Source organism: Peribacillus sp. Hz7 (assembly GCF_042136355.1).
In the GTDB taxonomy this organism is placed as follows: domain Bacteria; phylum Bacillota; class Bacilli; order Bacillales; family DSM-1321; genus Peribacillus; species Peribacillus asahii_A.
On record NZ_JBHHJV010000003.1, the window covers coordinates 230,687 to 285,846 of the forward strand.

Consider the following 55,160-nt stretch of genomic DNA (forward strand, 5'->3'; position numbering starts at 1 on the left):
TCAAGCCCTCTAGCTCCTCATCCGTCAATTCCCGATACTGTCCAAGTTCAAGCTCCTCATCTAACTGCAAGCTTCCCATTGACAAGCGTTTTAAATAAATTACTCGCTTATCGACAGCTTCAAACATCCGCTTCACTTGATGAAACTTCCCTTCCGTAATCGTCAGTTCAATGTCAGATGTGGGTCCTGATTTTAAAATAACGAGCTCACCTGGCTTCGTTAAATAGCCATCATCCAGGGTCACACCTGCTCGAAACGCTTCAATATCCCGCTCTGTCACTTCTCCTTCAATTACTGCAAAATACGTCTTCGGTACATGCTTTTTCGGTGATAATAATTGGTGGGCCAACTGACCATCGTTTGTAATCAGCAATAGCCCTTCTGTATCTTTATCCAAACGTCCAACTGGAAACGGCTCATAGATGGAATCCTCAAGCCCCAATAAATCAATAACCGTTTCTTGATAATGGTCTTCCGTTGCCGACAATACACCGGGCGGCTTATTCATCATTAAGTACACAAATTCCTTGTACTCTATCTGCTCTCCGTGAACGGTTACAATGTCTTCCTCCGGCTTCACATGCAGCTTTGCATCCTTAACGATGGCTTCATTTACTTTCACTGCTCCAGATTTCAGCAATCCCTTTACTTCTTTTCTACTTCCGTATCCAATATTCGCTAGTAATTTGTCAATTCTCATATAATCTCCTTTTTCGATTCCATAAAGTGAAACTTCCATCAGCGGGGGCTTACTGCCCGTTAAGTGTGGGGGAAATTTCATACTAATATTCTCCGTCTAATAGGTTGATATCTACCTGCCAGTTTATACTTTTCATCTGATAATTTATATACTTTACCTGTAAAAAAATCAGAAAAAGCGGAGGAAGCTCCTCCACCTTCTATAATTTTAATCGTTTTTGTAAACGCTCGATTCGACTGCCAAATAATCGGTGAGCCAGCTTACTTTTTAAAGCAACGGCTGCGTAAAAAAGACCGCCAAAGCCAACACAAATCGCAACTATGACAATCGCCTGCCATCTGATTTCTACATCAAGGAACAACTGCAAGCCACTTTCTACAATCCAAACAATTAAAGCCATGCCAGCTGCGAAAACACTAATCAGTAGTATTCTACGTATAAGAAGATTATAGCGATAGCCCGTAAAATAGGAAATGAAAACTAAATTTAACACAACAGCTGCTAGGAAACCAAGAGTTGTAGCATAAATTGAACCCTTCGTTTCAAACCATTGAATCAATGGAATGTTCAAGCTCAGCTTAACCAAAAAGCCAACAAGCAGGCTTAATATGGTAAACTTTTGCTCGTTAATTCCTTGTAAAATAGCGGCTGTTACTGAAAATAATGCAAAGAGAATGGCTGTTGGTGCATACGCTTGAAGTACCTCTGTACCTAGTGGGTTATGACTATAAAAAGCTGAATAAATCGGATCCGCTAACACAGACATCCCCACAACAGCTGGAATCGTCAAAAATAATAAAATCTGAAACGATTGATCAAGCTGATACTTAAACAGATTGTGATCCCCACTGATATAAGCCTTTGTTACCGATGGCACAAGCGCCATGGAAAAACCAGTTGCAAGCGTCATTGGAATAATGACAAGCTTTTGAGCATACACATTCAAAATCCCTAATGCATCTTCAGAGATATTATCTAAACCAATAGAAACCATAGCTCGGTTAAATGTCAAAGAATCCACTTGTTGAAATAAAGGCATAGCAATCCCTACAAACACAAACGGAATCGATGATAATAAAATCTCCTTATAAATTTGTACAAGTGAAATATGAACCGTTCCTTTATCTTGTGACAGTAACTGATCTAATTTCGGCTTTCGTTTTTTCCAGTGCCACAAAAGCACAGCCAGACCGCCAACAGCCCCAACTGTTGCTGCAAATGTCGCGATACTAATAGCTGTCACCAATTCGCCGTCCATAATCTTTAGCACAACATATACACCTGCTAAAAGGAAAACAATCCGAACAATCTGCTCTACTACCATGGAAACGGCAGAGGGTTCCATCTCTTCATGTCCTTGCAAAAATCCACGGATAATGCTCATAAACGGAACAATAATAAGTGCAAAACTAACAGCACGAATGACGGCCGTTGTATCTTCAACCGGCAACGGGTTCTCCCCAACCGTAACAAATCCCGCATAGAACGGAGCCATTGAATATAATATCAAGAATGAAAGAAAACCAGTTATCATCATTAAAAGTAAACTGGATTTAAATAGCTTTCTACCTACAGCATATTCTTCTAACGCATTATATTTAGAAATAAACTTCGAAACAGCAAGGGGCATCCCCGCTGTCGCAAAACTAAGAAAAATGGAATACGGAACATATCCATATTGGTACAATGTAGCCCCTTTGTTGCCAACCATCGCTTCAAACGGGATTAAATAAAACAATCCCAAAACTTTTGATAAAATTGAACCAAGCGTTAATATAAAAGCTCCTTTTAAGAACTTAGACGACATATAATCCCATCCTGCCTGTATCAGTTACATTGAGAAACTCATCGATATTCTAACAAAGCTAAACATTTCTCTATACTTGCCGATATAAAGAGTTTGTCTCAAAACAAAAACTACTCTTCAGTTTACCTTTTTCTAACACAATACTCAATCTAATTTACTCGTTATTTTCTACATTTACAAAAATGCTTTATAATAGGAAGAATGAAAATGAAGAAGTGGTGATAACTATTGAAATATGACGTAATTGTAATTGGCGGCGGCCCTTCCGGATTAATGGCAGCCATTGCCGCTGGTGAAAAAGGAGCTCGTGTACTTTTAGTCGATAAAGGCGAAAAGCTTGGCCGCAAGCTTGCCATCTCTGGTGGCGGGCGTTGCAACGTTACCAACCGTTTATCGATTGATGAAATTATTCAGCATATTCCCGGCAATGGACGCTTTCTATACAGTGCCTTCTCAGAATTTAACAACGAAGACATTATTCAATTTTTTGAAAAGCTAGGTGTACAACTGAAAGAAGAAGATCATGGACGCATGTTTCCAGTAAACGATAAAGCACAAAGCGTTGTCGATGCACTGTTAACTCGCCTGAATCAACTTAACGTCACTATCTATAAAAACGCCCCTGTTGCCGATGTCCTTTATGACGAGGGTCATACAGCAGGTATACAGCTAAAAGATGGACAAACATTCGAGGCGAATGCTCTTGTCATTGCTGTCGGAGGTAAATCTGTGCCGCACACAGGTTCTACGGGCGATGGTTACGCTTGGGCTAAAAAAGCGGGACATACCATTACTGAGTTATTCCCTACAGAGGTTCCCGTCTTAAGCAATGAGCCGTTCATCAAGGCTAAAACGTTGCAAGGTCTCTCGTTACGAGATATATCTCTTAGCGTGCTTAATCCAAAAGGAAAACCATTAATCACGCACCGTATGGATATGATTTTCACCCACTTTGGCATCTCCGGTCCAGCCGTGCTGCGCTGCAGTCAATTTGTTGTCAAAGCGATGAAAAAATGGAATCTGCATGAAGTGACAATGCAGTTGGATGTTCTTCCCGACCAAAATAAAGAAGAAGTATTTCAAATGCTCATGAAAGAAATTAAAGCTGAGCCGAAGAAAGCAATTAAAAATACGTTAAAAGGTCTTGTACCTGAACGTTACTTACATTTCTTATTAGAACGCAGCGGCATCGATCTTCAAGAGCAAGGAGCTATGCTCTCTCACGAAAAAATCCGCCGTTTAGCGGAATTATGTAAAGACTTTCGCTTTACTGTAAATGGGACACAACCGCTCGAAAAAGCTTTCGTTACAGGTGGTGGTGTATCTGTTAAAGAAATCCATCCGAAAGAAATGGCCTCCAAATTGATGGATGGACTTTACTTCTGCGGTGAAATTTTAGATATACATGGCTACACAGGCGGCTACAATATTACATCCGCACTTGTTACAGGCAGACTCGCTGGGATGAACGCAGCTGCTTTCTCTAAAAATAGGTAAGGAGCAGGTGTCTCTGCCTATTTTTATTTGATGTGAATATATTCTTCTCAAATGATGATATTAACAGAGAACGAACCTTATTTGAGGAGGAAGCAATCATGGTAAACTCAGAGAATTTTGTAGAAAGAATTCAAGAGCAACAACAAAAACAAGAAAAAAATAAACAGCACCAAGGCAACGGAAATCCCGGCAAGAAAAAGCCGAATAAAACGCATAAATAACGAAAAACTCGTAAAGGCTGTTCAAACGAACAGCCTTTTATATGTCCAAAGATACATCCCTACTGACGGAAGTTTTATTTGATTGCCACCCAAATTTCATTATAAGAATTTGCACGATAGAGATCAGAATCTATATATGCTTCAAATGGTGGAATGTTAGCAGGTTCATACCCGTTAGAGCGGAACCATTCTGAACCAATTTGTTTCCACGTATTAATCATGGCGGTTGGAATGGGTCCTCGTACTTCAAAAACAACCCATTTGGATGCCGGTAATTCAAAACACAATAATTCAGTTGGCACTTCACCACTGTGTTCTGCAGCAATCCAGTAGTCAATCTTATTCTTCTCTTCATTAAAATTTTCCGTAATACCCAATAAGCCTTTAATTTGTCCATTGTTTAATTGAGACAATTGAGAAACCGTTCCATTTTCATGAGCTTCACCCCAGAAATTTGGAATGTCTGGAATTCCGCCCCCCTCTGCTGTACACAAACATTCTCGCTTCACGCCCACTACTTGAAAAGCAGCTCTTTCAACAATGTGATATTTCATTAATTCCGCTCCTTTCAGATTTGCTTGTCTAGTAAATGTTGTTCCATGTAGTCTATTGCCTGTTGCAATGATTCAACCAATGCGATATCGCTCACTCCTTACTTACTTTTAACAATGCTATTTCCTAAAACCCTATCATTTTGTGCTCGTTAAAGACAGGGGACTAGTCTATATCAAACGAATCCAGAACTGAATCGCAATCAATACAAGGATGGTATCGATACTTCACAAGATCTATTTTATCATTTTGAATTTGAACGCCCTCCTGTTCAAGCTTCATTTTTTGAACAAAGCTTAACTCCTCATTTTTAATGCCTATTTCCCCTTTCGCATTAATGACACGGTGCCAAGGGAGCTCATATTTGTGACTGCTTGAATGTAAAATTCGCACAACTTGTCTAGCTCCTCTGGGACTTCCAGCCAGCTTAGCAATTTGCCCATAGGTCATAACGTTTCCAGGTGGAATTTGTTGAATAACTCGAATAACTCGCTCTGTAAACTTTTCCATATTTTCCACTCCTTAAAATGCAGCTATGATAAGATGTTGTATAGAAAATACAATAAAGCGGGACAAATCAACGTATCGATTGGCGCTTATTGGTTCACAATCGAATGTCTCATTTTTGTTGATAGTACCTTAGTTTTTTCAAGCAGACAACATAAAGAGCTGCCTCCGCACTGAGACAGCTCCATCATTTTTTCTTATAAACAATCATTGCACTAAAGCAGTAGATTTGTTCATCTTCCTCTTCAGCATTCATAGCCACATTATATTTAATATCGACAATTTGACTGTCCCGAATGTTGACGAGAAAAGCGTTCATTTCTTCTTCTAAATCCTTTTCATGCTCCGTATCAAACAACTTCACTTGAATCATCGGCGTCTTCCCTGCCTTTGTTTTTTAAAACAGGGTTCCCCATTTCAGGACATGTTATACCTTATTATTTAAAAACGACTTCTCCTGTCCATTCAAGCATACCGCCAGTCATATTCACGACTTTAAAGCCTTGTTCTTGTAAGTAATGACAAACATTTTCGCTGCGGCGTCCTGAACGACAAACGAAGATATATTCTTTTTCTTTATCGAATTGATCGAGATTCGCTGGAATTTCGTTCATCGGGATATGTTTTGCTTCACCAATCATCCCCATTTGCACTTCTTCATCTTCACGTACATCAACGATTTCTAATTGTTCCCCCGCTTCAAGCTTAGCTTCTAATTCCGCTGGAGTAATACTTTTAATTTCTGACATCCTAGCACCTCATTCATAAGTTTTCTCTATTTCATTATAACTATTGAATATAGTAAGGTAAAATTTCACCTCAGAAATTATTTTTTATCATACAAGAGCATATACTCCTACTAGAAAAGGAGGGGTCATATTATGGGGATTCGGTTTCTTAAGATTTCCGTTGTATATTTCATCATCGGTGTTGGTTTAGGTATGTTTATGTCGATTACACATCATTTTGAGTATGCGCCATCCCATGCACATATCAATCTTTTAGGCTGGGCTTCCTTTGCACTTGCAGGCCTTATTTATCACCTCTTCCCAGCTCTAGCCGAAAAGCTTCTCGGTAAGCTTCATTTTTGGCTTGCTAATATCGGATTGCCAATCATGATGATCAGCCTTATGGTGCTCGAATCTGGAAACGCTTCCGTTCAACCCCTCGTAGCTATTGGAGCCAGCATCATGAGTCTCGGTATTCTTTGTTTTGTTCTTAATGTACTTATCAATCTTCATAATACTAGCAAATAATCATCCACCTTCTAATACCACCTTTTCAAGCCTCAAAAAATTGGGGCTTTTTTTGCTTTTCCCTTTCTCCATTCTTAAGCAAAAATCCATTTAGGAAGCTATTCTCAGAATTCGAATAAGTATAAAGAATATTTCAAAAACTTTTTTACAAACTTATGGACTTATACTATAATTAAGTTTATTTGAGCAGAATATCAAGATAATTTCTAATGATTATAAATAGTTAGAGAAGAGGGTTATCCATGATTAATAACAGAATATCTCCTAGAACACAGAGTATCGTTTTCATTGGTTTTATGGGAGTAGGTAAAACTACGATTGGACAGTTAGTAGCCAAGAAACTATATAGAGATTTTATTGATATAGATCAAGAAATTGAGAAAGAATATAATATGCCTACGACAGAAATATTTAAAAAAATCGGGGAAAAAGCTTTCCGTGAAAAAGAAAAAAGTTTAATTGAACACTTTAGCCAACAACCATTGAAAATTATTTCTGTTGGAGGAGGCGCTTTTTTACAAGAAGAAATCCGAAAGATTTGTCTGGATAACTGCATCGTGTTCTTCTTAGATTTATCATGGGAATATTGGAAGGAAAGAATCAGTTTAATTATTGATAGCAGACCAGTATTACAAGGACGTACTCTTGAGGAAATTGAAGAACTTTTTAATAATAGACAGGAGATATACTCCTACCATCATTCAAAAGTTAAAACGGACGGCCTTGATGTTGAAGAAGTTGCAGATTATATAGTCGAATCATTGAAAGTCACTTGGGACATTCACAAATAATAAAAAAAGATGACTAGAATATAGCGTAAAGGAGCATCTCCTCCCCTATATTCCAGTCATCTTTTCTATTCCGCCTTAAAAGCTTTGTTAATAAGCCCAAAATCGTTTGTTTAACATAGCCAAAAAGTTATGCCTGTTTCCTAAGTTTATCACGTCAATTGCTTATTGAACCTTCACAGATTGGCAAAATCGTCGAGCACTTAATTTCTCTTAATGCTAAGCTCGTTTGAATTCGAGTAATGCCTAGTTTATTTAACTTTCTAATAAAAAGTTCAAGCTCCTTCCTCTCTTTAATAATCACTTTTAATAAATAATCATACTCCCCTGTTAAACAGTGACATTCTAATACTTCAGGCATCGTTTTTAACGCTTTTTCTACTACTTCTATTTGCTCCTCTTGATGGATGTTTGTACTCATAAAAATAAAACATAATAAATCAAATCCCAATTTCTCCTGATTTAAAATGGCCACCTGTTGATTAATAAATCCTTCCTGCTCTAAGCGCTTGATTCTGGCATGAGTTGCAGGCGGGGACAAATTGACACGTTTAGCCATCTCTATATTGCTGATTTGTGCTTGTTTTTGTAAAATATCTAAAATTTGAAGATCTATTTTATCTAATACCTTGCTCACGATGGATTCCACGTCTTCTCCCCCTTTACAATTGTTCCAAAAATAATCTCATTCCTGCATAGAAAAGTGAATTTTATTCGGTAAAGAACTTATATACTTTTTAAAATTTCAAATTTATATCATAAAACAAATTAAATCACTACATATATAACGAAAGTGTTAAAATTATTCACATCAATACTATATGTCATTGTGCACAATGACTTCAATAGTTTTTGCAGTCTTTTGAAATAGGAAATGGAGCTAACTAACATGCGGTATGTTTACTTCTCATTATTACTATTAACTAGTTCATTATGGGCGGGTAATTTTATTATCAGCAAGTCTCTTGTTGAACACGCCTCTTCGATGACCTTAACAAGTTTGCGCTGGATCATTGCCGTCATCGTCCTATTACCGATTGTATGGTGGAAAGAGAGAAAGATCCTTCCTCCACGAGATGCCCTTTTCCCTTTATTTTTAATGGGTATTACCGGGGTTACATTATTTAATCTGTTACAATTTGCTGCATTAGAGCATACTTCGGCGACAAATGCAGGCTTAATTTCAACATTCAATATGATTTCAATCGCCCTATTCTCTTTTATTTTTTTAAAGGAAAAAATGAATAGACGGCAAATACTTTCAATTATTTTTTCATTTCTTGGAGTGATGCTCGTTCTTTCTAAGGGGAACATAGACTTATTTCTCTCACTCCAATTTAATTTGGGAGACGGCTATATGTTTGCTGCCGTAGCAATTTGGGGAATTTATTCTGTTTGTAGCAAGTGGGCGCTATCAAAGACTTCAGCAATGATGGCTACTCTCTATTCAGGCATATTTGGACTTCTTGTTCTGCTTCCCTTCAATCTTTCAAGCTTTGCGGTATCCAATATTAATGCTTCATTCATTCAATCGATGCTTTATACAGGTGTCATTTCTACAGTCGTCTGCACCGTACTTTGGAATCTTGGAGTAAAACATGTAGGAGCAACCGTTTCAGGACTTTTCTTAAACTTCAACCCAATCTTCACTGCTATTTTTGCTTTTCTGTTTTTAGGTGAACAAATGACAAGCATCCAAGTAATCGGCAGCAGTATCGTTATTGTAGGATGCTATGCATTTTCCCATTTTAAAACGAAGGATAGTCCAAATAAAACCGACGTTCGTCATAGTTTACAAAGCTAGAGTATGAAAAGCTAAAAAAACACCGTTTGAACGGTGTTTTTCTTAATAAAAAATTACTTATTTATTCTAGGCTTTGCTGGGTTACAATTTGGCGCATTTTTTTCCGTAGCCTGAGCCAACTTCGTTAAATAATAGCATTCTTCCCTAAACATATGATCAGCCATAAGAGGAGCAAAAATGCCAAGCGCTTGTTCGCTAAGCTCCAATTCTTCAATTTCTTGTAGAAAGCTCATAAACAGCTGCATTTCAAGAGTCACACTTTCATTAAACCTAGTTAAAGCAGGAAATGTTGATAAATTCGTTCGTAAGTATCCTGTCATTTCAACAGATTTTAAATAGAAAGCTTCAAAATCCTTTGTAAAACGATTGCTCTTCTCTTTAATTTTCTTTTCTATCCAGTCCATGTTATCTGATATAGCTCCCGCATGACCTGCTGCATCTAACGTCCAAAGTAAATGATGATGAAGCACATGAGCAATCGGAGGAATCTTTCCTAATTTTAAATAGCCTAGTAGACGAAGATATTCTTCTAATTCATTCACCATATGATTGATAAAGGTAGGTCCTAAATGAATCGTAACTTTTCCTAGTAAGAGCTTTTCAATTAACGTTAATTTAACCATTCGAAATCTCAGCGCTTCTTCCTCAGCTTTTTTACTTAATTGAACCATATTCATCGTTCCGACACTTTCCAGCAGGCGGTCAAATGTATGAATAAAATAGTTAGCTCGATCAATTTCTTCTTTTTCCTTCGGCGCCAGAGAATCATGAATAAAACGAGCATGATCACCTAAAATCTGAAGCCAAAACCCATGTTCAAACTTTGCGGATTGTTCATATTCAGAAGCCACACCATCTCTCCTTCCACTCTTACTCATATATGATATCTAACAAATGCACGCTTTATGACTAGATTGATTGCCTCTCTTCTAAAACAAAAAAACAGCCTCCCGTTAAGGTTAGCTGCTTCCCTTCTACTTCTCCTCATCCTTCTCTGTAAAGCTAAATTCTCCATTTCCTTTCCGTAGAATAAAATCACTCTCTCGTTCATAAAGAAAAAGCATTTTCTTCGCAGAACGATGTGTAAGCGTCATTTGAAGGCGCGATGCTTGCCCCATTTTGATATCAATCTGGCTAATATTCATCGGAACGATTAGACAATGTCCATAATTTGTATAAACAATCGTTTCTTTTCCTAGTCTTTCAAGACGACTAATATGCGCGTTCGCAAGCCACACGCTATCTTTTCTGCGAAATGAGCCACACGGAAAGAAAACAAGTCCTTCCTTCGTATCAATTGCAACGGGAACTGAATGTTTCTCACCAAGGATTGTTCTCGCTCCTAAAATAGCTCCTTCTCGACAAGAACCGTAATACTTCAAAGTCCGATCAATAATGTCATTTGGTGTCATCGCAACGAAAAACATCCGCTCTCCTTCAATCACTCTCGTAAACTCGTTACCAAACTCATCATATTCTGACGATAGACTAACGGTTTCCTTATTTATCATATACACTTTTCGTTTATCCATATAACTCTCCTCCTATTTTCAATTTGTGATAAAAGGAGTTACTAGCTATTAAGCAGGATAGACTCCTAAACGAATCGCTCTTTCGTGTGGAAATCATCCCTTCCACCTACTTGAAGTATACAACTAGTATACTAGCTTTTCGATATTTTTGTATGAGAGAAAAGTTAACCTCGTCTTGTCGGTCCCCTGCAGATCTTCCTGCTGTTGAATAATTGATTCACAAAAAATAGAGCTGACCCACATAGTCAGCCCTTATCTAGTTATCTTTTATAAACAACAACTGTCTTAGCAACAAAGTCATGCAGTGATTGTTTCTTTTCTGTAAAGGCTGCGATAATGTAGCCAATGTATAAAATACTTGACAAAATGGTTGCAAAATAACGACCAAGTGCACGTAAAAAAGAAATTCGCTGACCGTTTAAGTCAGTGACTTTAATGCCGACAATTATTTTTCCAAGTGTCCCCTGCCATTTTGAAGCATGCATACCAGCATAATATAGAACACCTATGACTAACGATACTACCATAATAATGAGTTGAGTGACTATAATAGCTGCATCCACTCCAGCCATAGACTCCTCATAATAATAATCACCACTATAAGAACTATCGAAACTCGAACTTTCTAATGTAGAAAAAACAGAAAAAATACCTAAAATAAATGCGATAATCGTAATTGGAATCCCTATAATAATTCCATCAATCATAGAGGCTACTAAGCGAATCCAAAATCCTGCATATTTTGTATGACCTATTTCGTTCAACCTCGTACCACAGTTCTGGCAAAAGTCACCACTCATTGCTTCATGCCCGCATTGCTGACAATACATACCTTGTTATTCCTCCTTCATTATGCTCATACAAAGAGCACCCCTCTCATCCATATGCTTCAAGCTCCTTAAATAGTAGTGTAATATATTTCGACAAAATATAACAGGTGCCGAAAGCCAGGTTTTGCTCTTCAATTCTACTTATGTACTTTTTTATTCTGATCAGATGAAAAAATCGTTTTATCAACAATATGGTTTAACACAGCCACTCATTAAAGCTAAAGCCCACTTCATCCAAAAGGGGGCTTTAGCTTTTTAGTTCGTAATATTAGTCGTTAATGCACAGAGTGGGTTAGCGTTGTTAGAAACTTGCTCAACAATCATTTTGCAGCTAGTTTATATGACATTGTAAACTTTCTAATGATTAGACTCACTGTAATTGTGACAAAAAGGTTAATCACTAAAGCAATAATGCCAACATTCAAATCTTTTGCTGCCTGAGGCAAAGACGGAAACAAAGTACCAATTGTCGATTCACTAATAGTAATATACGCTACAGTGGCTATTCCGCAAATGATTCCAGACGCCGCCCCATATTTATTAACAAAATTGTCCTTCATAAAGCTAAAAAGAAGGGATGGAAACAATTGTGTCATTAGGCTATACCCCATTAGGAGTAACGTCGCAAGCGTATTTCCACCGTTTAAAGTGAAATAAACAGATATAAGGGCAATGACAGGAACGAGATACTTGGCCAATTTTCCAACGCTATGATTGGTAGCTGATGGCACAAACGGCTTATAAACATTTTTCGCCAGCAAGGTGGCCCCGCTCATTAAAAGCATCGAACCTGGCACTAGTGCAGTCAATAATCCCGCCCCTCCGATTACACCAATAAACCAAGGATCAAAGGTCTCAATAGAAATACGCAGTAAAGCAAGGTCTACATCTCCTCCTTCTAATCCTGGTACCTTCAGGATAGCAGAAAATCCAACGAAAAAGACAAATAATAACATGAGCGTATATAAAGGACTAATTATGGCATTTTTACGAAATACCTTTCCACTCTTTGCAGTATAGGCGGAACTGAAAACTTGCGGCCACATGTAGAAACCTAATACAAGTAAAATTACAGTAGAGATAAACCATGAAACACTAAGCCCTTGTTCAGGAAGTTTTAAAAGTTCAGGTTTAGTTGCATGAATAGCCTCAAACATAGGCTGAAGACCCCCATAATAATGAAGCGGGAGATAAATTCCTAAGAAACCGATTACGACCACCATCATAATATCTTTAATCACAGCGGTCCAAGCTGAACCATGAATTCCTGATATCATCACATAAATGGTCAAACTAATTGCTCCCATCCAAACTGCAACAGGCATGGAAATAGCTCCATATGATGCTTCCGAAACAATAATACCTAAACCTTTAAGTTGAACAACAATAATAGGAATGATTGCAATAACACCAACAAAAGCGACCAATACTCCTAAATATGGACTTCTATACTTACTGACAAAGAAATCAGATTGTGACATTAGATTATTTTCTTTCGCATATTTCCAAATAACAGGTAATAACCAATAAGACAAGACATACGATAAACTAATGTAAATAAGGACATATAAGGCTGGTGCACCTTTCCCATAAGCCCATCCACTTCCCCCAAGGAAAGAAAAAGTCGTATAAATTTCTCCAGCCATTAAAAGAAAGACAAACATAGAACCAAATCCTCGACCGCCAACCGTCCATTGCTCCAAGTTCATATCTTTTCCTTTTACAGACATAATTCCAAGAAAAATCGCCAATATCCAAAAAACTAAAATAATCAAAAGTGCACTATTCATCATTCATCCCCTTCCTGATTTCGAGGATCCAGCTTGTACATAATACCTAAAATAATAGAGGTAAGCACTGTCCACATCGCCATCCAGAACATATTAAAAGGCATTCCTAATACAAAAGGTTCTACTCTATTAACTAAAGGAAGAAAACCTAAAATGCCTATAAAAGGAACGATAGAAAGAATATAGATAATCCTCATTACAAAATCTCTCCATTCCACGATTAGTTAAGAATACAAGTAGCCCCCTTCATCCAAAGGGGGCTTCATTTCTTTTAGTTTGCTACAATATTCACCAATTTACCCGGTACAGCAATCACTTTACGAACCGTTTTACCATCGATTTGTTCTTTAACCGCATTGTCACCCATTGCGATTTCTTCTAACTTTTCTTTGGTTGTATCTGTTGGCACCATAAGTTTTGCTTTTACTTTACCGTTAATTTGGACAACGATTTCCACTTCATTATCGATTAATTTTGCTTCATCGTAAGCAGGCCATGTTTCATATGTGATGCTTTCTGTATGACCAAGCTGTGCCCAAAGCTCTTCAGCAATATGTGGAGCAACTGGTGATAATAATTTAACAAAGCCTTCAATATATTCTTTTGGAAGAGCTTCTGCTTTATAGCAATCGTTAATAAACACCATTAATTGTGAAATCGCTGTGTTGAACTTCAAGTCCTCATAGTTCTCTGTCACTTTTTTCACAGTTTGGTGATATACTTTTTCCAATTTACCTGTAGAATCTCCCTCAACGATTTTATCTGTTAGTTGATTGTTATCATCTACAAGCAATCGCCAAATACGATCTAAGAAACGACGAGCTCCATCCAGACCATTTGTTGACCACGCAATGGATGCATCAAGCGGCCCCATGAACATTTCATACAGACGAAGTGTATCCGCACCATGGCTTTCCACGATGTCATCTGGATTTACGACATTTCCTTTTGATTTACTCATTTTTTCATTGTTTTCCCCAAGAATCATCCCTTGGTTAAACAAGTTTTGGAATGGCTCTTTTGTTGGAACGACACCAAGATCATATAAGAATTTATGCCAGAAGCGAGCGTATAATAAGTGAAGAACAGCATGCTCTGCTCCACCAATATAAATATCGACTGGAAGCCATTCTTTTAATTTCTCAGCGTCTGCCAACGCATCTGCATTGTTTGGGTCAATATAACGTAAGTAGTACCAGCTGCTTCCCGCCCACTGCGGCATTGTATTCGTTTCACGACGACCTTTACGTCCATTCTCGTCAGTTACGTTCACCCATTCTGTAATGTTCGCAAGTGGTGATTCACCTGTTCCAGAAGGCTTGATGTCTGTTGTCTTCGGTAAAAGCAATGGAAGCTCTTCTTCTTTTAACGCTTCCACGCTGCCATCTTCCCAATGAATGATTGGAATTGGTTCACCCCAGTAGCGTTGACGGCTAAATAACCAGTCACGTAAGCGGAACGTTACTTTTTTCGTACCGATTCCTTTTTCCTCTAACCACTGAATCATCGTTTTAATTGCGTCTTCTTTATTTAAACCATCTAAGAAGTCCGAGTTTACATGCATACCATCGCCTGTGTAAGCTTCTTTCGTTACATCTCCGCCTGCAACAACCTCAATGATTGGTAGTTCGAACTTCACCGCAAATTCATAGTCACGTTCATCATGCGCTGGGACAGCCATAATCGCACCTGTTCCATAGCTAATTAACACATAGTCAGCTATCCAAATTGGCATTTTGGTGCCGTTTACTGGATTAATGGCATAAGCACCTGTGAAAACACCTGTTTTATCTTTCGCTAAATCCGTTCTTTCGAGATCGCTTTTATGTTTCACTTGATCTAAATATGCGTCAACTGCTGCTTGCTGCTCAGCTGTTGTAATTTTTTCAACAAACGGGTGTTCTGGCGCTAGTACAGCGTATGTCGCTCCGAATAATGTATCTGGACGAGTCGTAAACACCGTAAAAGTTTCATCATGTCCATCGATACCGAATGTTACTTCCGCTCCTTCAGAACGGCCAATCCAGTTACGCTGCATATCTTTAATATTTTCTGGCCAATCAACTGTCTCTAAGTCGTCAAGTAAACGATCCGCATACGCTGTAATACGAAGCATCCATTGTTTCATCGGACGGCGCTCTACTGGATGACCTCCACGCTCACTCACTCCATCAATGACTTCCTCATTAGCAAGTACGGTTCCAAGTGCTGGACACCAGTTCACCGGCACTTCATCTACATAAGCAAGACCTTTTTCATATAACTTTAAGAAAATCCATTGTGTCCATTTATAATAACTTGGATCGGTTGTATTAATTTCACGATCCCAATCATATGAGAAACCAAGTGATTTAATTTGACGACGGAATGTATTAATATTGTGCTCTGTAAATTCAGCTGGATCATTTCCTGTATCAATTGCATATTGTTCTGCAGGAAGACCAAATGCATCCCATCCAATTGGATGTAATACATTATAGCCTTGCATGCGTTTCATACGCGCTAAAATATCGCTCGCTGTATACCCCTCTGGATGACCTACATGAAGACCTGCTCCAGATGGGTAAGGAAACATATCCAAGGCATAGAATTTACGCTTTCCACTTTCTTCTCCCGTTTTAAATGTTTTATTCTTCTCCCAATATTGTTGCCATTTCGCTTCAATACTTTTATGTTCAAAACTCATGTTCTTTCCTCCTACTTTTCTTCTTTAAGAGCATATAAAAAACCCCTCATCCCAAATAGGGACGAGAGGATTATGTATATCTTCCCGCGGTACCACCCACATTGGCAACTCGCTTATGTCGCCCAGCTCAAACACCCGTAACGTGGGTTAAACGCCAGGCATTACTACTAGTTCACACCTGAAACTCCGAGGCGAGTTCACAATCATTCCAGGTTGACTTGCACCATCCGTCAACTCTCTACAACTGGTTCTAACTGCTACTACTCCTCATCATAGCCTTTATAAACATTGTTTAATTATACTTCATTCTAGTCAATTTCTTTCATAATTGCAATAGGTGCTCATAAACATTATGAACGAGTTCGCCTATATATATGCGTTTCTTCTGAAAATTGTGAGTTGTTTCTCATTTTAGTTCATATATGAATCTGAACTAAAAAGGGCTACCCAATCCAAACTTGGGTAACCCGTTTACTTAATGTCGTAACGTAACCATATCGTGTCTCATTAAATCGAGCTGTCCTTTCATCCGTTGAAGTCGCTCTTTCTGCTCTGGATTTGCACTCGCATAAATTGGTTCCATCTGTCTTATAGCTTCTTCTAAATAAGCTTGTGCATTTTGGTAGGTTTCATCATCCCAATGTTCCTGCCTTGATGCCTCTATATATTCAAAATCTGCAAATCGGAGAGCCCCTTCACATTGCTCTAAAAAATGGTCAATAGATTGTCTTGTTCCCATTCTTATCCTCTCCTTCGCATTCATTTTGATGACGAATCATCGAACTTAGTTTAAGTCAAACAAACTAAAATTATTCTTGCTCAAAATATTGTATAATAGGTGGGATAAATTAATTGAACATAGGAGGTTGCTGATGTTGAGTCAGATAAACCCGTTTATATATGCCAGTGATAACAAGCGCTATCACACATGGAATTATCATCTGAAAAATCATTTTGGCCATAAAGTTTTTAAAGTTGCACTTGATGGCGGCTTTGATTGTCCAAATCGCGATGGTACAGTCGCTCATGGAGGATGTACATTTTGCAGTGCAGCCGGCTCTGGCGATTTTGCCGGAAATCGTGCTGAACCACTTGATGTGCAATTTAAGGAAATTAGTGAAAAAATGCATTATAAGTGGAAAGACGGTCAATACATTGCTTACTTTCAAGCATTTACAAATACGCATGCGCCCGTTGAGGAATTGAGAGAGAAATATGAGCTCGTTCTAAAACAGGAAGGCGTGGTCGGTCTTTCAATTGCAACACGTCCTGACTGCTTACCAGATGATGTTGTCGAATATTTAGCGGAACTAAATGAACGTACCTACTTATGGGTTGAGCTCGGTTTACAGACCGTTCATGAACAAACAGCGACCCTCATTAACCGCGCTCATAATTATGAGTGTTACAAACAGGGTGTCGCCAAATTGCGCAAGCATAACATTCGTGTTTGCTCCCACATTATCAATGGACTTCCGCAAGAGGATTACAGCATGATGATGGAAACGGCGCGTGAAGTCGCTAAATTAGATGTACAAGGGATTAAAATTCACCTGTTACATTTATTAAAAGGAACACCTATGGTTAAGCAATATGAAAAGGGCATACTTGAATTTCTTCAGCGAGATGAATATGTCCAGCTTGTTTGCGACCAGCTCGAAATCATTCCGCCAGAAATGATTGTTCACCGCATCACAGGAGATGGACCAATTGACTTAATGATTGGACCGATGTGGAGTGTAAATAAATGGGACGTACTAAATGCGATTGATGGAGAGCTCAAACGTCGCGATAGCTGGCAAGGGAAATTTTACAAAGCGGGGGCAGTAAAGAATGAAGCTTGATCGAATTCTACCTTTTGCAAGAATTTTATTAGAAAAAGCGGTACAACCTGGTGATATCGCAGTCGATGGCACAATGGGGAATGGGTTTGATACCGTTTTCCTTGCAAACCTAACAGGAGAAGCTGGGCATGTGTATGCTTTTGATATTCAAAGCGAGGCCATTCAAAGCACTACGGCAAAGTTAGCAGCAGAACAACTATCTGAGCGTTGTACTTTATTTCATGCTGGACATGAACAATTGAAAAATCTAATCCCGGAGAAGGAAACACGAAGCTTAACGGGTGCCATTTTTAATCTAGGTTACCTCCCCGGAGGAGATAAAACCATTACTACACAAGCAAGTACAACGATTTCAGCGATTGAACAACTGCTTGAAAGAATGAAACCGGAAGGCATCATCGTACTTGTCATTTACCATGGACATCCAGAAGGTGCGATTGAACGAGATGAATTGCTAGCTTATGTTAAACAATTACCGCAAGATAAAGCACATGTTCTTCAATACGGATTCATAAACCAAGCGAATCATCCGCCATTTATTGTAGCCATTGAAAAAAGAGCATAAAACAATCTATATATTTTAAAGTGCCTGTTCCATTCAAGTAGAAACAGGCACTTTTATTTTTCACTCATGTGTGTGAGAGCTTGGTCTCACACACATGAGTCAAAGTCTTATATTTAAAAATCATCCTCTACCCAGCTATGTGAAAATAAAATTTCCTTCGTCGCTCGATATTGACTTGGTGACCAGCCAATTTCTTTTTTAAACGTAGCACTAAAATAATTAGGCGTATTAAAGCCTAAGTCCATTGCAATTTGTTCAATCGTTTGATTCGTTCGTCGTAACAACTGAATCGAGCGTTGGAGTTTAACTAACGTAACATAGGAAACAAAACTATGCCCAGTTTCTTTTTTAAATAATCGACTAAAATAGGTTGGACTAAAGTTCACCTTCGCTGCTACTTTATTCATCGAAATATTTTCTGCATAATGGGATCGTATATAATCAATACTTTTTTGAACAGAAACGTTTGTTGGAATTTCATCAAAATATCTTAACCAAAGTTCATGCTTAGCAACGGCCATTCTTGCAATCTTCGCATTTTCATAAGAATCCTTCAGTTGCATGACTTCTCGACAAATCGATCCAACACCGATATATAATTGAATACCATATTCTTCTCTAAGTGTTTCAATAACAGAAAACATTACTCGTTGTCCTTCTGCCCAAAAAGACGGTGTTGCCACATCTGATGGACTCTTTAACAGTAGAGCGGCATTTTTATGAAATGGAACAAAATAAGCTTCATGCCCAATAGTAGAGAACGCTTTCAAAATAGCTTTTTGCACAACAGATGAAGCTTCCCATCCCTCACTCTTCTCTCGCTCTGGACTAATAAGAAAGCCTTGAATACCACAAACTAAATTAGGAACCATCGCTGAAGGCATTAATGTAAGAGATTGAGACATCTCTACTTCACTCGTTATATCCCCTTTTAACACTCTTCTCCAAAACATATCGCGGTAGGATTCGCCCTCTACCATTTCTTCTATAATAGGCATTTCTGTAAGAAGAGAAATAGTTTTTCCAAAATTCCGATAAAACGCTCTGCTCTTTAAAGGCTTAACTAATAATGAAGGGAGCTGAAGCTCAAGCGCAATAGGCGACGTTTTAGTCATTGATTGATCAAGAATTGGAATGATAATAATATCTGGATGCTGCTTCATCATTCTACGCACTTTTATCCAATCAAAAAGAGAAGTAATTTCTACAATCAGAATATCATTTGGAAGAATGGCCCCTCCGTTTTGAATGATCAAGTTTGAAAAACTGGGATGAGCTAACCATGTTTCTATTTTTGTCTTTTCTTGATTATCCTGTACTAATAATTGAACACGGTACGACATTAAACCCCTCCCTAACCACAAATTATTCTACAAATTATACTATGTTCCGACAACAATAGTGCAAATTTTTGTATTTTTAAGACAAATTTCTGTAAGGTATCCCTATTTATAATATAGTACAATTTGAAAAACAGAAAGCTTTACTATAACAGTTTTAAAAGTTTTTCATAGCTTTCTATTTTCCTGATTCCTAAAGTAGGTTGGATGAAGGAAGCGCTTACAATGCTAAGTTCTAAAACTTGGGGGTTAATTTTTTTAAAGGGGGAGTTTTATATGGCAAACGCAGCCAGAGCATATGTAGACGATAAAGCGAAAACTCCGGAAATCGACTACGATGCATTTGTGGAAATGGATTCGTTTAACAAACTTGTTAAACAGAAAAGGGGATTCTTATTCACAACGACATTCTTGTTTTTAACTGCTTATATTTTATTGCCGATTCTAGCGTTCACGGACGCTTTGCAAGCAAAAGCAATTGGAAACATTACTTGGGTCTGGATTTATTCTTTATCTTTATTCTTAATGACCATTATTCTTTGTACGCTTTATGTTAGCCGTGCACAAAAATTCGACAAACAAGCTGAGGCAGTAATCGCCGAATATCAGCAAAAGAAAGGCGGCAGACGATGAATTTAGTAACTATTGGCTTTTTCCTTGGAATTGTTGGTTTAACATTACTTGTTACCTATATCGCAGCTAAGCGTACGTCTTCTGCGAGTGACTTCTACACAGCAGGCGGCGGCCTGACAGGCTGGCAAAATGGTTTGGCTATCGCCGGTGACTATTTATCAGCAGCAGCATTCCTTGGAGTATCCGGTGCGATTGCCCTGACTGGTTTTGACGGTTTCTTCTTCTCGGTAGGCTATGTTGTAGCTAACCTTGTTCTTTTATACATCGTCGCAGAGCCGATGCGTAACCTTGGTAAATATACACTTGCAGATATGTTGACAGCTCGTTTTAACGAAAAGCGCATTCGCGGTATAGCTGCAACATCGACAATCACAATTGTCATTCTATATATGATTGCCCAGCTTGTAGGAGCCGGTGCATTGATTCAAATGCTATTCGGTATCCCATATTGGACAGCCGTTCTAATCGTTGGTGTCATGATGACAGTATACGTATTATTTGGTGGTATGACCGCTACTTCATGGGTTCAAATTATTAAAGCATGTCTACTTTTATTCGGTACAGCTATTATCTCATTTCTTGTTTTTGCAAAGTTCGATTTCAGCATTATGAAAATGTTCGACACAGCTGCAACTGTTACGGAACAAGGTGAAAACTTCTTGATTCCTGGTATCAAATATACAAGCACTATCGACTCAATGTCTATGATGATCGCACTTGTACTTGGTACAGCTGGTCTTCCGCACATTTTAATGCGTTTCTTTACAGTTAAAGATGCAAAGACTGCTCGTAAATCTATTACATGGACAACTTGGATTACAGCGATTTTCTTCTCATTAACAATCTTTCTTGGATTTGGTGCGGCTGCATTCGTCGGCCAAGCAAAAATCTTAGCTGCTAACCCAGGTGGAAACTTGGCTGCACCGCTTCTTGCTGAATTCCTTGGTGGCGACGTGCTGCTGTCATTCATCTCGGCAGTTGCCTTCGCAACAATTCTTGCGGTAGTATCCGGTCTTGTATTAACAGGAGCTTCTGCAATCTCGCATGATATTTACGGCGAAATCATGAAAGATGGTAAATTAACTCCTAAGCAGCAACTTGTAGCAGCACGTACAGGATCTATCTCAATTGCAATTCTTTCAATCCTGCTTGCTCTTGGCGCGCAGACATTGAACGTATCATTCCTTGTATCATTCGCTTTCTGTATTGGAGCATCAGCGAATTTACCAGTTATTCTTTACACAATTTATTGGAAAAAGTTCAACTCCAATGGCGCTATCATCGCGATGGCAACCGGCTTGATTTCTTGTCTTATTCTTGGCGCACTGGGCCCGAATGTTTGGAACCCAGAAGCTGGTAAAGCAATTTTCGTCGGTACTCCACTTGTTGCTTTGTCTAACCCAGCTATCATCAGTGTTCCGCTTGGATTCCTTGCAGGATGGCTTGGTACAATCTTGACACAAAACAAAGCAAACGAAGCAAAAAATGCAAAAATCTACAACGAAATCCGTGTCAAAGCGAACACAGGAATCTCTGTTTCTGACGTATCGCATTGATTTATTCAACACCGTACCCTCATGGGTGCGGTGTTTTTCTCTTTGAAAACATGTATACAACGATGCTGATTAACAACATCATTTAACAAAACCTTTCATATAAAAAAGCAGATGATTACCATCTGCTTTTTTTATCCATGTAGTTTTGCTTACATAAAAATAACCTCTTTTGTTGCCCGATATTCACTCGGAGATAATCCGACAACCTTTTTAAAAATCGTACTAAAATAACTCGGTGTGTTAAATCCCTGTTCAAAAGCAATTTGTTCAATTGTTTGATTTGTATTGCGCAAAAACCATACAGCTTTTTGAATGCGTACAAACGTTAAATAGGAAACAAAGCTATGACCAGTTTCTTTTTTAAACAGTCGACAAAAGTATGTCGGACTAAAATTTATTTGAGACGCTACTTGTTGAATCGACAAATTTTCTGCGTAATGTTCAGTAATATAATCAATGCTCTCTTGAACGGATATATTGGTTGGAATTTCATCAAAATAACGAAGGGACAGCCCATATTTTGGAGGACTCGTTCGAGCCATTCTCGCTTCTTGATACGATTTCTTTAAACCTAATAGCTCCCGATGAATGGACCCCGCACCGATATATAATTGAATGCCATATTCATGCTTCAGCTTATCGATTAACTCAACAATCATCTTTTCTCCTTCCTCCCAATAACACGGGGAGGAAATACCAGGAGGAACTCTCAATGCTAAGGCTAAGTGCTTTCTAAAAGGGAGAAAATAAACATCCTGTCCAATCATAGAGAATGCTTTCATAATCTCCTTTTGAATGACACTTGAAGCCTGCCAGCCCTCTCTCTCCTCTCGTGTTGTCGAAAGTACTAAGCCTTGGATAAAATAGACGACATTCGGAACCATGCCCTTTATGAAAACCGTTTCAATTTTCTCGGCGGATATTTCCTCTTTAAGAATATTTTGTAACAGCAGCTCATCAATTGGATAGTCTTCTTGTTCTAATGTAAACTTGTTTCTAGAAGAATAGCTCAATGCCTTTTTAATATTCCGATAAAATAAATGTTTCGTAATTGGCTTGATAAATAAAGATGGCAGTTGGAGTTCGATTGCAATAGGTGACGTTTGCAGTATCGAAGGGTTGAGCAATGGAAATATAAGTAAGTCTTTATGTTTTTTAAGCAATCTTCTCGCTTTTACCCAATCAAACGGCGTATTGATTTCCATTATAAGAATATCATCGTTACAAATTGTATCTATATCCTGAATGACTAATTGTTTAAAAGAAGGATGCGTTAACCACGTTTCAATCTTTTGCTTTTCTTCTTGATCATCTACTAATAATTTTACACAATACGCCATTTCTTTCCCCCCTTCTACAAAAAGATTCTATTTCTCTATCTATTATACTATTTTTTTATGGAAAATTAGCAATATTATGTAAAAATGTAGCAATATTTTGTAAGGTGTAATCCATATTTTTCAAGTACAATCAAGAAAATGAAAGGTTTACATCCAATTACTGTAAGCCTTTTCATTAAATGAAAGGAGATGAGAGAATTTGGCTAGTGAGTTCAAAGATGATTACGAATACGTACCAGCAGAAAAAATCGACATCAAGGATTTACCCCCGCTTGATCCCGAAACTAGCAAGATTATGAAGCAGGAATTTGGGACAGGTTCTAAACTAACTATTTTTTACTACATTTTTATCTTGTCCATCCCAATTTTGAATTGGTACGCACCTGAATTTTTCTTTTCAAGACTTTGGGGAGGCATGACGTACTCATGGTTCTTTACTAGTATTGTTGCCATGGCATTAGCTTTCGGTATCGCTTACATACACACATATCTTTATGAGAAGCGACTTAAACAGTATGCAAGCGAAAATAGCACTGACAGTCAAGAAAGGAGGAACGTTAATTGATCCAAACTTTATTAGAACCAAAATATTTATTAACGATTCTCTTAATGGGGACAATCGTGTATATCACGTACTTAACAAAAAGAAATGCAAGTGCTAGTGATTTCTTCGTTGGAGGACGAAGCTTCGGATGGTTTACAAACGGTTCAGCCATCGGTGGCGATTATTTAAGTGCAGCGACTTTCCTTGGACTTGCTGGTTTAACATTCCAGCTAGGATATGACGGAGCCTATTATACATTCTGTTTCTCTATCGGTTTAACATTGCTTGCTATTTTCGTAGCTGGTCCACTTCGTCGCTTCGGTGCCTATACGGTAGCTGACTTCCTTGCTTACCGCTTCCATAGTCAACGTGCCCGACTAACAGCCGTTGTTGTCGTCTTAGCGATTTCAGGCTTTTATGCAGCTCCTCAATTACTTGGTGCCGCACAAATCTTAAGTATGTTCTTTGGAACAAGTTATGAATTCGGAATTATTTTTACTTGTACACTTATGGTGTTCTATGTTGGTGTCGGCGGGATGAAAGGAACAACATTAAACCAAGCACTAGAGCTATGGATTCGCCTTGCAGCCTTCGTTGCGATGACTGTAATAGCTATCTACATCGGACTTCATTATAATCAAATTTTAGCGAACATTAGTGATTTTAAAGGAACTATTGCGGATACCGCTCAATATACAACTGACGGCAAAGATGTTGTAGCTGACGGGGATTCTTGGTCTGGAACAGGTAACTACTTCCCGACGTTCTGGCAAACTATTTCCATGACAATTGGTCTTTCTCTTGGTACGATTGGTCTGCCTCATCTATTGTTACGATTCTATACAAACCCAAGTGCTAAAGCAGCTAGACGTTCTGCCTTAATGGCAATCGGGATTGCCAGCGTATTTTTCTTATTCGCTGTATATCTTGGAGCAGTTGGCCGCGCCATCTTTATCCAAGGAGAAGCTTCCTCACAAGTTATGAGTGACCTGATTACAGGCGGGAACAACATGGTTGTTCCATCTACAGCTCAAGCACTAGGTGGCGATTGGCTGCTAGGACTTGTTATTGCCGGTGCCTTTGCTGCCATCTTCTCAAATCTATCAGGTCTATTCATTGCAAGCTCTGGAGCTCTTGCTCATGATGTATATGCAACGGTTCTAAAGAAAAACATTACTCAAAAACAACGTGTTGTTGCTGGTAAAGTAGCGATTGTTATTCTTGGTGTATTATACGGAGCACTTGGATTACTTGTTAAAGATGCTTCAATTGGTCACCTTGTTGCCCTAGCCTTTACGGTTGCCGCAAGTACCTTTACCCCAATTTTCATCTTAGGAATTTGGTGGCGCGGTATGACGGAAAAAGGAGCAATTGCCGGACTTTTAATCGGACTTGGTGTGTCGATGTACATGATTTTCTTTAAAGACACACTTCCAACATTCTTACAATTCAATGTTCCAGGAATCATCACGGTTCCAGTCGGTTTCCTTTCCGTGTACATTGTGTCTAAACTAGACAGAAAAGTACCAGGTGACGTAAATGAATTTATGAAAAAAGTTCACTCGAAGGAATCTGAAATTGCTTAAAGAACAAACGTCCCCCAAATCTTTATGATTTGGGGGATTACTTTTTCCAAGAAACTAGCTTTTCTTCAGCACATAAAAAAAGCTGCCGAACATACATTCATCCAGCAACTTTCCCCCTTAGATTGACTATTAAATAGGATTTTATAACAAAACCTTTAGATGACATATCCTAGTATTTTTAGTCGCGTTTCTACAAAACCAAGCGCATAGTTAAACACATCTTCTCGCTCTGGTTCATTAAAAATTTCATGATAAAGATTCGGCCATTCTTTAAATTGTTTCTCACTTAGCAAAGTATAATTAAACCAATCACGAACCATTTTTTTATCTACGACCTGATCATCGCCGCCCTGCATAAGTAATAACGGAACATCTTGCAAATCAGGAATTTCTTCAAATGCATCTTTCATAGATTGCGTAAGCTCACTGTACCAACGAACAGAAATCTTTGTAACATATAATGAATCGTTCAAATCGGATTCACGTACTTCAGGATTCCGCGTCACTAAGTCTGGTGACAATCCAGAGTCTACTTTATATGTAGGAAAAACAATATTTAGTCCAGGAGAAATCGCCTTCATCATTTTTGGTGGTTGTTTTTTTAATCCTAAACACGGTGAAGATAAAATCACACCAGCAATATCCCATTCCTCTTCTTGAAGAAGACGAATTGCTACTAATCCCCCCATACTATGTCCAAGCAAAAATACAGGCAATGAGTATTCATAAGCAGCTTCAATCCAAATTTTCACTTCATCTAAATATTCATCGAAGGAATCAATATGACCTCGAGAAGCACGTGATGTTATTCCTTGTCCAGGAAGATCCCCCATCACAACATGGTATCCAGATGATCGCCACATTTGCACAAGCCACTTATAGCGCCCATGATGCTCCATCGCACCATGAATGATGACAATTACTGCTTTTGCAGCACCCTCTGCCTCCCATTTCCACATGTGAATTCCCCCTTCTTATCTTTCTCTAGGTGTAATATAAAAAACGCTGTTGAAAGATAGTGACATTAGTTTTTAATAAAAGCCAAGTATTTATCCTTAGTTTAAAATTGTGTAAAAAAAACAATAGAACTAATGGACCAGTACACGTATGATTAATGAGTAATATCTTTTTACGGTATATTAAAATAATACCGAAAAATACTAGTTACGGAAAGGAATTGATACAAAATGATTATTTATCCTTTTAAAGGAAAAACTCCTGAAATTGCTGAAAGTGCTTATCTTGCTGAAAATGCTGTTGTAACTGGAGATGTAAAAATTGGCGAAGAAACAACAATCTGGTTTAACTCCGTCATTCGTGGCGATGTAGCCCCAACGATTATCGGGAAAAAAGTAAGTATCCAAGATAATAGTGTACTTCATCAAAGTCCTAATAACCCGCTGATTATTGAAGATGAGGTAACAATTGGTCATCAAGTTATTCTACATAGCTGTAAAATCCGTAAAGGTGCGCTAATCGGAATGGGCTCCATCGTCCTAGACAAAGCAGAAATTGGTGAAGGTGCCTTTATCGGGGCCGGTAGTCTCGTTCCTCAAGGCAAGGTGATTCCGCCAAATACACTCGCATTTGGTCGTCCAGCAAAAGTCGTGCGCGAGCTGAATGATGAAGATCGTAAAGATGTGGAACGCATTATCCGAGAATACGCTGAAAAAGGACAATTATACAAACACGCAGAGAGAATTAAATAAAAGGAAACTTCTATACAGTTGGGTCTTCCCTTCACCCCCAATTGATAGTTAGCCACGTTCTACGGTCACTAAGATTTCCGCTTCGCTTTAATCAAGTGACCGTACAAACCTGATTAGTTCAACTATATCTCACCAATTGGAGCAATACGGCAGCCTTCTCCCCCCTGCCTTCCTTATTATTTCCTCATAATCTTGAGATAAGGACCTTACTGCCCTTAAAATATGAATACATATATAGTGCCTAACTCGTTACAAGTTAGGTATTTTGTCGAAAAGGTTCTATTTGTATTATATATGATTTTGGGCTTACTTTTACCTATATATATGCTCCATGACTAATAAAAAAAGAACTAACTCAAATAAGTTAGTTCTTCTTATCATAGTTATGCTTGTGCTTTTAACGCTTCCGCTTTATCTGTACGCTCCCATGGAAGATCCACATCTGTACGGCCAAAATGTCCATAAGCAGCTGTTTGTTTGAAAATAGGACGACGTAAATCAAGCATTTTAATGATACCCGCTGGACGAAGATCGAAATTATTGCGAACAAGCTCCACTAATTTCTCTTCGCTTACTGTGCCTGTTCCAAATGTATCTACAGCAATTGATACAGGTTGAGCAACACCGATTGCATAAGCAAGCTGTACTTCCGCTTTATCAGCAAGACCAGCAGCTACAATGTTTTTCGCTACATAACGAGCTGCATATGCCGCTGAACGGTCCACTTTCGTTGCATCTTTACCAGAGAATGCTCCACCGCCATGGCGAGCGTAACCACCATACGTATCAACGATGATTTTACGACCTGTAAGACCTGCATCCCCTTGAGGTCCACCGATTACAAAACGACCTGTTGGATTAATGAAATACTTTGTTGCTTCATCGATTAATTCAGTTGGTACAACTGCTTTAATGACATGTTCTTTTAAGTCAGCTTGAATTTGTTCAAGCGTTGCTTCTGGGTCATGTTGAGTAGAAATAACAATTGTATCTACGCGAACTGGTTGATTGTTTTCATCGTATTCTACAGTTACTTGTGTTTTCCCATCTGGACGTAAATATTCTAATGTGCCGTTTTTACGAACTTCTGTTAAACGACGAGAAAGTTTATGTGCTAAAGAAATAGGAAGCGGCATTAATTCTTCTGTTTCTCGGCAAGCAAAACCAAACATTAAACCTTGGTCTCCTGCACCGATTGCTTCGATTTCCTCATCAGTCATTGTTCCTTCACGAGCCTCAAGCGCTTGATTTACTCCCGCAGCAATATCCGCTGATTGCTCATCAATTGAACTTAGTACGGCACATGTTTCGGCATCGAAACCATATTTTGCACGAGTGTAACCAATTCCAGCAATTGTATCCCGAACGATACGTGGAATATCTACATAAGCAGATGTCGTAATCTCACCTGCAACAAGTACAAGCCCTGTAGTTACACTTGTTTCACAAGCAACACGAGCATTTTTATCTTTTTCTAGAATTGCATCAAGAATTGAATCTGAAATCTGATCGCAAATTTTATCTGGATGACCCTCTGTCACAGATTCAGAAGTAAATAGACGACGGTTCTTTGACATCTTATTTCCTCCTTGGAAGTTAGTTATATTATAGGCAAAAGTCTGTCTTTTACGGAGCTCATTCCCTTATTAGCTTCCATCATAGTGACAAATATATTTAGAAAAACACGACTTTTTATCTCGATTAATCGAAATTCATGTTTCCCTTGTACTTTGATTCTTCTTCAAAATACAAAAAAACCTCTCCTAACTAATGAGGAAAGGTTTATTATCTGTCAACTATCCTTTCACTCTTATCGTTCAAGGGTTGTTTACCTTGCTCAGGTTAGCACCAACACCACGATTCCTTAAAAAATGAACGGCCTTATTTTTAGCCTTCATTTCACTTTAAGTTCACACTATGGCAGGTTGCTGGGTTTCATAGGGCCTGTCCCTCCACCAACTCGGGATAAGAGAATCCGTACAATTAAAAATGATACGGAATCTGTTGGACGCTGTCAACACTTTTTTGTACAATGTTTTATATCGTCTATATGAAATCACAGTTCCACGTACCTTTCAGCTAGTCTGAATGAAACAAGCAAAAAGTGAACAGCATCATTAATATAGCCTTTTTATAATGAACAACTCCCCCTTGCACGATTAGGATAAGAGGATATGACATTTTTTAGCTACCCAACGTTAGATTATAAGGTCCTAATTACATCGACAAACGATACATAATAAGAGATACTGTAACATAGTGTTACGAATAGCATAAAAAACCTTTTAGTACCTTCCAGTTAAAGTCATATTAAATAAATTTCTTTCTTAATTCTTTCCTATTAAAAGAAACATGTTAGGTGCCTTCTCATACGCTTGCAAAGAAACCTACTCTATACACTGGAAAACGTCGAGTACTATAATCCTTTTTTAGACAACTGACAAAGTGAACACGTTTCATCATACTCATATCGATTTTATTATATGACATTTTTTAAAATATTGTTGACAAGTCTGTTATGCAACCCTATCATTGCTTTGTTGATAAATATTTCCTTTTAATCGAATGATAAACTTGATTAAGGAGACCATATAAAAAAAATCACAAAAAAAAATAATTAGTATAGACTAATTAAATAAATGTGTTATACTAATCGTAATTTAAAAAACTTAAAACAAAGGAAGGTATCTCATATATGAATTCTGTGGATGTTTCTAATGAGTTACACCAATTATTAGCTGGTAAAAACGCTCACATACAACTTTCTGTACCTCAGTTAGTAGAAAAAGTATTAAGCCGTAACGAAGGTGAATTAACAGCAACAGGAGCAATTAAAGCTGAAACAGGTAAATACACTGGTCGTTCACCTAAAGATAAATATATCGTGGAAGAGGCTTCCGTAAAAGATAAAATAGACTGGAACTCTAACCAGCCGATTTCTGAAGAGACGTTTAATAAATTATACAACAAAGTAACAGAGTATTTAAAAGAAAAAGATGAAATTTTTGTGTTTAAAGGTTTTGCAGGTGCTGATCAATCATCTCGCCTTCCAATTCAAGTTGTGAATGAATATGCTTGGCACAATCTTTTTGCACATCAATTATTCATCCGTCCTACAGAAGAGGAATTAGCTAATCATGATTCTCAATTTACAATTCTTTCTGCTCCTAACTTTAAAGCGAATCCAGCTGTTGATGGAACAAAATCAGAAACATTTATCATTATCTCATTCGAACGTCGTACAGTTTTAATCGGTGGAACGGAATATGCTGGAGAAATGAAGAAATCTATCTTCTCTATCATGAACTACTTACTTCCTGAATCAGATATTTTCTCTATGCACTGTTCAGCAAACGTAGGTCGTGAAGGTGATGTTGCTTTATTCTTCGGACTATCAGGAACAGGTAAAACAACGTTATCTGCAGATGCAAACCGTAAATTAATTGGTGATGACGAGCATGGCTGGTCTTCAAATGGTGTATTCAATATTGAAGGTGGTTGCTATGCAAAAACAATCAACCTTTCTCGTGAAAAAGAACCACAAATCTTTGATGCAATCCGTTTTGGAACAGTATTAGAAAACGTAGTGATTGATCCTGATACTCGTATTCCTGATTATGATGACAAAACATTAACTGAAAATACACGTGCAGCATACCCAATGGATGCTATTGACAATATCGTATTGCCAAGTGTTGCTGGACATCCAAATACAATTATTTTCTTAACAGCTGATGCTTATGGAGTATTACCTCCAATCAGTAAATTATCAAAAGAACAAGCTATGTTCCACTTCTTAAGTGGCTACACTAGTAAATTAGCTGGTACAGAGCGCGGAGTTACATCTCCAGAAGCAACTTTCTCTACATGCTTCGGATCTCCATTCTTACCACTTCCAGCTCAACGTTATGCAGAAATGCTTGGACAAAAAATCGATGAGCACAATGCAAAAGTTTACCTTGTAAACACTGGCTGGACTGGTGGAGAATACGGAACTGGCAGCCGTATGAAACTTGCTTACACTCGTGCAATGGTTCAAGCAGCTCTTGAAGGTGAATTAACAAACATTGAAACTGTTAAAGATAGCATTTTCGGTTTAGAGATTCCACTTCATGTACCTGGTGTTCCAGACGAAGTTCTTCAGCCAAGCAAAACTTGGGAAGATAAAGCAGCATACGAAGCAAAAGCAACGGAACTTGCGGCTAAATTCCATGAAAACATCCAAAAATTCAATGTATCAAAAGAAATCGTTGAACAAGGCGGACCAATCGCTTAATTAAAGAATGAAAACCCGACAATTGAGAGTTAATTGTCGGGTTTTTTATACTCCTAGTGATACGGACTACGTTTAGTAAAAGCACTTAAACGAGCCACTTCATTAATTTGTTGAGTTCAGTGATATAAGCCGATATGTAATCATTGTTTGCTCATTCTCCCACTCTACTTTCTGAATAATAGCCGTCCCACTTGAATCAGACTCTATCGTCTTCTTCACTTCAACTGGAATATCAATTGGATACAACCGATAACCTGCTTTTGTTAAATGAAAAATATTTTCATCCTCACGTCTTTCATTACCTTTTGTAACAATCATCGTATTCAATTCCATCGGCATCCCCATATCATAACCCCCTTAAAGTATTTACCTTCATAGTATCATTTTTCCACATGCCTTTTCATCCAATCTGTTAAATCTTCAACAACTTTTCGATTCATTGCAGGAGGAAAATAATGAGTAAACTCAGCAAAATACCAGCTTTCCACTTGATTATTCCCTAGCTGTAACGCTTTTTGTAAACGATAAGCATGTTCAACCGACACATTTTTATCCAACACACCATGAATAATTAACACAGGTAAACAAAGATCTCCCATAGCAGAAAGCGGAGTTCTATATTCGTACCGCTCTGGATATTTCGCAGGTGCCCCGCCAATAACTCGTTTCATCATTCGACGCATATCTATACGTTCCTCATACGTCAAAAACATATCCGATACTCCGCCCCATGTCACAAGCGATGCAGCGGTTCTACATTCAATAGCTGTCCAAAGCGCCATAATCCCACCTCGGGAAAAGCCAAAAATATGTATATGTTCTTTCTTCACACGCGGATGCTGCTCTAATAATTTAAATCCAGCAATGGCGTCAAAACGATCTTCGCCAGCAAAATCCTCATCTCCTTCTCCCCCTTGATTTCCTCGATAAAAAGGAGCAAACACAATAAATCCTTGGGCAGCAAATTGGATAATACGGGCTGGCCGAACTTTACCAACATTTTTAATCCCGCCTCTTAAGTATAAAAAGCCATCGTAAACTTCTCCATCCTTTGGCTCTGCTAACAATCCTTTCACATACAGACCTTGTGATAAATACGTTACGGAATATAAGTGAATATTGGGATGAGGTGATGGAAACCGCTCTTTCGAAATGATTTTACCGTTTAACACAAATAACTCTCCTTTCCCTTCTAGTTTAAAGCATCTTACCAAAATTATCCCCCTTTTAAGGCACCACCCCTTTCCTCTCTTCATACAATGCCTTAGGCACATACCTATTTTTAAGGAGGAAAACAAATGAAAAGCATATGGAAGACAGGATCTATACTTTTATTAACTTGTATCTTAATGATTCCTCTAGTAGCCTGTGGAAAAGACGAAGTCACAAAAGTACGCGTAGCAGAAGTAACTCGTTCTCTTTTTTATGCTCCACAATATGTTGCTATTGAAAAAGGTTTTTTTGAAGAAGAAGGCCTGGAGATTGATTTAAAAACGACCGCAGGCGGAGATAAAACAATGACAGCACTGCTATCTGATGGTACTGATATTGCTCTTGTCGGATCTGAAACCTCAATTTACGTGACAGCACAAGGTACAACCGATCCTATCATCAATTTCGCGCAGCTTACACAAACAGATGGTACTTTCCTTGTTTCCCGCAAGCCTATCGAAAACTTCGAATGGGAAATGTTAAAAGACTCTACATTCCTTGGGCAACGCAAAGGTGGCATGCCGCAAATGTTAGGGGAATTTGTGTTAAAAGAACACGGCATTGACCCGCACAAAGATTTAAACCTTATTCAAAATATTGATTTTGCCAATATTGCAACAGCCTTTGCCTCTGGAACCGGGGATTATGTACAGCTATTTGAACCAACTGCCAGCATTTTTGAAAAGGAAGGTAAAGGTCATATCGTTGCTTCGTTCGGCACAGAATCAGGGCATGTTCCTTATACAGTGTTTATGACAAAAGAAAGCTATTTAACAGAAAACAAAGAAACCATGGAAAAATTCACCCGTGCCATTTATAAAGCACAAAAATGGGTGCAAGAAACAGACTCTAGAGAAATTGCCGAATTGATTGCTCCTTACTTTGAAGATACGGATTTAGACATTATGACAACCGTAATAGATCGTTATAAAGAACAAGGCTCCTTTGCAACAGATCCAATTTTAGATGAAGAAGAGTGGAATAATTTACAAAACATCATGGACGAAGCCGGTGAGCTACCAGCACGTATGGAATATGAGGAATTGGTCAACACCGACTTTGCCGAACAAGTGATGGAGTAAGACGATGAGCTTTTTAACTATTAATTCTATCTATCACACGTATTTCACACAAGAAACAGCGACAACTGCTCTAAAGGACATCAGTCTTACCATCGAAAAAGGGGAATTCGTCTCCTTTTTAGGTCCTAGCGGCTGTGGCAAAACGACACTGCTCTCTATTATTGCCGGGCTATTTCCAGCTACCTCAGGAAGCATTCAACTAGGAGGTAAACCGTTAAAATCTGATCAAGATGCATCAATCGGCTATATGCTTCAACAAGATTATTTGTTTCCATGGAAGACAATTGAGGAAAATGTAATATTAGGTTTAACGCTTCAAAAACTAAAAGATACGGATGGCAAAGCCCTAAAACTATTGGAAGCTGTCGGCTTAGTCGGCGTCGAAAAACAATTTCCAAAGCAATTGTCGGGCGGGATGAGACAACGTGCTGCTCTCGCTCGCACACTTGCTGTTGACCCTAAAATCTTGCTATTAGATGAGCCTTTTTCCGCTCTTGATTATCAAACCAAACTTAAGCTAGAAGATCTCGTTTTTGAAACATTAAAATCGTTTGGAAAAACAGCCTTGCTTGTAACGCACGATATTGGGGAAGCAATCGCTATGAGCGACCGAATTTATTTATTCTCAGCGAATCCTGGTCAGATTTATCGAATATTTGACATACCTGCCGAATTACGTGCACTTCGTCCTTTTGATGCACGTAATCATCCCCTATATCCATCCCTTTTTCAAACCATTTGGAAGGAGCTTGAAAGTCTTGAACATTAAACAACTTCATCATGATTTCAAAGCCTCCTTAATCAGAGAAAAACGGTTTGTCCGATTGTATCAAATATTGATTTTTCTTATCTTTTTTAGCAGCTGGGAAATTGCTTCGCGCCTTCAATGGATTAATCCGCTTATCTTTAGTTCACCAACGAAAGTATGGCGACTATTCGTAATAAAAATTCAGGATGGAACTTTATTATCGCATTTAAGTGTAACCATTTTCGAAACATTGCTTGGGTTTATCCTCGGTACACTACTCGGCGTGCTGCTTGCTACAGCCCTCTGGTGGTCACCAATGCTTTCAAACATTCTTGATCCTTATCTTGTCATTTTAAATGCTATGCCAAAGGTAGCACTCGGTCCAATTTTAATTGTAGCGATGGGACCTGGCTTTTCTTCCATTATTGCGATGGGAGCGATTATTTCCGTTATCATCACCGCTATTGTTGTGTACACGGCTTTTCGAGAAGTCGATCCAAACTACTTAAAAGTTTTACAAACCTTCGGAGCAACACGTGCCCAATCATTCAAAGAAGCGATTCTCCCTGCCTCGTTTCCAACAATTATTTCAACATTAAAAGTGAACGTTGGATTATCTTGGGTCGGTGTCATTGTCGGTGAATTTCTTGTTTCCTCAAAAGGTCTTGGCTACCTAATCATTTACGGCTTCCAAGTATTTAATTTTACCCTTGTGATGCTCTCACTTATGATTATCGCTGCTATTGCAACTATTATGTATCAGCTTGTGGAATTGCTAGAAAAGAAGTTAATTAAGCAATGACTAGATAGCACCGCTTTTTAGATGAAGCTTTCTTAAGCAACCTTGTTGATAAAGTGATATTGGCTCATGTTCGTTCTGAACGCTTAAATGAACCAAAAATCAACAACATGATGTAACGGAACTACATTAAAAAGTGGTGCTCTTTTTTACTCTTTCGATTTGCTGCAAGCTTAGTGGTACAATTTCGTCTTTCATAATAAAGCTATAATCGGTATCGGTTTTCATATTCTTTGGTAACTGAACACATAATACAGGTCCATCTGTTTCTAAATATTCTTGTTTCTTCTCTATCGCTGTTAGCTCTGTATAATAAATCGATTTTATAAATGATCGATTCGGTTCATGTACTCGATATTGTCCAAGAAACAGCAACTCACCAACAACTCCGCCTGTTTCTTCATACACCTCTCGAATAGCCGCTTCTTCTATCGTTTCACTACGCTCTCGTTTTCCCCCTGGAAATTCAAGACCACGTTCTCGATGACGCGTCAACACCCACTTTCCTTGAAACTGACAAAGTACCAATACGTGCCAAGCCTCTCCGAACTCCGCTTTTGATGAAAATTCTACTAAAAAACCATGTCCATCCTTAAAAGTCACCATGTTATTCTCTCCCTCTATTACAATAATTCAATTGTACCAAGAATTTCAGATGACTGCAGTCAGGAAAAGTACACAGTACCTTGTTTTAAGCTCAAGCGGAAATCGGCTAGGTCTCTTACGCTGAACGTATTCCCTTAATTCTTTTATAACTTTCTCATATAGAAAAAAGCCTCTTAATACCGGAGGCCGTCATCTGTTCGCTTTGCTTGTAAAATTCCCATGCTTTCAATATGTTGCTTTGCTTCTTCATCGCCAAGCTCATAAATTAATTGATAAATGTTTTGCAGTGTCAAATCTTGTTCATCATTTTCATGATCATGATGATATTCCTTAAGGGGCACGTGAGCACGATAAAAGTTCTCTTCACCAATCATATAGTTATAATCAAAGTACTCTCGCAATTGCATAATTTCATCATCAGTTGCTTCAATTTTAAAATTCCACGGTGAATCTGTACTACTTTGAGAAATTTGCCCATTCGGTATCCAAATATAATATGTTTTCCGCTGCTCAGCCAAGACTTCTCACCCTTTCTGAATCATACATTTATTTTCCCACTTCCCTCCCCAGTTCATACAAAGGAAAAAATTCACTTTTTTTAAGAAAAAAGAGTGGATAATTTTTGAATTATAGATTAAAGTATCTTTCAAAGGGTAACGCATATAATATATCCAACCATCAAGAATAGCACTGAAAAGTATGACATCTAGAATAATTTTCCATACATATTCCGATGAATTTTAATTAAATTGAGGTGAAGGTTAATGAAATTAATTGAAGAATTATACAACATGTATCGCACAAAGCTAACAGGTGATGAAGAAGATATTGACATGCTGACATTTGCAGTTTTAGAACAATTAGATCGCAAAGAAATCTTAGAGTTATTGCACGACATGGATGAACAAGAATTAACCAATTTAATGGGATTGTACATTATTGAATCGTTAAAAGGTAAATTTGCTCAGAATAGCATAAATGCCAAACCTACATATTTTTCACCGCGTACTTTTCACTAACTCACTGTTCACTTACTAAAATATAGTAAGCGCTTTCTTTCGACGTATTTTCTCTCCTAAATTCCTTTATTCAAAAAAGTAAAGCCTTGAATATCAAGGCTTCACTTTTTTACTTTTGCAAATACGCATTTAACATCCATACATGCTTATTTAGGCTCTTCTTCATACCGATAAGCAAGTCACCTGTTACTTGGTCATCAGCTTGATCAGCTAATTCAATCGCTTCAATCAATTCCGTTGAAATCTTTTCAAAATCGTTAGCCACACTACGAACCATATCTTCAGGTGTCTCGTTTCCTGTTGCTTCTTCAATAGAAGCAAGCGCCAAGTATTCCTTCAATGTTGCCACTGGTTTTTCACCTAAAGCCAGTAATCGTTCAGCTAACTCATCTAAGTTGGCTGTCGCTTCATTATACAATTCTTCCCATTTTTGATGCAATTCGAAAAAACGCGGTCCACTTACAAACCAATGATAATTATGAAGCTTAGTATACAGAACAGTAAGATTCGCAATTTCCTTATTCACTAATTCCACTAATTTAGCATCTGCCATCTGAATTACCTCCCATTTAAGCTACATGTATTATACCCCTATAATCACGGTTCAATTACCTTGCATTTTATGGTAAAATAAAGCAGAATCCGCAGACTATATCCACTGCAGATCATACTAAAATTATCCAATTTTCACGAATGATCATTGACTAGGGGAAGGAGTATTGCTTTGACAATTATCCTTATTGTTTCTATTCTCATCATTCTAATCGTCATTTTTCTATCGGTGCTTACAGTCAATAAAGGCTATGCATACAAACATACTATTGATCCAGCACCAGAATCAGATGAATATCCAGACGATTCAAAATAATAAGTATAGTTATCGTTGCTAATTATGCCACACAAAAAGGCCCCTGTCAGACCCTTCAGGAACCTTTTTGTGTATATTTTATGAAAATCTTAACCAAATACTTTATGAAGGTCTTCTTTACTTTGAGTTAGCCAGAAATTCATTAATTTCTTAGCACCTTCTAAATCATGCAATTTTGCTTGACCGCATTGCTTCTCATTAGCTGCTGGAATTTCTGTAATTTGAACGGCATCTTTCATTGTTTCTTCTAATACATCAATAATTTCAGATACGGTTGGCTCACCGCTTACAACTAAATAATAGCCTGTTTGACAGCCCATAGGTGAAATATCGATAATATCGAAATGATCATATCCTTCTGAATGTTTACGAATATTAAAAGCAAGCAAATGCTCTAATGTATGAATGGCATCTGGCTTCATCGCTTGTTTATTTGGTTGGCAGAAACGAATATCAAATTTATTAACAACACCGTCTGTTCCAACTTTGTGCACTCCACAATGTCTAACATATGGCGCTTTTACGGCGTTATGATCTAATTCAAAGCTTTCAACTGAAGGCATTTTCTTCACTCCTTAAATGTGTATGTTCTTATTCTACCTCTAAATCTAATTTTTTTCATCCTTATTATTTTTGAAGAATGTCGATATACCAAAACCATTTTAATAAGAATGCAGAAATGTGATATAGTAAAACCACGAATATTTTGAAAGCGAGTACAGATTATGCAAACACTTTTAACAAAACTCATTCGATTTTACCAAATTGCCCTTTCACCATTAAAACCACCATCTTGTCGTTTCTATCCAACCTGCTCTCATTATGGCCTAGAAGCAATTAAAGTACATGGAGCATTCAAAGGAAGCTTACTCACTATTATTCGCATTCTAAAATGTCATCCGTTTCATCCAGGCGGGTTTGACCCAGTTCCAGAGAAACAAGAAAAGAAGAAACAACTATAAATTTTCCGCTTGCTTTCTTACTTCTTTTCTTGTATGATACAATAGTTAAATCGGAATCATTTCGCTTAATTACTAGCTTTAAATCGGAACAATTACGAATTAATACAAAGGAGTGAATTTTTTCTCGTGAAAAAGCAATTGACCACTATTATATTTTTATTAAGCGCCCTTTTCCTATCTGGTTGTGGTAACGCCGAAAAAAATAAAACAGAAACAGCAAACGACGATATGATCGACATTTATACAACCGTTTATCCGTTGCAATATTTAGCTGAAGAAATCGGGGGAAAATATGTTCATGTTGAAACTGTTTATCCTCCAGGCACAGATGAGCATACATATGAGCCTTCTCAAAAAGATATTGTGAACATGACAAACGCAGAACTCTTTTTTTATATCGGTCATAATTTAGAAGGCTTTGTAACAAAAGCTCAACCCATTCTTTCTGACGAAGGTGTAAAAACTGTAGCGATTGGTGAAAAAGTAAATCTAGACGATGGGGCACATACTGATAATGAACACGCTCACGAAGAAGAGACACATGAGGAAGAGGAGCATAGTGACGATGATGGCCATGATCACGGAGGAATTGACCCGCACCTTTGGCTAAATCCTTTATATACAGCCCAAATGGCAGAAGCAATTAAAACGGAATTAACGAAGCAGATGCCAGAGCAAGCAGATTATTTTGAAGCAGAATACAAACAATTAGACGAGCAGCTGCATGAACTTGATGCCCAATTAGCAGATACAATTAAAAATGGAAAAACAAATGAAATCATCGTTTCTCATGCAGCTTACGGATATTGGGAAGAACGTTATGGACTAAAACAAATTAGTGTCACAGGTTTAACCACTTCTACTGAACCTTCACAGAAAGAACTAGAAAATATCGTGAAAACAGCACAGGAACATAACTTGAAATACGTTGTATTCGAACAGAATATTAGCTCTAAATTGACCGAAATTATTCAAAAGGAACTCGGAGCTGAAGCGTTACAGCTTCATAATTTAGCCATCTTAACGGATGCCGATCTTCAAGCAAATGCTGATTATATGAGCTTGATGAATAAAAATATAAAAACGTTACAAAAAGCTTTAAATTAAAAATTAGAGGTCGTTTAAAAGAATCACACTTTTAAACGACCTCTTTTTCTTGTACATAGGCTTTGCTAAACAATAAAATTCTTATAAAAAATTTATAACGTTGCATGAAAATGAGAGTTATTATCAATAATATATAAGGAAAGGTAACCACCCAAATGGTTACCTTCCGAACATTAAAGTTCTGGTGCAAATGTTTTACAATCTGTTTCTTCGCTGTTAGAAGCTTGTTTCCCTTTATTGCTAACAACATAAATAGCATCCGCTTGGCATTTATTTCCCGATCCCCAAAACTTACAGTTGTTTACTTCACAAAGAACATCTTGAGCCATAGTATCACACCTCCTCTTTTTTATTTTGGACAAAAGAGAAAGGTTTGATACTTCTTTTTCGTTTACCAAATTTCTTTCCGTATGCAAGGAAGTTCGCTGAACAAACTAGAAAAGCAAGAGTGATTTCTTCAAAAGGAGTGATCTATATGGCTCAAGATGTTAAATGTTCTGTTGATAGTTGTTCATTTTGGAAACACGGCAACCGTTGTTCCGCTGATGCAATTAGCGTAATGAATTATACCGAAGAACGTGCACGCACTAGTCATGAAACGGGCTGCCGAACTTTCAAACCCAATCATGGGCTATAAATAAAAGACTTCGTTCCATTACCTCATTTCTATAAAAAACGCCTGCTTGTCCTTTCCCCAAGCAGGCGTTTTTCATGAGAACATAATAAAGAGAGATACAGAAAGAACTCGGCTGCTCTCAACACTTACACGTCTATTACTTTATATGTTTTTCTCGAATTTCCTTCATTTTATCCATTAATTCCGTCCCAATAATCGGCTCAAACTTTGGATAAATAACGGTCATTTCGTTCATCCATTGTTTTTTCTCAGCTGGTGAAAGTTTATACATGGAAATGGATGAACTTCTTTCGATTTCAAGCAATAACTGATGGTTCATTTTATCTGATTTTGTCCAAAGCCATTCCGTGGTTTCTTGCATAGCTCGTTGGATTTGAACTTGAATATCTGGCGGTAATTCATCCCAAAATTGTTGATTCATTAATACACCATATCCAAGAAAACCATGATTGCTTATCGTTAAATAATTTTGAAGCTTATATAATTTTTTTGAATAAATATTAGAAATTGTATTCTCTTGACTATCCGTTTTATTTTGTTCTAGGTTTGCAAACGTCTCATTAAATCGTAACATCAAAGTTGACGCACCAAAATGCTCAAATTGTTCCTTCAACACCTTACTTGGCATAATCCGAAACGTTTTTCCTTCAAAATCTGCTGTCGTTTGAATAGGTGTATTGCTCGTTATTTGCTTAAAATGATTCGTCCACAATGCCATTCCTTTTATATGATGCTGTTCCAAATCGTGAAGAAGCTCCTCTCCCACTTCTCCATATAGCGCTTCTTCAAGAGCATCCCTATTTGGGAAAATATATGGAAGGTCCAGCAGTAACCACTTCGGTGAAAGATCTGTAAGCGTCGAGGTAGACGGAGCAATCATTTGAACTTTATTTTCGAGTAGTGCCTTAATTTCTTCTTGATCGCCATATAAAGACTGATTCGGAAAAACCTCTACTTTGACACGATGGTTTGTATACTCATCGACGAGCTTAGCGAAATGAACAGCCGCTAAACCTTTCGGTGTGTTTTCTGCTACAACATGACTAAATTTAATGATGATCTGGTCTTTCATGCCAACTTGCTCATAATCCTTCCCAACATCCTCTTTTGAAAACAAGGACTGAAAAGCAATAAAAATTGCGAGGATTAAACCTAACGATATTAATGCAAAATAACCCCAAAACGCTCGCAATATGCCATCTCCTTATATGCATCTATTTATCCTTGTTATAACATATCTCATTAAAAAAGCGCAAAAGCAAAAAGAGAGAAATTCTCGTTTGATTTTGATACTATAAGCATAGAAGTCATGGAGGAATCACATAAATGGACAAGTCCTTTCATATGCCCATACAAGTAAAAATTACATTGCTATCGTTTGGAATTGTTGCATTTTCCATTTTAATTGGAGGCATTGTTATATTAGGTAATCTTTGGTCATCTGAGGAAGATGAATTAGGTAAGCGCTCGATGCTTACAGCGCATACGATTGCTGAACTATCAAGCGTTCGAGAGCTTGTGTTGCAACCAGAGGGATGGAAAGAATTAAACCCGCTCATTGAAAACTTACGCATTATTCATGATGCCGATTATATTATTGTCTTAAATAACAATCACGTTCGTTACTCTCATCCTGTATATAGCCAGCTTGGCACTTTGTCCAAAAGCTCAGATGAGAACGCTGCCTTTGCCGAGCATGAATATTTGTCTAAAGCAGAAGGAGAAATGGGCACAGCTATTCGCGCTTTTGTTCCTATTTTAGATGAGAACAATAAACAAATTGGCGTCGTACTCGTAGGAAATATTTTACCTACCTTACCAGAAATCATGGGCTATTTCAAAGATGATATCATACTCATCCTGCTTCTTACATTAATCTTTGGCGTATGTGGCTCCTGGCTAATGGCTAAGCATATTAAACAAGAAACATTTGAACTTGAACCACATGAAATATCGCATATGCTCATAGAACGAACAGCTGCCTTTAACGCGATGCACGAAGGTGTTATAGCAATTGATAATCATGAAATCATTACGATTTTTAATGAACGGGCGAAACAAATGCTTCATATTACAGGGGATGTCATCGGTAAAAACATTCAAGATGTTATCCATGATACTCGCTTACCCGAAGTGTTAACATTAAATGAACCAGTTTATAATCAAGAAATCTCCGTTCAGAAAAAAAATATCGTCAGCAACCGGGTTCGAATTATGCTTGGTGATAAAACAATTGGCGCAGTGGCCATTTTCCAAGATCGAACAGAGGTAACAAAGCTAGCGGAAGAATTAACGAGTGTTAAAGCTTTTGTAGAGGCACTAAGAGCGCAAAATCATGAGCATATGAACAAATTACATACGATTGCTGGTTTAATTCAACTTGGGAATTTAGATGAAGCCTTAAACTATGTGTTCCAAATTACTGAAGAGCGGAGTGAATTAACACGGTTCTTAACTAAGCGTATTCATGATGATAATTTAGTCGGCCTCCTCTTAAGTAAAGTCTCAATTGGAAAAGAGTTAGGTATCGAATTACTATTCGACCCAAATCTAAAGCTTGAGCGTTTTCCTCATGATATGGATCATCATGATTTCGTATTAATGCTTGGAAACTTAATTGAAAATTCGTACGCAGCGTTAAAGAATTCAAATGAAGAGAAAAAACAAGTCTACTTGTCCATCCAACAAGATGAGGAATATTGTCATATTGTGTTAGAAGATAATGGCTGTGGCATACCGAGCTCCATTCAGCCAAGTATTTATGATTATGGCTTTACAACAAAGGGAGCAGAAGGTTCAGGCATTGGACTCTATTTAATCGCACAAATTGTGAAAAAGTCCCATGGAGATATTAGCTTTACATCGACTCCTAATGAAGGAACGAGCTTTTTCCTTTCATTTCCGATGAATAACACCAAGGAGGATTCGTATGAATAAAGAGACGATTCACGTACTATTAATTGAAGATGATCCAATGGTTCAGCAAGTCAATAAACAATTTATTGAACGCGTAAACCACTTTCAAGTCATCGATATAGCCTCAAACGGTCTGGAGGGGCTGGAGAAAATTAGACACCTTCAACCCGATTTAGTCATTCTAGATATCTTCATGCCTTCCTTAAATGGCATCGATACACTGTATGAAATTCGAAAAGAACAAATCGACATCGATGTCATTATTATATCCGCAGCGAATGATCAAAAAACCGTTCGGAAAATGATGCAAAATGGTGCATTTGACTATTTAATTAAACCTTTTACATTTGAGCGGTTACAGCACACGCTCCGACAATATTATTCGTTTCGTACTGAAGTTCAGCCAGATCATAGTATCTCACAATCTCAATTAGATCGAGTTATTTTTTCAAATGAAGTCTCTACAACACCTAAGACTCCGATAAAGCTATTTAACAAAGACGAGCTTCCAAAAGGCTTGAATGTCGCGACATTGCAACAAGTGATGAATTTTATGAGTGAACAGCATACTCCTCAATCAGCTGAAGAAGTTGCCGATGGTGTTGGGATTGCTCGAGTAACAGCTCGACGTTACTTAGATTACTTAAATGAACAAGGACTACTGCACCTCGACGCCCAATACGGTAATATTGGTCGCCCAATTAATAAATATAGTATGATTGAATTCTAATCACGGCTGATGAATGCTTCTATTCGTCAGCTTTTTCATGCTTTTGAAATAGAATTGTGTAAGGAGGCACATTTCCTTTTTAAAAAGACGATTTCATACTCATTCATAGCGGTAATTTCTTTGACAACTGAATCTGGCATTCCCCGTTTTAACAAAATTTCTGCAATAAGATACGGTTTTTTCATGTTTCTCTCTCCTTGTCTTGTACTTAGGATGCTTCACTTCCCTCATTATACAAAATAATCCAAAAAAGGGGAAATCGACAAATACCTATTTTTCACTATATCCTACTTAAAAACCTCTTTATATCAACGCTTCAGCCCTCTAATATGTATATTTTTTGAATTTTTTTCATCAAAAAACGCCACATGGGCGTTTTTGGCTGTTTGCTCTTAGTTTAGGCTTCCTAAACTTTATTCACGATATAGTTGCTTATAAGTAGTAATTGATTCGACATATGCTTGGCGAACCGTAAAACCCATTCCTGCCGATTTCGGTACTGTAATTTTTCCATTGATAACCTGTACTTCAGGTTCAATAATATCTTCCTCCCAATATTTTGATGAAGAAGACAAATCTCCCGGAATCGTAAAACCGCTCAGCGAAGCTAAAGCAATATTATGCGCTCGAGATATGCCAAATTCAATCATTCCTCCACACCAAACAGGAATACTTGCCTCTACACATAAATGATGAATGTTAACCGATTCTGTCCACCCACCAACACGTGCCATCTTAATATTTAAAATTTTTCCACTCCCTAGCTGCAGAGCACTTTTGGCATCATGGAATGAACAAATGCTTTCATCCAAACAAATTGGCGTTTTCAACTGCTTTTGTAAAAATGAATGTTCTACAATATCATCATGTCCTAACGGCTGTTCAATCATTTGCAGCGCAAATTGATCCAATCTCTGTAAATGCCGGGCATCATCAAGTGAATAAGCGGAATTAGCGTCCCCCATTAATGGAAGAGTAGGATAGGAAGCACGAATGGCAGATAAAAGCGCAATATCATTGCGGGGAGAAATTTTTACTTTATAACGCTGATATCCATCCTGTTTAAACTCTTCAATTTGCCGCAGCGCTTCGTCTACACTGCTTGTTGCAATGACTACTCCCGCTGCTACCTCTGTTCTCTCTCCTCCAAACAATTTGCCAATATAAACATCCTGTTGCTTCGCATATAAATCCCATATGGCTTGTTCAAGCGCCGATTTTGCCATTCTATTTCTTCTAATACCACTCCAAACGTACGGCAGCTCTGATGGATGTTTCCACTGTTGTTGAAACGTAAGAGGAACCAAGAAATCTTCTAATAGATGAAAAACCGTTTGGATGGTTTCTTCGGTATACCAAGGGCTTGAAAACGGTACAGCCTCTCCATACCCAACTAGTCCATCCGCATCGCGCACTTCAACAACAATCACCTCTCGTTTTGTGACCGTCTCTAAATGAGTTTGAAAAGGACTTTTCAGAGGTGCTTCAATGATTCTCAATGTAATCGAAACCGGCTTCTTCATCCTCTCCCATCCTCTTTCTTTAACTTGCGGCGCAGCAGCTTATTTGCTCCATTTCGAGGTAAGTAATCACAAAAGACGATTTCACGCGGCATTTTATAAGCAGCCAGGTGTTCGCGACAATGCGCAAGCAACTGTTGCTCTGTTACTTCTTCTGTAAGCACAACAAATGCAAGGGGTACTTGTCCCCACTTCTCATCGGTCACACCGGTAACACCCGCTTCAAAAACAGCAGGATGTGCACTTAATACGGATTCAATCTCAGCTGGATATACATTTTCTCCCCCCGAAATGATTAAGTCAGAACGGCGATCAAGAACATATAGGAAGCCCTCATCATCTAAATAGCCAATATCCCCTGTATACAGCCATCCTGCTTTAATGGCTTGCTCCGTTGCATCTACTCTATTGAAATAGCCTTTCGTCACATTTGGACCAAAGACAACAATCTCCCCTGCTTCATTCGGTTTTGCTTGCTTGCCATCGACTTCAATACGTATTTGCGACGGAAATAAAGCCTTCCCTGCTGAGCCGATTTTCTCCATGCTATACTCTGGAGTAAGTGTGACAATTTGCGAAGCCGTCTCCGTCATCCCGTATGTTTGAAACACAGGAATATCTTTTTCTTTACAGTGCTCTAGTAAAGGCAAAGGAGCAGGACCGCCTCCAAGCAGCATACAGCGGAATGAAGATGGGTAATTTCTTTTACCTAGATTAACAAGCATACGATTTAACATAGCTGTTACGATCGAAATAATCGTTACACCGTTTTCGCAAATATGCCGATTCGCTTCTTCTTCATCAAACTTCTCCACTAACACAACTTTCATTCCATAGATTACACTGCGCATTAAAATGGACAAACCGCTAATATGAAAAATCGGCACTGCACAATACCAGCTGTCTCGCTCATGTAAGCCAAGATTTAACGCTGAACCAACTGCACTCCACCAATGATTGCCGAATGTTTGCATAACGCCTTTCGGTTTTCCCGTTGTGCCTGATGTATACATAATTGTCGCTGTATCTTCTAAATAAAAATCTGTCATAATCTGAGGAGAAACGACCTCTATCAATTCTTCTTTTACACACACAGTGACTGTAGGAACTTCCTGTTCAATCTCCTTTAAAGTGTCTGCAAAATGTCTCTCTGAAAAAAGAATACTCGCTTGGCTATCTTGTATTTGCCAAGCAAGCTCATTTGCTGTTAATTTATGATTCAGCATGACAATTCGTACACCTATATAAAAAAGAGCATGAATCATCACAACACTATCTAAGTGATTACGCACCAGTATCGCACAAGTGTTACCTTGTTGTGCACCTTTAGCAGCAAGCTTTCCTGCCATCTCTTCTACCATATGATTTAGCTCTTTAAAGCTATACGTAATACCTTCAAATTCAATAGCAGGTCTAGTAGGCGTAATATCTGCTCGTTTTTTCAACCAATTCGGTAATTGCTCTTCCATGTCATATCCCCTTTCGAATAACCTATTATAAAGAAAACAGCCTGACGCAAGCCGCCAAGCTGTTTTCTCTCAAGCATTCCTTCGAATCAAGGGAAACGAGGGAATTGTCCGAAATCTGGAGTACGTTTTTCTTTGAAAGCGTCGCGTCCTTCTTTTGCTTCGTCCGTTGTATAGTAAAGAAGTGTAGCATCGCCAGCCATTTGTTGAAGACCAGCAAGACCATCTGTATCCGCATTCATCGCTGCTTTTAAGAAGCGTAATGCCGTTGGGCTCTTCTCAAGCATTTCTTCACACCATTGAATTGTTTCTGCTTCTAATTGTTCTAAAGGAACCACTGTATTGACTAATCCCATATCTAATGCTTGCTGTGCATTGTACTGACGGCATAAGTACCAAATTTCACGCGCTTTCTTATGTCCTATGATGCGCGCTAAGTAACCAGAACCGTAACCAGCATCGAAGCTGCCTACTTTTGGTCCAGTCTGTCCGAATACCGCATTATCAGCCGCAATTGTTAAATCACATACGACATGCAGAACGTGGCCGCCGCCAATTGCATATCCTGCAACCATCGCTACAACTGGCTTTGGAATCGTACGAATTAAGCGTTGAAGATCTAATACGTTTAAACGTGGAATTTCATCATCGCCTACATATCCGCCATGTCCGCGTACTTTTTGATCTCCACCTGAACAGAATGCTTTGCCGCCTTCACCCGTTAAGATAATCACACCGATGCTAGAATCATCACGCGCTCTTGCAAATGCGTCAATCATTTCTGCTACCGTTTTCGGTGTAAACGCATTATGTACATGAGGTCGGTTAATCGAAACCTTCGCAATACCATTGTATTTTGTGAATAAAATTTCATCATACTCACGAATTGTTTCCCATTGAACTGTCATTTTTCTTCCTCCTTAATGTTTCAGTAAAAACTCCCTTATTATTTTACCAAACTTTTCTCCATCTTCCACATGAATCGCATGCCCAACATCATTTATTATTGTCCATTCTCCATGTTTTAGCCGATTTTGCATTCGATTCGCTATTTTACAAAACTTCGAATCTAGCTCTCCCGTTATTAAAAGTACAGGCATATCTAGTTTTTCAAGCTCGTTCCACCATGATGGCTGACTGCCGGTTCCCATCCCAAGCAAGCTATTCGCTAAACCGAGGGGAGAATTGGCTAGACGCTGCTTGCGAATCGCTAATTTTTGCTCATTTGGTAAACGCTTTTGACTTTGAAACAACGCAATGTTTTCCCAAGATTCAACGAATGCTTCCATCCCATCTGCTACAATGCGTTCAGCTAACCGTTGATCCTGCTTGCGCCGCTCCAAGCGCTCCCCCTCGGTCTCTAAACCAGGTGAAGCACTTTCTAATAGCAAGCTGCGTACATAGTGTGGATACAACATCGCCAAGCTTAACGCTAGTCGCCCCCCCATTGAATAGCCAAGCACATGAGCAGTCGAAACTTCTAACTTCTCTAAAATAGAAACTAAATCAGCAGCCACCTGCTCCATTTCATATGCTCGTACTTCTTTTGGGGAGTCCGTTTGACCATGACCAATAATATCCATCATAATAAGCTGATAGCTTTCTCTCAACATTGGAACAAGAAAGGACCATGTATCCGCATTGCCCGTAAAGCCATGTAACAAAAGCAGAGGCTCTCCTTGGCCCGCTACTTCAACATGATATGTTACATCTCGACAAACAACCTTCATGAGAGAACATCCTTTATTTCCTGGGAAACAAAATTCCACAATTCTCGATGTTTAACTAAATTGGACTCTCTTTCTGTTGGCACTTCAATAACCTTTAAGCCAGGGATTGTAAAAGACTGTGTAAACACTTGCCCGAACTCTTCCCAATTTGTCACTTTATTATATTTTGCCCCGTAAAGAGCGGCCGCATGAGCGAAGTCCAGCCCATGTGGTGTGCCAAAGAGAAGTTCAAAATATTCCTTCTCATTCGCTTGCGGAAGGAAGGAGAAAATACCGCCGCCATCATTATTAATTAATACAATTGTCATATTTTGCTTTTGTAACTTCGCAGCAAGCAACCCATTCATATCATGATAAAAACTTAAATCCCCAATCGCAAGAACGGTATGCTCCGAAACCGTACTGACACCGAGTGCTGTAGAAACAACGCCATCAATGCCATTTGCTCCACGATTAGCAAGCGTCCGAATTTGTTTCTCATTGTTAAAGAAAAACGTATCTAAATCGCGAATAGGCATACTGTTGCCAACAAACAATGTTGAATGTGTTGGCATTAACTCATTTAATAATAAAAAGAGCTTGCCCTCGCTTAATTCTGCATCATCCCGAAGTGAATAAAGTGCCTCTTTAGTTGCTGTATTCACAGCTTGCCAACGTTGAAGCCAAGTTACATCACGAATTCCGCTTAATTGATTTAACATATCAGAACAAAACGTGCTTACCTCAGAATAGATCATGTTCGTTGCTAGTCCTGCGGGTTCACGCCAGCCTGCTCCATCATCGACGACGAGATGCTTTGCTGAATGGTGTTTTTTCAAAAACAATAGCAAAGCCTTCGATACAGGCATGGCCCCAAAGCGTAACACGAGATCCGGATTAAGCATCTCTTTTGCTATATCATCACGTAAAAAGGTATCATACGTTTCAATAATTTGCTCTTGCTTATGTGTACCACTTCGCAATAAAGATAATGGATCAGCAAGAATTGGGAAAGCTAGCTGCTCTGAAAGCGCTACAATGGCCTCACTTACGGAATCATCCTTTAACTCACCTACAACAATAATGCCCCGCTTTGCTTCAGTTAACGTACTTGCAAGCGCTTTAACGTGGGATTGTGCAAGAGTCCGTACACCATCTTCAATTAGCACCGCGGAAGACTCCTTACGATACTCTTTCGCTTTTTTCATATCTGGAACAAGTGGTTCACGAAGAGGGAAATTAAGATGCACAGGGCCCGCTGGAGAAAGGGCTGCTGTTGCAACCGCTCTTGCTCCAACTGTTCTCGCATAATTAGTCATCTCTGCTGTCTGTTCAGGAAGCGCCATCTCAACTGACCATTTTACATGCTTACCGTATAATTCAATTTGGTCAATAGCCTGCGGTGCCCCTACATAACGTAATTCATGAGGGCGGTCAGCTGTCAACACAAGCAGCGGCACCCGCCCATAGTAAGCTTCAACAATTGCCGGATAATAATTCGCCGCTGCTGTTCCAGACGTACAAATCATTGCAACGGGCTCTCCTAACGCCTTTGCCAAACCGAGGGCAAAGAACGCAGCCGAGCGTTCATCGACATTTAGATGCACTTCAATATCCGGATGCTCCGCAAGCAATAAAGAAATCGGTGTCGAACGCGACCCTGGGCTTACAACAGCATGTCTTACTTTATTTTGTGCTAATTCATCAACAAAGCTCGCTATATAAGCAGTTAATGCATCTCGGTTAGTCATGAAGATGTCCTCCTAAAGCACTTAACATCGGATTAAACTTAATTCCTGTCTCTTGATATTCACTTTCCGGCAATGAATCCTCTAATACACCACAACCAGCGAATAAAGAAGCCTCATTACCTTGTAAGAGCGCTGAACGAATTCCAACAGCAAACTCCCCATTGCCGTACGAATCGACCCAACCGAGAGGACCTGCGTACAAGCCGCGTTCTAATCCTTCAATCTCTCTAATTCGAACAATCGCCTTCTCTTTTGGCAAACCGCCCATTGCTGGAGTTGGGTGCAATTTTTCAACAAAATCAAAAATGGTCGCATCCCCTACACACATCCCCTTCACTGGCGTGTATAAATGCTGAATATGTCGAATTTTCATTAACTCCGGCTCATCTGGTACAATAATTTCTTCACAAAGTGTTTGTAAAGCATTCGTAATCATCGACACTACATATTGATGCTCCATTCGATTTTTCGAATCATGCAGTAGCTCATTGCCAAGCTGCGTATCCTCTTCCTCGCTTTTTCCTCTGGCAATCGAGCCAGCTAAACAAACTGAAAACACCTCATTGCCCTTTTTCTTAATTAATTGCTCTGGTGTGGCTCCAATGAAGCAATCTCCACCCGCTTCAAAGCTAAAAATATAGCTTGTTGGTTGTTCTACCATTAGTGTCTCTAACACTTTTTCTGAAACAATACGGTCTTGAAACACGACGCGTAATTCTCGAGCTAACACAATTTTATCTAAATCACTATGTCTCATTTCATCTACTGCTTTTGCGACTGTTTGTTTCCACTCAGTTGGACGAATCTCTCGTTGTTCCACTAATGCGTTAGTCGGCACTTCTTTATTCTCTAAACGTTCTACTAAAAATTCTTCCCGTTCATTTATCATATGGATGAAAAGTTGTTCTTGGTCTTCTGGCGAGCAAAGAATGTTTGTCGTTAAATAAGCTTCTCCTTTTACGATTGATAACATATAAGCAGGTATATAAAATAAATTATCGCCAAATTGGTTCCATAATAAAGAACTGCTTTGTTCATAGTCAAAAGAAAAGCCTCCAAATAGTAAAGGGCCGGTCGCATCTACATCACGTACTCCTGATTGAACAGCAGCATTCTGCAATTTGAGCCAGCATTTTTCTACTTGTTTATAACGATTTGCACTTGCTGTTGCCTGAAGTTTCTTTATATTACCTAAACCCGTAATCGTAATTTCCTTTGCAGGGTCCTGCCAAAAGAAGCGCTCTCCTGCATATTGTTCTCTTCCAGCTTGATAAAATGAAAGGGGGTTCTTGTACTCTATTTTCTTTACATGGCTGAATAGGACTGATTCATTTCGTTCCTTTGCTCGTTGCATAGCAAAAGCCAGTCCTTGAAGCTGTTCAGTTTCTTCTGAAATAGCCAAAAAAATCCCCCCACTACCATACATTTTAAATACATACTAAACCTATTTAAAGATACACCTCTATTTAACCTCATGTCAATTAATCACCTCTTCTACCAAAGATTCAGACAACTTTTTTCCTTATTATATAAATCCATATCCATCCTTGATTTTGGAAATATTTTTGCTTTTAAAATCAATTGACACTTTCATAACGTTTTCCTACACTTTACTACGTACACTTTGATATAATTTCATATGACTATAAATGATAGAGGAGAAACGAGATGCATACTGATTTTACTAATCATTCAGCTGAATCGGCCGTTAAGCGCAGTTGGAAAATTTGGTGGGAACTTATTCGCCCCCACACATTAACAGCCGCATTCGTACCCGTTTTATTGGGCACAATTATTGCTCTTATAGAAGGTAACGTGAATTGGCTGTTGTTTACAGCTATGATGGTTGCTAGTATTTTAATACAAGCTGCTACTAATTTATTTAATGAATATTATGATTTTAAGCGAGGGTTAGATACGGAAGATTCCATTGGGATTGGCGGTGGAATTGTTCGTCACGGTATGACTCCCAAGTTGATTATGACACTCGCACTCACAATGTATGCTGTTTCCATTGGAATTGGCTTCTATATTTGTGCCGTATCTTCTTGGTGGCTTGCAGCTGTTGGACTTATTTGTATGCTGGTTGGCTATTTATATACAGGTGGTCCACTACCGATTTCATCCACACCATTTGGCGAACTTTTTTCCGGCTTATTTATGGGATGTTTTATCATTTTAATCGCTTTCTTTATTCAAACCGGCTATGTATCGACCCTTGCCATTTTAGTATCTGTACCGAGCGGAATTTTAGTCGGCTTGATCAATATGTCCAATAACCTTCGTGACCATGATGGGGATAAAGCAAATGGGCGCAAAACTCTGCCAATTGTTTTAGGACGTAAGAAAGCCATTATATTTATGGCGATTATGTTTGCGGTTTCTTATCTATGGCTAATTGGATTAGTTTTAACAGGAACGGTCAGTGCTTGGATTCTACTCGCCTTTTTAAGCTTACCAAAAGCTATTAAAGCGACAACAGGATTTATAGGGAAAACAGAACCTATCACAATGATGCCATCGATGAAAGCAACGGCCCAAACGAACACATTCTTTGGATTTCTAATGGCAGTCGGGCTACTAATTAGTTATTTATTTTAATAGCTGTGTTAAATCATATTGTTCGTTAAACGATTGAGGACTTATTCTAATACAACCAGCCGCAATGATTAAATTGCGGCTGGTTTCTTATTATGTGCAGCAAACTTGAAAAACTATTAATTTCACGAACTCGCTCTAGTCTCTCTGCATTCGCACCAATTAGTATACACTTCATATTCCCTTTTTTTAGAACAACCAAAATGAACAAATAATATAAACAAAAAAGCAGATTTAAAAGTTTGTATGTAACAATACTTTTAAATCTGCTTTAACTGTATGACCCCTACGGGATTCGAACCCGTGTTACCGCCGTGAAAGGGCGGTGTCTTAACCGCTTGACCAAGGGGCCAAATGGCGGAGAAGGAGGGATTTGAACCCTCGCGCCGGTTACCCGACCTACACCCTTAGCAGGGGCGCCTCTTCAGCCTCTTGAGTACTTCCCCGTACTCCGCAGGTAGGATTCGAACCTACGACCGCTCGGTTAACAGCCGAGTGCTCTACCACTGAGCTACTGCGGAATGGTGGGCCTAAGTGGACTCGAACCACCGACCTCACGCTTATCAGGCGTGCGCTCTAACCAGCTGAGCTATAGGCCCATTATTTGGAGCGGGTGAAGGGAATCGAACCCTCATCATCAGCTTGGAAGGCTGAGGTTTTACCACTAAACTACACCCGCATATATGGGGCGACTGATGGGAATCGAACCCACGAATGTCGGAACCACAATCCGATGCGTTAACCACTTCGCCACAATCGCCGTAATTTCTAGAATAATAATGGTGGCTCAGGACGGAATCGAACCGCCGACACAAGGATTTTCAGTCCTTTGCTCTACCGACTGAGCTACTGAGCCAAATGATTTTTAAAAAGTAATATGGCGGTCCGGACGGGACTCGAACCCGCGACCTCCTGCGTGACAGGCAGGCATTCTAACCAACTGAACTACCGGACCATATTGCGGGGACAGGATTTGAACCTGCGACCTTCGGGTTATGAGCCCGACGAGCTACCGGACTGCTCCACCCCGCGACAGTAAAAATGATTCTATTTAGTTTATGCTCTAAGTTAGCATAGACTGTTTCTTCCTCTTCTAGTTTATCGAAGAAGTTTATGCGTCGAAACAACTCGATGCATATTCACGGATGCTTTGCTCGTTGCTCCACCCCGCGACGGTAAAAATTATTTAAAATGGAGGAGGTAGAGGGATTCGAACCCCCGCGGGGTTTGACCCCCCTGTCGGTTTTCAAGACCGATCCCTTCAGCCGGACTTGGGTATACCTCCGTTTAAATAAAGAACTTATGGTGGACCTTGTAGGACTCGAACCTACGACCGGACGGTTATGAGCCGTCTGCTCTAACCAGCTGAGCTAAAGGTCCTTATATTTTTTGGTAGCGGCGGAGGGGATCGAACCCCCGACCTCACGGGTATGAACCGTACGCTCTAGCCAGCTGAGCTACACCGCCAAGGAAATATAAGTATTTAATAAAATTTGGTGGAGCCTAGCGGGATCGAACCGCTGACCTCCTGCGTGCAAGGCAGGCGCTCTCCCAGCTGAGCTAAGGCCCCATATTATTATTTAGTAGATTAATGGTCGGGAAGACAGGATTCGAACCTGCGACCCCTTGGTCCCAAACCAAGTGCTCTACCAAGCTGAGCTACTTCCCGTATAATAATGGCGCGCCCGAAAGGAGTCGAACCCATAACCTTCTGATCCGTAGTCAGACGCTCTATCCAATTGAGCTACGGGCGCATATTAAGATGGTGCCGAGGACCGGAATCGAACCGGTACGGTAGTCACCTACCGCAGGATTTTAAGTCCTGTGCGTCTGCCAGTTCCGCCACCCCGGCACTTTACGAAAAGTGGAGCGGAAGACGGGATTCGAACCCGCGACCCCAACCTTGGCAAGGTTGTATTCTACCACTGAACTACTTCCGCAAAAAATAATGCGGGTGAAGGGAGTCGAACCCCCACGCCTTGCGGCGCCAGATCCTAAGTCTGGTGCGTCTGCCAATTCCGCCACACCCGCAATATGGTGAGTCATGCAGGATTCGAACCTGCGACC

The 55,160-nt window shown here is 38.9% G+C and carries 57 protein-coding genes, 18 tRNA genes, 1 riboswitch and 1 other annotated feature (1 of these 77 cut by a window edge); of the genes, 24 read left to right on the forward strand and 51 right to left on the reverse strand.

Features of this window, described 5'->3' with window-relative positions:
* Window positions 1-700: the 5' portion of a pseudouridine synthase gene (locus tag ACE199_RS07070; protein WP_375349182.1), read on the reverse strand. It extends 14 nt beyond the left edge of the window; only the first 700 of its 714 coding nucleotides appear in the window; the start codon lies at window positions 698-700; the stop codon falls past the left edge of the window.
* A gap of 199 nt (window positions 701-899) precedes the next feature.
* Window positions 900-2,507 carry a putative polysaccharide biosynthesis protein gene (locus tag ACE199_RS07075; protein WP_375349141.1) on the reverse strand — a complete coding sequence of 536 codons (1,608 nt, stop codon included), beginning with the start codon at window positions 2,505-2,507 and terminating at the stop codon, window positions 900-902.
* 228 nt (window positions 2,508-2,735) lie between these two features.
* Here ACE199_RS07075 and ACE199_RS07080 point away from each other — a divergent pair, with 228 nt between their 5' ends.
* Window positions 2,736-4,004: a BaiN/RdsA family NAD(P)/FAD-dependent oxidoreductase gene (locus tag ACE199_RS07080; protein ID WP_375349143.1), complete on the forward strand. Its 1,269-nt coding sequence runs from the start codon at window positions 2,736-2,738 to the stop codon at window positions 4,002-4,004.
* 98 nt (window positions 4,005-4,102) lie between these two features.
* Complete coding sequence (locus tag ACE199_RS07085; RefSeq protein WP_375349144.1) at window positions 4,103-4,225, forward strand: DUF4023 family protein; 123 nt, start codon at window positions 4,103-4,105, stop codon at window positions 4,223-4,225.
* 74 nt (window positions 4,226-4,299) lie between these two features.
* On the opposite strand, the gene ACE199_RS07090 is transcribed toward ACE199_RS07085, so the two are convergent.
* From ACE199_RS07090 to ACE199_RS07105, 4 genes are all read right to left on the reverse strand, one after another.
* A complete protein-coding gene (locus tag ACE199_RS07090) occupies window positions 4,300-4,779 on the reverse strand; it encodes a GyrI-like domain-containing protein (protein ID WP_375349145.1) in 480 nt (159 codons plus the stop codon).
* Window positions 4,780-4,942: 163 nt separating this feature from the next.
* Window positions 4,943-5,287, reverse strand: a complete 345-nt coding sequence (locus ACE199_RS07095; RefSeq protein WP_375349146.1) for an MGMT family protein — start codon at window positions 5,285-5,287, stop codon at window positions 4,943-4,945.
* A 184-nt stretch (window positions 5,288-5,471) separates the two neighbouring features.
* A complete protein-coding gene (locus ACE199_RS07100; RefSeq protein WP_119116917.1) occupies window positions 5,472-5,657 on the reverse strand; it encodes a sporulation protein Cse60 in 186 nt (61 codons plus the stop codon).
* A 64-nt stretch (window positions 5,658-5,721) separates the two neighbouring features.
* Window positions 5,722-6,033: a rhodanese-like domain-containing protein gene (locus ACE199_RS07105; protein ID WP_127761696.1), complete on the reverse strand. Its 312-nt coding sequence runs from the start codon at window positions 6,031-6,033 to the stop codon at window positions 5,722-5,724.
* A 132-nt stretch (window positions 6,034-6,165) separates the two neighbouring features.
* On the opposite strand from ACE199_RS07105, the gene ACE199_RS07110 reads away from it, so the two are divergent.
* Both ACE199_RS07110 and ACE199_RS07115 read left to right on the forward strand, forming a co-directional pair.
* Window positions 6,166-6,540 (forward strand): heme-copper oxidase family protein, encoded by a 375-nt coding sequence (locus ACE199_RS07110; RefSeq protein WP_127761697.1) that lies wholly within the window; start codon window positions 6,166-6,168, stop codon window positions 6,538-6,540.
* A 242-nt stretch (window positions 6,541-6,782) separates the two neighbouring features.
* Window positions 6,783-7,331, forward strand: a complete 549-nt coding sequence (locus ACE199_RS07115) for a shikimate kinase (protein ID WP_375349147.1) — start codon at window positions 6,783-6,785, stop codon at window positions 7,329-7,331.
* 154 nt (window positions 7,332-7,485) lie between these two features.
* On the opposite strand, the gene ACE199_RS07120 is transcribed toward ACE199_RS07115, so the two are convergent.
* Window positions 7,486-7,977, reverse strand: coding sequence for an Lrp/AsnC family transcriptional regulator (locus tag ACE199_RS07120; protein ID WP_375349148.1), 492 nt, complete (start codon window positions 7,975-7,977; stop codon window positions 7,486-7,488).
* A gap of 240 nt (window positions 7,978-8,217) precedes the next feature.
* Here ACE199_RS07120 and ACE199_RS07125 point away from each other — a divergent pair, with 240 nt between their 5' ends.
* On the forward strand, window positions 8,218-9,132 hold the full coding sequence (locus ACE199_RS07125) for a DMT family transporter (protein ID WP_375349149.1): 915 nt from the start codon (window positions 8,218-8,220) through the stop codon (window positions 9,130-9,132).
* Window positions 9,133-9,185: 53 nt separating this feature from the next.
* On the opposite strand, the gene ACE199_RS07130 is transcribed toward ACE199_RS07125, so the two are convergent.
* From ACE199_RS07130 to ACE199_RS07160, 7 genes are all read right to left on the reverse strand, one after another.
* Window positions 9,186-10,010, reverse strand: coding sequence for a DUF2935 domain-containing protein (locus ACE199_RS07130; protein WP_375349150.1), 825 nt, complete (start codon window positions 10,008-10,010; stop codon window positions 9,186-9,188).
* Window positions 10,011-10,106: 96 nt separating this feature from the next.
* Entirely contained in the window at window positions 10,107-10,664 is a 558-nt protein-coding gene (locus tag ACE199_RS07135; RefSeq protein WP_252291279.1) for a competence protein ComK, read from the reverse strand.
* Window positions 10,665-10,924: 260 nt separating this feature from the next.
* The gene (locus ACE199_RS07140; protein ID WP_375349151.1) at window positions 10,925-11,494 is read right to left on the reverse strand and encodes an RDD family protein; all 570 of its coding nucleotides are present in this window, start codon (window positions 11,492-11,494) and stop codon (window positions 10,925-10,927) included.
* 320 nt (window positions 11,495-11,814) lie between these two features.
* The gene (locus tag ACE199_RS07145) at window positions 11,815-13,284 is read right to left on the reverse strand and encodes a sodium:solute symporter family protein (protein WP_375349183.1); all 1,470 of its coding nucleotides are present in this window, start codon (window positions 13,282-13,284) and stop codon (window positions 11,815-11,817) included.
* Entirely contained in the window at window positions 13,284-13,481 is a 198-nt protein-coding gene (locus ACE199_RS07150; protein ID WP_127761703.1) for a DUF3311 domain-containing protein, read from the reverse strand. The genes ACE199_RS07145 and ACE199_RS07150 overlap by 1 nt, the downstream gene beginning before the upstream one ends.
* 74 nt (window positions 13,482-13,555) lie before the next feature.
* Window positions 13,556-15,970, reverse strand: a complete 2,415-nt coding sequence (gene leuS, locus ACE199_RS07155) for a leucine--tRNA ligase (protein WP_375349152.1) — start codon at window positions 15,968-15,970, stop codon at window positions 13,556-13,558.
* Between the two features lie 54 nt (window positions 15,971-16,024).
* Window positions 16,025-16,253: a binding site (T-box leader), on the reverse strand.
* Between the two features lie 192 nt (window positions 16,254-16,445).
* A complete protein-coding gene (locus tag ACE199_RS07160; RefSeq protein WP_252287050.1) occupies window positions 16,446-16,709 on the reverse strand; it encodes a DUF2524 family protein in 264 nt (87 codons plus the stop codon).
* 136 nt (window positions 16,710-16,845) lie between these two features.
* Between ACE199_RS07160 and mnmL the strand changes: the two genes are divergently transcribed.
* Window positions 16,846-17,814, forward strand: coding sequence for a tRNA modification radical SAM protein MnmL/YtqA (gene mnmL, locus ACE199_RS07165; RefSeq protein WP_375349184.1), 969 nt, complete (start codon window positions 16,846-16,848; stop codon window positions 17,812-17,814).
* Window positions 17,804-18,379: a tRNA 5-(aminomethyl)-2-thiouridylate-methyltransferase MnmM gene (mnmM, locus tag ACE199_RS07170; RefSeq protein ID WP_375349153.1), complete on the forward strand. Its 576-nt coding sequence runs from the start codon at window positions 17,804-17,806 to the stop codon at window positions 18,377-18,379. The genes mnmL and mnmM overlap by 11 nt, the downstream gene beginning before the upstream one ends.
* 113 nt (window positions 18,380-18,492) lie before the next feature.
* Here the strand turns inward: mnmM and ACE199_RS07175 are convergent, their stop codons facing one another.
* The gene (locus ACE199_RS07175) at window positions 18,493-19,722 is read right to left on the reverse strand and encodes an AraC family transcriptional regulator (RefSeq protein WP_375349154.1); all 1,230 of its coding nucleotides are present in this window, start codon (window positions 19,720-19,722) and stop codon (window positions 18,493-18,495) included.
* A 273-nt stretch (window positions 19,723-19,995) separates the two neighbouring features.
* Between ACE199_RS07175 and ACE199_RS07180 the strand changes: the two genes are divergently transcribed.
* Complete coding sequence (locus ACE199_RS07180) at window positions 19,996-20,352, forward strand: DUF485 domain-containing protein (protein WP_375349155.1); 357 nt, start codon at window positions 19,996-19,998, stop codon at window positions 20,350-20,352.
* Window positions 20,349-21,908 (forward strand): solute symporter family protein, encoded by a 1,560-nt coding sequence (locus ACE199_RS07185; protein ID WP_375349156.1) that lies wholly within the window; start codon window positions 20,349-20,351, stop codon window positions 21,906-21,908. Before ACE199_RS07180 ends, ACE199_RS07185 begins: the two co-directional genes overlap by 4 nt.
* Window positions 21,909-22,057: 149 nt before the next feature.
* On the opposite strand, the gene ACE199_RS07190 is transcribed toward ACE199_RS07185, so the two are convergent.
* Window positions 22,058-23,248 carry a helix-turn-helix domain-containing protein gene (locus ACE199_RS07190; protein ID WP_375349157.1) on the reverse strand — a complete coding sequence of 397 codons (1,191 nt, stop codon included), beginning with the start codon at window positions 23,246-23,248 and terminating at the stop codon, window positions 22,058-22,060.
* Between the two features lie 199 nt (window positions 23,249-23,447).
* On the opposite strand from ACE199_RS07190, the gene ACE199_RS07195 reads away from it, so the two are divergent.
* Window positions 23,448-23,813 (forward strand): hypothetical protein, encoded by a 366-nt coding sequence (locus tag ACE199_RS07195; RefSeq protein WP_127761712.1) that lies wholly within the window; start codon window positions 23,448-23,450, stop codon window positions 23,811-23,813.
* Window positions 23,810-25,378, forward strand: coding sequence for a sodium/solute symporter (locus ACE199_RS07200; protein ID WP_127761713.1), 1,569 nt, complete (start codon window positions 23,810-23,812; stop codon window positions 25,376-25,378). Before ACE199_RS07195 ends, ACE199_RS07200 begins: the two co-directional genes overlap by 4 nt.
* Before the next feature lie 155 nt (window positions 25,379-25,533).
* On the opposite strand, the gene ACE199_RS07205 is transcribed toward ACE199_RS07200, so the two are convergent.
* Window positions 25,534-26,337, reverse strand: coding sequence for an alpha/beta hydrolase (locus tag ACE199_RS07205; protein ID WP_127761714.1), 804 nt, complete (start codon window positions 26,335-26,337; stop codon window positions 25,534-25,536).
* A gap of 231 nt (window positions 26,338-26,568) precedes the next feature.
* Here ACE199_RS07205 and ACE199_RS07210 point away from each other — a divergent pair, with 231 nt between their 5' ends.
* Window positions 26,569-27,087, forward strand: coding sequence for a gamma carbonic anhydrase (locus ACE199_RS07210; protein WP_375349186.1), 519 nt, complete (start codon window positions 26,569-26,571; stop codon window positions 27,085-27,087).
* Between the two features lie 383 nt (window positions 27,088-27,470).
* On the opposite strand, the gene metK is transcribed toward ACE199_RS07210, so the two are convergent.
* Entirely contained in the window at window positions 27,471-28,664 is a 1,194-nt protein-coding gene (gene metK / locus ACE199_RS07215) for a methionine adenosyltransferase (protein ID WP_252287056.1), read from the reverse strand.
* 230 nt (window positions 28,665-28,894) lie between these two features.
* A riboswitch (SAM riboswitch) is annotated at window positions 28,895-29,059 on the reverse strand.
* A gap of 723 nt (window positions 29,060-29,782) precedes the next feature.
* Between metK and pckA the strand changes: the two genes are divergently transcribed.
* A complete protein-coding gene (gene pckA, locus ACE199_RS07220) occupies window positions 29,783-31,363 on the forward strand; it encodes a phosphoenolpyruvate carboxykinase (ATP) (protein ID WP_375349158.1) in 1,581 nt (526 codons plus the stop codon).
* Between the two features lie 102 nt (window positions 31,364-31,465).
* Here pckA and ACE199_RS07225 read toward each other — a convergent pair whose 3' ends face one another.
* Both ACE199_RS07225 and ACE199_RS07230 read right to left on the reverse strand, forming a co-directional pair.
* Window positions 31,466-31,708 (reverse strand): DUF2584 domain-containing protein, encoded by a 243-nt coding sequence (locus ACE199_RS07225; protein ID WP_119116940.1) that lies wholly within the window; start codon window positions 31,706-31,708, stop codon window positions 31,466-31,468.
* A gap of 35 nt (window positions 31,709-31,743) precedes the next feature.
* Window positions 31,744-32,577, reverse strand: a complete 834-nt coding sequence (locus ACE199_RS07230; RefSeq protein ID WP_375349159.1) for an alpha/beta hydrolase family protein — start codon at window positions 32,575-32,577, stop codon at window positions 31,744-31,746.
* An 84-nt stretch (window positions 32,578-32,661) separates the two neighbouring features.
* Here ACE199_RS07230 and ACE199_RS07235 point away from each other — a divergent pair, with 84 nt between their 5' ends.
* The 3 genes from ACE199_RS07235 to ACE199_RS07245 are packed head-to-tail and all read left to right on the forward strand — an operon-like array spanning window position 32,662 to window position 35,207.
* On the forward strand, window positions 32,662-33,657 hold the full coding sequence (locus ACE199_RS07235; protein ID WP_375349160.1) for an ABC transporter substrate-binding protein: 996 nt from the start codon (window positions 32,662-32,664) through the stop codon (window positions 33,655-33,657).
* 4 nt (window positions 33,658-33,661) lie between these two features.
* Entirely contained in the window at window positions 33,662-34,426 is a 765-nt protein-coding gene (locus ACE199_RS07240) for an ABC transporter ATP-binding protein (RefSeq protein WP_375349161.1), read from the forward strand.
* Window positions 34,416-35,207 carry an ABC transporter permease gene (locus ACE199_RS07245; protein ID WP_375349162.1) on the forward strand — a complete coding sequence of 264 codons (792 nt, stop codon included), beginning with the start codon at window positions 34,416-34,418 and terminating at the stop codon, window positions 35,205-35,207. Before ACE199_RS07240 ends, ACE199_RS07245 begins: the two co-directional genes overlap by 11 nt.
* Window positions 35,208-35,333: 126 nt before the next feature.
* Here the strand turns inward: ACE199_RS07245 and ytkD are convergent, their stop codons facing one another.
* Together ytkD and ACE199_RS07255 are read right to left on the reverse strand one after the other, a co-directional pair.
* On the reverse strand, window positions 35,334-35,810 hold the full coding sequence (gene ytkD / locus ACE199_RS07250) for an RNA deprotection pyrophosphohydrolase (protein WP_375349163.1): 477 nt from the start codon (window positions 35,808-35,810) through the stop codon (window positions 35,334-35,336).
* A 173-nt stretch (window positions 35,811-35,983) separates the two neighbouring features.
* A complete protein-coding gene (locus ACE199_RS07255) occupies window positions 35,984-36,328 on the reverse strand; it encodes a hydrolase (RefSeq protein WP_375349164.1) in 345 nt (114 codons plus the stop codon).
* Window positions 36,329-36,574: 246 nt separating this feature from the next.
* Here ACE199_RS07255 and ACE199_RS07260 point away from each other — a divergent pair, with 246 nt between their 5' ends.
* Window positions 36,575-36,829 (forward strand): DUF6154 family protein, encoded by a 255-nt coding sequence (locus tag ACE199_RS07260; protein WP_119116947.1) that lies wholly within the window; start codon window positions 36,575-36,577, stop codon window positions 36,827-36,829.
* 109 nt (window positions 36,830-36,938) lie between these two features.
* Here ACE199_RS07260 and ACE199_RS07265 read toward each other — a convergent pair whose 3' ends face one another.
* Window positions 36,939-37,382, reverse strand: a complete 444-nt coding sequence (locus tag ACE199_RS07265; RefSeq protein WP_127761722.1) for a Dps family protein — start codon at window positions 37,380-37,382, stop codon at window positions 36,939-36,941.
* Window positions 37,383-37,553: 171 nt separating this feature from the next.
* On the opposite strand from ACE199_RS07265, the gene ytzI reads away from it, so the two are divergent.
* Window positions 37,554-37,697: a YtzI protein gene (gene ytzI, locus ACE199_RS07270; protein WP_127761723.1), complete on the forward strand. Its 144-nt coding sequence runs from the start codon at window positions 37,554-37,556 to the stop codon at window positions 37,695-37,697.
* Window positions 37,698-37,786: 89 nt separating this feature from the next.
* Here ytzI and ACE199_RS07275 read toward each other — a convergent pair whose 3' ends face one another.
* Complete coding sequence (locus ACE199_RS07275; protein ID WP_127761724.1) at window positions 37,787-38,260, reverse strand: S-ribosylhomocysteine lyase; 474 nt, start codon at window positions 38,258-38,260, stop codon at window positions 37,787-37,789.
* 162 nt (window positions 38,261-38,422) lie between these two features.
* Between ACE199_RS07275 and yidD the strand changes: the two genes are divergently transcribed.
* Entirely contained in the window at window positions 38,423-38,659 is a 237-nt protein-coding gene (gene yidD / locus ACE199_RS07280; RefSeq protein WP_127761725.1) for a membrane protein insertion efficiency factor YidD, read from the forward strand.
* A 126-nt stretch (window positions 38,660-38,785) separates the two neighbouring features.
* Window positions 38,786-39,766: a metal ABC transporter solute-binding protein, Zn/Mn family gene (locus ACE199_RS07285; RefSeq protein WP_375349165.1), complete on the forward strand. Its 981-nt coding sequence runs from the start codon at window positions 38,786-38,788 to the stop codon at window positions 39,764-39,766.
* 173 nt (window positions 39,767-39,939) lie between these two features.
* Here ACE199_RS07285 and ACE199_RS07290 read toward each other — a convergent pair whose 3' ends face one another.
* Window positions 39,940-40,095, reverse strand: a complete 156-nt coding sequence (locus ACE199_RS07290) for a DUF1540 domain-containing protein (RefSeq protein WP_127761727.1) — start codon at window positions 40,093-40,095, stop codon at window positions 39,940-39,942.
* A gap of 146 nt (window positions 40,096-40,241) precedes the next feature.
* Between ACE199_RS07290 and ACE199_RS07295 the strand changes: the two genes are divergently transcribed.
* A complete protein-coding gene (locus tag ACE199_RS07295) occupies window positions 40,242-40,403 on the forward strand; it encodes a DUF1540 domain-containing protein (RefSeq protein ID WP_119116954.1) in 162 nt (53 codons plus the stop codon).
* 136 nt (window positions 40,404-40,539) lie between these two features.
* Here the strand turns inward: ACE199_RS07295 and ACE199_RS07300 are convergent, their stop codons facing one another.
* Window positions 40,540-41,595: a DctP family TRAP transporter solute-binding subunit gene (locus tag ACE199_RS07300; protein ID WP_375349166.1), complete on the reverse strand. Its 1,056-nt coding sequence runs from the start codon at window positions 41,593-41,595 to the stop codon at window positions 40,540-40,542.
* A gap of 134 nt (window positions 41,596-41,729) precedes the next feature.
* Here ACE199_RS07300 and ACE199_RS07305 point away from each other — a divergent pair, with 134 nt between their 5' ends.
* Window positions 41,730-43,340, forward strand: coding sequence for an ATP-binding protein (locus ACE199_RS07305; protein ID WP_375349167.1), 1,611 nt, complete (start codon window positions 41,730-41,732; stop codon window positions 43,338-43,340).
* On the forward strand, window positions 43,333-44,049 hold the full coding sequence (locus tag ACE199_RS07310) for a response regulator (protein WP_375349168.1): 717 nt from the start codon (window positions 43,333-43,335) through the stop codon (window positions 44,047-44,049). The genes ACE199_RS07305 and ACE199_RS07310 overlap by 8 nt, the downstream gene beginning before the upstream one ends.
* A gap of 35 nt (window positions 44,050-44,084) precedes the next feature.
* Here ACE199_RS07310 and ACE199_RS07315 read toward each other — a convergent pair whose 3' ends face one another.
* The 7 genes from ACE199_RS07315 to ACE199_RS07345 form a co-directional block, all read right to left on the reverse strand.
* Entirely contained in the window at window positions 44,085-44,234 is a 150-nt protein-coding gene (locus ACE199_RS07315; RefSeq protein WP_252287070.1) for a hypothetical protein, read from the reverse strand.
* Window positions 44,235-44,462: 228 nt separating this feature from the next.
* Complete coding sequence (gene menC / locus ACE199_RS07320; RefSeq protein ID WP_375349170.1) at window positions 44,463-45,572, reverse strand: o-succinylbenzoate synthase; 1,110 nt, start codon at window positions 45,570-45,572, stop codon at window positions 44,463-44,465.
* Window positions 45,569-47,038: an o-succinylbenzoate--CoA ligase gene (locus ACE199_RS07325; protein ID WP_375349171.1), complete on the reverse strand. Its 1,470-nt coding sequence runs from the start codon at window positions 47,036-47,038 to the stop codon at window positions 45,569-45,571. The genes menC and ACE199_RS07325 overlap by 4 nt, the downstream gene beginning before the upstream one ends.
* An 86-nt stretch (window positions 47,039-47,124) precedes the next feature.
* Window positions 47,125-47,943, reverse strand: a complete 819-nt coding sequence (menB, locus tag ACE199_RS07330) for a 1,4-dihydroxy-2-naphthoyl-CoA synthase (RefSeq protein ID WP_127761732.1) — start codon at window positions 47,941-47,943, stop codon at window positions 47,125-47,127.
* A gap of 12 nt (window positions 47,944-47,955) precedes the next feature.
* Complete coding sequence (gene menH, locus ACE199_RS07335) at window positions 47,956-48,765, reverse strand: 2-succinyl-6-hydroxy-2,4-cyclohexadiene-1-carboxylate synthase (protein WP_375349172.1); 810 nt, start codon at window positions 48,763-48,765, stop codon at window positions 47,956-47,958.
* Complete coding sequence (gene menD, locus ACE199_RS07340; protein ID WP_375349173.1) at window positions 48,762-50,495, reverse strand: 2-succinyl-5-enolpyruvyl-6-hydroxy-3-cyclohexene-1-carboxylic-acid synthase; 1,734 nt, start codon at window positions 50,493-50,495, stop codon at window positions 48,762-48,764. The genes menH and menD overlap by 4 nt, the downstream gene beginning before the upstream one ends.
* The gene (locus ACE199_RS07345; protein ID WP_375349174.1) at window positions 50,488-51,897 is read right to left on the reverse strand and encodes an isochorismate synthase; all 1,410 of its coding nucleotides are present in this window, start codon (window positions 51,895-51,897) and stop codon (window positions 50,488-50,490) included. The genes menD and ACE199_RS07345 overlap by 8 nt, the downstream gene beginning before the upstream one ends.
* A gap of 266 nt (window positions 51,898-52,163) precedes the next feature.
* On the opposite strand from ACE199_RS07345, the gene ACE199_RS07350 reads away from it, so the two are divergent.
* On the forward strand, window positions 52,164-53,096 hold the full coding sequence (locus ACE199_RS07350; RefSeq protein WP_127761736.1) for a 1,4-dihydroxy-2-naphthoate polyprenyltransferase: 933 nt from the start codon (window positions 52,164-52,166) through the stop codon (window positions 53,094-53,096).
* 277 nt (window positions 53,097-53,373) lie between these two features.
* On the opposite strand, the gene ACE199_RS07355 is transcribed toward ACE199_RS07350, so the two are convergent.
* The 18 genes from ACE199_RS07355 to ACE199_RS07440 form a co-directional block, all read right to left on the reverse strand.
* Window positions 53,374-53,445, reverse strand: a tRNA-Glu gene (locus tag ACE199_RS07355).
* Between the two features lie 3 nt (window positions 53,446-53,448).
* Window positions 53,449-53,539 (reverse strand) — tRNA-Ser (locus tag ACE199_RS07360).
* A gap of 3 nt (window positions 53,540-53,542) precedes the next feature.
* A tRNA-Asn gene (locus ACE199_RS07365) sits at window positions 53,543-53,614 on the reverse strand.
* Between the two features lies 1 nt (window position 53,615).
* Window positions 53,616-53,692: transfer RNA gene (locus tag ACE199_RS07370), tRNA-Ile, on the reverse strand.
* Window positions 53,693-53,698: 6 nt separating this feature from the next.
* Window positions 53,699-53,772: transfer RNA gene (locus ACE199_RS07375), tRNA-Gly, on the reverse strand.
* Window positions 53,773-53,777: 5 nt separating this feature from the next.
* Window positions 53,778-53,853, reverse strand: a tRNA-His gene (locus tag ACE199_RS07380).
* A 20-nt stretch (window positions 53,854-53,873) separates the two neighbouring features.
* Window positions 53,874-53,949 (reverse strand) — tRNA-Phe (locus ACE199_RS07385).
* Between the two features lie 22 nt (window positions 53,950-53,971).
* A tRNA-Asp gene (locus ACE199_RS07390) sits at window positions 53,972-54,048 on the reverse strand.
* Between the two features lie 3 nt (window positions 54,049-54,051).
* Window positions 54,052-54,125, reverse strand: a tRNA-Met gene (locus ACE199_RS07395).
* A 160-nt stretch (window positions 54,126-54,285) separates the two neighbouring features.
* Window positions 54,286-54,378: transfer RNA gene (locus tag ACE199_RS07400), tRNA-Ser, on the reverse strand.
* An 18-nt stretch (window positions 54,379-54,396) separates the two neighbouring features.
* Window positions 54,397-54,473 (reverse strand) — tRNA-Ile (locus ACE199_RS07405).
* Window positions 54,474-54,483: 10 nt separating this feature from the next.
* Window positions 54,484-54,560, reverse strand: a tRNA-Met gene (locus ACE199_RS07410).
* A 27-nt stretch (window positions 54,561-54,587) separates the two neighbouring features.
* Window positions 54,588-54,663, reverse strand: a tRNA-Ala gene (locus ACE199_RS07415).
* 22 nt (window positions 54,664-54,685) lie between these two features.
* Window positions 54,686-54,762: transfer RNA gene (locus ACE199_RS07420), tRNA-Pro, on the reverse strand.
* Between the two features lie 8 nt (window positions 54,763-54,770).
* Window positions 54,771-54,847: transfer RNA gene (locus ACE199_RS07425), tRNA-Arg, on the reverse strand.
* A 9-nt stretch (window positions 54,848-54,856) separates the two neighbouring features.
* Window positions 54,857-54,945 (reverse strand) — tRNA-Leu (locus ACE199_RS07430).
* Between the two features lie 13 nt (window positions 54,946-54,958).
* A tRNA-Gly gene (locus ACE199_RS07435) sits at window positions 54,959-55,033 on the reverse strand.
* Window positions 55,034-55,042: 9 nt separating this feature from the next.
* A tRNA-Leu gene (locus tag ACE199_RS07440) sits at window positions 55,043-55,124 on the reverse strand.
* Window positions 55,125-55,160 lie beyond the last annotated feature (36 nt).

Coding starts and splice junctions, on each gene's coding strand:
- ACE199_RS07075 (WP_375349141.1), bottom strand. CDS start 2,507: ATGTCGTCTAAGTTCTTAAAAGGAGCTTTTATATTAACGCTTGGTTCA.
- ACE199_RS07085 (WP_375349144.1), top strand. CDS start 4,103: ATGGTAAACTCAGAGAATTTTGTAGAAAGAATTCAAGAGCAACAACAA.
- ACE199_RS07090 (WP_375349145.1), bottom strand. CDS start 4,779: ATGAAATATCACATTGTTGAAAGAGCTGCTTTTCAAGTAGTGGGCGTG.
- ACE199_RS07095 (WP_375349146.1), bottom strand. CDS start 5,287: ATGGAAAAGTTTACAGAGCGAGTTATTCGAGTTATTCAACAAATTCCA.
- ACE199_RS07100 (WP_119116917.1), bottom strand. CDS start 5,657: ATGATTCAAGTGAAGTTGTTTGATACGGAGCATGAAAAGGATTTAGAA.
- ACE199_RS07105 (WP_127761696.1), bottom strand. CDS start 6,033: ATGTCAGAAATTAAAAGTATTACTCCAGCGGAATTAGAAGCTAAGCTT.
- ACE199_RS07110 (WP_127761697.1), top strand. CDS start 6,166: ATGGGGATTCGGTTTCTTAAGATTTCCGTTGTATATTTCATCATCGGT.
- ACE199_RS07115 (WP_375349147.1), top strand. CDS start 6,783: ATGATTAATAACAGAATATCTCCTAGAACACAGAGTATCGTTTTCATT.
- ACE199_RS07125 (WP_375349149.1), top strand. CDS start 8,218: ATGCGGTATGTTTACTTCTCATTATTACTATTAACTAGTTCATTATGG.
- ACE199_RS07130 (WP_375349150.1), bottom strand. CDS start 10,010: ATGAGTAAGAGTGGAAGGAGAGATGGTGTGGCTTCTGAATATGAACAA.
- ACE199_RS07135 (WP_252291279.1), bottom strand. CDS start 10,664: ATGGATAAACGAAAAGTGTATATGATAAATAAGGAAACCGTTAGTCTA.
- ACE199_RS07140 (WP_375349151.1), bottom strand. CDS start 11,494: ATGTATTGTCAGCAATGCGGGCATGAAGCAATGAGTGGTGACTTTTGC.
- ACE199_RS07145 (WP_375349183.1), bottom strand. CDS start 13,284: ATGAATAGTGCACTTTTGATTATTTTAGTTTTTTGGATATTGGCGATT.
- ACE199_RS07150 (WP_127761703.1), bottom strand. CDS start 13,481: ATGAGGATTATCTATATTCTTTCTATCGTTCCTTTTATAGGCATTTTA.
- leuS (WP_375349152.1), bottom strand. CDS start 15,970: ATGAGTTTTGAACATAAAAGTATTGAAGCGAAATGGCAACAATATTGG.
- ACE199_RS07160 (WP_252287050.1), bottom strand. CDS start 16,709: ATGGGAACAAGACAATCTATTGACCATTTTTTAGAGCAATGTGAAGGG.
- mnmM (WP_375349153.1), top strand. CDS start 17,804: ATGAAGCTTGATCGAATTCTACCTTTTGCAAGAATTTTATTAGAAAAA.
- ACE199_RS07175 (WP_375349154.1), bottom strand. CDS start 19,722: ATGTCGTACCGTGTTCAATTATTAGTACAGGATAATCAAGAAAAGACA.
- ACE199_RS07180 (WP_375349155.1), top strand. CDS start 19,996: ATGGCAAACGCAGCCAGAGCATATGTAGACGATAAAGCGAAAACTCCG.
- ACE199_RS07185 (WP_375349156.1), top strand. CDS start 20,349: ATGAATTTAGTAACTATTGGCTTTTTCCTTGGAATTGTTGGTTTAACA.
- ACE199_RS07190 (WP_375349157.1), bottom strand. CDS start 23,248: ATGGCGTATTGTGTAAAATTATTAGTAGATGATCAAGAAGAAAAGCAA.
- ACE199_RS07205 (WP_127761714.1), bottom strand. CDS start 26,337: ATGTGGAAATGGGAGGCAGAGGGTGCTGCAAAAGCAGTAATTGTCATC.
- metK (WP_252287056.1), bottom strand. CDS start 28,664: ATGTCAAAGAACCGTCGTCTATTTACTTCTGAATCTGTGACAGAGGGT.
- pckA (WP_375349158.1), top strand. CDS start 29,783: ATGAATTCTGTGGATGTTTCTAATGAGTTACACCAATTATTAGCTGGT.
- ACE199_RS07225 (WP_119116940.1), bottom strand. CDS start 31,708: ATGGGGATGCCGATGGAATTGAATACGATGATTGTTACAAAAGGTAAT.
- ACE199_RS07235 (WP_375349160.1), top strand. CDS start 32,662: ATGAAAAGCATATGGAAGACAGGATCTATACTTTTATTAACTTGTATC.
- ACE199_RS07240 (WP_375349161.1), top strand. CDS start 33,662: ATGAGCTTTTTAACTATTAATTCTATCTATCACACGTATTTCACACAA.
- ytkD (WP_375349163.1), bottom strand. CDS start 35,810: ATGGTGACTTTTAAGGATGGACATGGTTTTTTAGTAGAATTTTCATCA.
- ACE199_RS07260 (WP_119116947.1), top strand. CDS start 36,575: ATGAAATTAATTGAAGAATTATACAACATGTATCGCACAAAGCTAACA.
- ACE199_RS07265 (WP_127761722.1), bottom strand. CDS start 37,382: ATGGCAGATGCTAAATTAGTGGAATTAGTGAATAAGGAAATTGCGAAT.
- ACE199_RS07275 (WP_127761724.1), bottom strand. CDS start 38,260: ATGCCTTCAGTTGAAAGCTTTGAATTAGATCATAACGCCGTAAAAGCG.
- yidD (WP_127761725.1), top strand. CDS start 38,423: ATGCAAACACTTTTAACAAAACTCATTCGATTTTACCAAATTGCCCTT.
- ACE199_RS07290 (WP_127761727.1), bottom strand. CDS start 40,095: ATGGCTCAAGATGTTCTTTGTGAAGTAAACAACTGTAAGTTTTGGGGA.
- ACE199_RS07295 (WP_119116954.1), top strand. CDS start 40,242: ATGGCTCAAGATGTTAAATGTTCTGTTGATAGTTGTTCATTTTGGAAA.
- ACE199_RS07305 (WP_375349167.1), top strand. CDS start 41,730: ATGGACAAGTCCTTTCATATGCCCATACAAGTAAAAATTACATTGCTA.
- ACE199_RS07310 (WP_375349168.1), top strand. CDS start 43,333: ATGAATAAAGAGACGATTCACGTACTATTAATTGAAGATGATCCAATG.
- ACE199_RS07315 (WP_252287070.1), bottom strand. CDS start 44,234: ATGAAAAAACCGTATCTTATTGCAGAAATTTTGTTAAAACGGGGAATG.
- menC (WP_375349170.1), bottom strand. CDS start 45,572: ATGAAGAAGCCGGTTTCGATTACATTGAGAATCATTGAAGCACCTCTG.
- ACE199_RS07325 (WP_375349171.1), bottom strand. CDS start 47,038: ATGGAAGAGCAATTACCGAATTGGTTGAAAAAACGAGCAGATATTACG.
- menB (WP_127761732.1), bottom strand. CDS start 47,943: ATGACAGTTCAATGGGAAACAATTCGTGAGTATGATGAAATTTTATTC.
- menH (WP_375349172.1), bottom strand. CDS start 48,765: ATGAAGGTTGTTTGTCGAGATGTAACATATCATGTTGAAGTAGCGGGC.
- menD (WP_375349173.1), bottom strand. CDS start 50,495: ATGACTAACCGAGATGCATTAACTGCTTATATAGCGAGCTTTGTTGAT.
- ACE199_RS07350 (WP_127761736.1), top strand. CDS start 52,164: ATGCATACTGATTTTACTAATCATTCAGCTGAATCGGCCGTTAAGCGC.